The organism is Mucilaginibacter sp., from assembly GCF_028288225.1.
In the GTDB taxonomy this organism is placed as follows: Bacteria; Bacteroidota; Bacteroidia; order Sphingobacteriales; family Sphingobacteriaceae; genus Mucilaginibacter.
On record NZ_JAQBOC010000088.1, the window covers coordinates 173014 to 222634 of the forward strand.

Genomic DNA, 49621 nt, shown 5'->3' on the forward strand with positions numbered 1-49621 from the left:
CCAATCGGCAGTTCCTTCCCATAAAATTTCCTTTAAGCCCTTTAATGCTTCCGGGTGATAAGAGGCAAGCCTTTCGGCAAGGGTATCCAGTGCCAGATCCAACGCGGCAATATCAGGATATACCTCGTTATACAAGCCTTTTTCCATTGCCCACTGTGCCGTTTGAAAATCAATTGCACGAATGGTTAACTGTGAAAATGCTGGTAAACCTATTTTCCTGATCACAGCAGGCGATATAACAAATGGCCCGATGCCTATAGCCAGTTCACTTAGCTTTATGGATGCCGCTTCGGTAGCCAGGCAATAGTCTGCCGCTGCTGCCAGGCCTACCCCGCCCCCAACTGCTTTTCCCTGCACACGGGCAATTATAATTTTTGACGATTTACGGCAGGCATTAATAACCCTGGCAAAGCCTGAAAAAAAGATCGCGCCCGCTTCTTTGTCCTTTATCTGCAGCAATTCGTCAAAACTTGCCCCTGCGCAAAAGGAACGGTCGCCGCCGCTTTTTAATACAATAACACGGGTTTGGGTATTATTGCCAGCTTCTGTTATTTTTTTGGTCAATTCATCGAGCAAAGCTGCAGGTAATGAATTTTGGGCAGGATGATAAAAGTTGATGGTAGCAATACCATTATCACTTATATTAAGGTTCACATTTCCGTTATCGGTTTCTGGCATTTTAGTGGGAGATTAAGAGTAGTCAAATTTAAATTAAAACTCCGGTGAACATATCATTAATTAGGAATAGCTTATTTTAGTATTTTAAATTAACTTAAGGGCATGCTTAATTTTCAAAATCTGTATCTGTTCTTTATTACCTCCCTGGTGTTAAATCTTACACCCGGCAATGATATGTTATACGTGGCATCAAGAAGTGTATCGCAGGGCATAAAGGCAGGTATTACATCAGCCATCGGAATTTTTGCAGGTTGCTTCGTACATATTTTAGCGGCAGTGCTGGGCTTGTCACTTATAATTTCAAGATCAGCCTATCTTTTTCAGCTTATTAAGTTTGTCGGGGCAGCCTACTTAATTTACCTGGGTATAAAAGCCTTGCTCTCAAAACAGGCTATCCAAACAAAAAAAGAAAATAACGGAAGGGCTGACTACCGGAGCCTATTTAAACAGAGTGCTTTAACCAATGCCTTAAACCCCAAAGTGGCTATTTTCTTTTTGTCCTTTCTTCCTCAATTTATTAATACGGCATCGCCGGTATTTAAGCTGCAGTTGTTTACATTAGGGATCTGGTTTGATCTGCAAGGAACTCTTGTCCTAATTATTGTAGCTTGTATATTGGGTAAAACAAAAGACTTTTTTAGCAGGAACCCTAAAGTATGGATGATCCAGGAAAAAATTACCGGTTTCATCCTGGTTGGCCTGGGAACTAAGGTAGCTTTAACAACAAAAAGATAGTAGCAAGTATTATGATTGATATTGAAACAGCACGCCAAATTGCGCTTAGTTTACCTGGAGCGGCTGAATTGGATCATTTCGGCAAGCCGTCATTCCGGGTTAATAAACGCATATTTTCAACCTTATGGGTAAAAGAGCACCGCATGATGGTAACGCTATCGCCTATTGATCAATCAGTTTTTAACTCTTTTGATCCTACTATATTTTATCCTGTCCCTAATAAATGGGGACTAAAAGGCGCTACTTTTATTGAACTTGATAAAGTGCGAAGGGACATGCTGGAAGATGCACTAACGCTTGCATGGGAGAAAAAATGATGTGCGGATGTGAAGACGATGTGCGGATGTGCAAATATGCAGATGTGAAGACGATGTGCGGATGTGCAAATATGCGGATGTGCGGATGAGTAATTAATGTGTGGATGATCCTGACCCATTTAATTCATCCGCACATCCGCACATCCGAAATCTGCACATCATCTTCCCATTCGCACATCATTTTATAATCTGCCCAAGTACTGCCTCACGCAGGTATTTGCTTACCGGCACCTGGTGCTGTTTAATGTGTAAGGTATTGCCTTCAATGGTATCCACCTTATTTAATGCGGCTATAAATGATTTGTGGGTTTGGATAAATTGCCCCGGCGGCAGCTTCTCAAACAAGGCCTTAATGGTGCTGTGGGTGATCAGTTTTTTGTTTGGCAGATGAATAGCCACATAATTCTCCATCCCTTCAATAAACAGGATGTCGTCAAAGTTTATCTTCTCCAGTTTGCCGTTTACCTTTAAAAAAATGTAAGGTACAGCGGTTGAGGTGGTGGTTTCCCGCAAAGCAAAATAATCGCGGGCCTTCCAGGCGGCTTTTAAAAAACGCTCGTAGCTTATGGGCTTTAATAAATAATCCATTATATCAAGCTCAAAGCCTTGTACGGCATATTGCTCAAAGGCAGTGGTAAATATAACTTTTGGGGGCCTGGGCAATGCCTTTATAAAATCAACTCCACTAATATGCGGCATCTGGATATCCAAAAACAGCAGGTCGACTGGTTGCTTTTGTAGCATATCGCTTAACTGCAGGGCATCTTCACAAACTCCTTTCAAGTCGAGAAAACCTATCTTTTCTATATAGCCCTGCAAACCCTTACGTGCAAAAGGCTCATCATCGGTTATTATACAGGTTATGTTATTCATAATGCAGCTTTAGTTCGGCAGTAAAATTATCATTATCCGTAGTTGTAAGCAATGTGTGTTTGCCGGGATATAACAGATCGAGCCTACGCTTTAAATTCTCCAAACCTATGCCGCTGCTTTTGCTTATTGACTTTGCAAATTGGGGCATGGAGTTCTCAACCCTGAAAACTATCTCATTATCCAGTAATTGCGCAGCTATAGCCAGCTTATAATTGCCCCCAATAAATTTAAAGGCATTTTCAACCAGCGGCAAAAACAACAGCGGATAAACCTGTTGCCCGTTCAACGCCTTATCAAACTTAACATCCATTTTCAGCTTATCGCTGCTCCTTATTTTTTGCAGGTCTATAAAGCTTTGCAGGTATTCCAATTCGTTTAAAACCGGTACCTGCTGCTGCTGATCATACAGCTGGTACCTTAACAGCTCAGAAAACTTCTCGATGCTGTTTTTGGCCCCGCCAAGATCCTCATCCATCTGGAAATAAATAGTGTTAAGTGCATTGAATAAAAAATGCGGATGATATTGGGCTTTCAGGAATTTAAGCTCGGTTTGCAGGTGGTCGTTAGTTAACTTTTCTAGCTGCACCTTATTATTAACATAGGCCTTTAACCAGGTACTGCTGCGCGCTATGCCATAATAAATAAGGGCGTATAATGTCGGGATGGTGTTAAGGTCGGCAACATCGGCCCATGAAAGGCCATCATCTGTAAATGCCGCCATCGGCATAAATATTAAGTTCACCAAAACCAGGTTAGCAGATATAAATATGATCAGTTCCCTTACAACGCCCTTATAATTTAATTGAAGGGGCCATCGCCTGTCATAATAGCGGAAGAGCCACTCAAAAAGATAGATCCCCAAATAACCCGCCAGCACACTGCAGCTCATCTCGAAGATATTTAAAGCCCAGCTTCTTTTCCAAAACCGGGAGTCCACATCAAGGTCATGCAGCAGCCTGATGGTAAAATATACCAGCAGGCCGTACAATGCAGGGAAAATATATTTTCTGAAAAACTTCATGTTAGTTGCTCCAAATTTAATGAAGAATGTATAACAACCGGTTTTATTTCTTCTGGCTGAACTTTCGCCGCTTTAGGCTTTTCTTTAGGTTTCATCCCAAATAAAAAGCGGGTAAGTGCAAACGGGCGGATCAGCAAATGGTAAGTAAGCACACTAACAAAAAAGGTTATGCCAACGGTGTAAATATATTTTGACAAGATACTTTCATTCGGAACATTTACGATGTAATATACAATCAGCACAATCACCGTTTGATGCAGGATATAAAAAGGATATACCGCCTGGTTTAAATAATTCAATACCCTGTGCGGGCGGTTCAGGTAATGTTTACCATAACCTACCAGCGCCAGCACCCATCCCCAGGCAATTATTGGCCGTAAAGCTGAAAATGCATAGTTAAACAGCAGGTTGTGAAATGGCCATTGCGGGTGCCCCGGCTCAACACCGTTCCATCTTAAACACTCCCACATCATCAGGCTTAAAAAACCAATGGTTAAAGCAAACCGGCGGTTCCGCTCCAGGCTGTCCATTAGTTTCGGCTGTAATATGCAGATAAAGCCAGCCAAAAGGAACAGCAGCCAATATACAAAGTAACAGCCATCATGAACAAGGTCATTGGTTTCGGGTAATTTGTTTGCCAGTAAAGCAAACCAAACAATGCCCGGCAACATCAGCATGTAAACCCATTTGCCTTTCGCCAGGGCCGCAAGTTTTTCTTTAAATCCATCGCTTTTGGGCGAGATCATCCATGAAAATAGCGGGGCAAACAGCAGGTCATAAATAAACAAATAAGCGATGAACCAAAGGTGGTGCCAGCTAAAGCTGCCCCCCTTAGGATATGGCACAAAGTTAAATACACTTGGATACCAGTCCCAAAAGCTGCCTTTGTAACCATGTGCCAATCGTTCCATATAAATTTGCGGCGGTACTATAATGAATATGCCCACCAGCAATGGTATAAAAAGCCTGCGGAAACGTAAGCCGATGAAACTTAAAGTAGATCGCCGCTGCATCATGTAGTAACTCACGGTACCAGAAATAAAAAAGAGCAGCGGCATGCGAAAAAGGTGCAAAAACAGGTTCGATTCCATCATCAGGTCACTGGTTTCGCGGTTCTTTATGTGCCAGTCCATATCCATTGCATATGGCATGGCCGAATGAAAAAATAATACACCCAGTATGGATAAGATCCTTAACCAGTCGAGATAGGTTTGGCGTTGTGTGGTTTCCATTGTTTTGTTGTTTTTTATGTAAAGAAACCACGCCATCCATACTTACCGAAACTATTTTGACCACCGGACGGTTTTTGGTGACCACAGGATAAAATAGCAACCGTTTAATACTCACATTTACAATATAAATGATAGTAAAACGTCGTAGTTAAAGATTACGCCTCGTGAAAAAAATCTTACTTGTATTTTTAATAAGCCCGCTTTTTATAAGCACTGGTTATTCGCAAATAAAACCTATGGTTTAGTCTGGGGTAGGTAATTGCATTTGTTATCCCTGCTAAAAACGCCGTTATCACGGTTAATGAAAGCATTGACGATGCAACAGCTATCAGGGCATCAAACCTGTTCCTTAATAAGATCTTCCCTTTAATTTATCAGCAATTAAAATAATGAAACTTAAAAACCTGCCCTGGATCCCGTTTGTGTTTTTTGCAATACCAATAGGTCTTTACCCGCTTGCATATTTTTTGGTAGATATGAATAAAAACGGGCTTTTACAGGGGAAACCCGCTGATATAAAAAACAACCCGGTTTGGCACATCCTATTTTACCTGCATATTTCATTTGGCGGCCTTGCCCTGCTAACCGGGTGGTCGCAGTTTAGCAAAAAGTTGCGCAGCCGTTATTTAAACGCGCACCGGTGGATAGGCAAAATATATATAATTGTGGTTTTAATAAGCAGTTGCGCAGGTATGTACATTGCTTTGTTTGCCAGCGGAGGTTCAATTTGCGTAATGGGTTTTGGCATTTTGGCACTGCTTTGGTTTTATACCATAATAAAGGCTTATATGAGCATCCGCAGACTGGAAATTGCTGAACACCAAAAATGGATGATCATTAACTACGCCCTTACCTTTGCGGCCGTTACCCTGCGGATCTGGCTGCCCATGATGCAATCTGCAATGCATATGGATTTCATTCTGGCTTATCGTATTGTGTCATGGCTATGCTGGGTGCCAAACCTTGTAGTGGCTGCGCTTATTATCAATAAAAATAAAACTAAATTGGTCAGGGCGAGTGATCAGGAGCAGATTTATGAAGTTTCGAAAACTTCGTAAATCTTATTAGCAAACTACCCCACCCTGTTCCTCAGCACCCGCAATTCCTCCTGCATTTGCTCAACCCTGTCCAGTAAATGGATGATGGCTTCAATCCCGGCTACGTTTATGTCAAGCTCATGGTGCATCCTGATCATCTTTTCGAGCTTTTGCAGTTCAGTTTCGGGGACGTAGGTATTTTTCTTAACCACTTTTAACGCTACCAACCCGGCTTCTCCCAGCGAATTTATAAAATTATATTCCACATCATGATAGGTGCAGATCTCTGTGGTTGCTATTAAATTTACCATTGGTTTATTAGTTTAATGGTTCACTTGTTTACTGGTTCATTGGTTCATTGATATATTCTTTATTAACTTCTGCTGCCAACTTCTACTCCCCCTTTAGGGGGTCGGGGGGCTAGCCTCCCGTAATTCCTCAAACAACTTTTTCTGTCTTTCAGTAAGGTTCGTCGGGATCAGGACCTCATAGGTAATATAAAGATCGCCAAACTGGCCTTCTTTTTTGTAAACCGGCAGGCCTTTGCCTTTCAGCTTCACTTTGGTACCGTTTTGGGTTTCGGGCTTTACTTTAATCTTCACCTTACTGTCCAGCGTGTCAACCGTTACTTCGCCGCCAAGTACTGCCGTGTATATATCAAGCTTAACACCAGCATACAGGTCGCTGCCAATCCGTTTAAACTTCGGGTCATCTGCAATAAGGAAAGTGATATACAGATCACCCGCCGGACCGCCATTAACCCCCGCCCCGCCATGGCCTGCAATTTTTATAGTCTGGCCGTTTTCAATGCCTGCTGGTATAGTAATGCGGATATTTTTACCATTTACGGTTAACGTTTGCTTATGCGTTTCGGCTACTTCTTTTAAACTAAGACGCAGCTCCGCATTAAAATCCTGCCCGCGGTATTTAACTTGCCTTCCTCCCCGCGTTCCTGCTCCGCCTGCGCCTCCAAACATGGACTGAAAGAAATCGGAAAAATCATCGCTGCCGAAACCTTCAAAATCGTATGATGAGCCGCCGCCAAAACCACCGCTGCTTTGTCCCCTGCTTTGCTGCTGCTGCCGGGCCTGCTCATATTCGGCCCCGTGCTGCCAGTTTTCGCCATACTGATCATACTTCTTCCGTTTTTCTGCATCGCTCAGCACTTCATTAGCCTCATTCAGTTGCTGGAATTTTTTGTGGGCCTCCGCATCATTTGGGTTAAGATCGGGATGATACTTGCGGGCAAGCTTCCGGTATGCGCTTTTAATATCTTTTTCCGATGCCTTTTTATCAAGACCTAAAACCTGGTAATAATCAATAAATGCCATAGTATATGGTTGTAAAAACCGATAATAAAGATAAACCTAAATTTATGCATCGGGGTTTTAATTATTAAAGATAAATGTTTTTAAATTTCTAATATTGCTATATCCTTACAATTGAAATATAACAACCATGGACACATCTATTTTCCGCTACTTTAACGATATTAAAACCAAAGAAATAGCCCCCGGCTTTTTCTCTAAATTAATTCATACCGAAACCAATACCATCAATTTTATTGAGGTTAAAGCTGGCTGCTCGGTGCCCCGGCACAGGCATATCCATGAGCAATGCGCCTTTGTTATTGAGGGCGAATTTGAGCTAACGGTTAATGACATCCCGCAGCTGCTTAATACCGGCTTGTTTGCCATTGTGCCTTCAAATGTTTGGCACAGCGGCATTGCCATAACTGATTGCAGGCTGATAGACATTTTTAGCCCGGTGCGCGAGGATTATAAGAATTTGTAACTTGCTGCAATAGTACTAGTGTAGTGTCAAGCATAAATTGACGCACAGTCCTTAGTCCAAAGTCTTAAGTCCCAAGTAAAAACGAACAGAAAAACCAACTTTTGACTTACGACTAAAGACTATTGACTTGACACTTGGCTATTTATGAAAAATTCAGCAGGTGCTTATAACTGCGGCCAATGGGTACAATGGTTCCGTTTATCAGCACAACTTTATTACTTTCTAGCTGCTTTATTTTACTGTTTGTAACCATGTATGATTTATGGATCCTGGTAAAATGGTTCTCGGGGAATAGCTCTTCAACACTTTTTAACGTGCCCTTCACTATTATTTTGCCCTCATCTGTATAAACAACAGAGTAATCCTTTAATCCCTGGATATAAGTAACACTTGCTATGGGTGTTTTTAATTTTTTGGTGCCCGATTTTAAAAACAAATATTCCCCATCCTTTTCAGTGTTTACAAAAGCAGGTACGCGGCTTAACTCTTCCTGCAATTTTAAAACCTCATTTCTTTGTTCGTACCAGTCAACACTCAGTTTAAATGCAACGGTTAACAACAAATACCATGCTGTGGTAACAAAATTGAACGGGAACGAGTACCAAAAATCGCGATAGCTAACTGCGCCAATAACAAAACCATACAGGTAAATATCATAAAGGCTTTGCAGGCTTACATATAGCCCAAGCGATAAAACTAAAAAGGTAAAATAAATTAAATACTTTTTGTTTGAAAAATACCGGGGGATCAGGTAATAAAGATGCAAGTACGCCAGCGAAATAATTAACGCAAGTCTTACTATAGTGCATTCAGTAAAATGGCCAAGCCCGGCCTTTTGAATAAGGTACCGCCTGTCATACAAAAATATCAGGGTGATAATTATCCAGAAACCCAGGTATAACAACCTTTTTAATATTGGCCACTTCATATTTCTGTTGTTTAATTGATTTATTCAAAAATGAGCATAAATCAGATGAACGGATAATCCAATAGACCAACATCAAATTTAATAGATAAACGGATCAGTTTCAAATATTTAATTAATGTATATCTACTAATTCGGCTTGTGGTCTACTTTAATTTAAAATGATCTGATAACTCCCTAATCTTGTCTTATAAACTAAAAGGAGATCATATGAAAACTTTCATTTTATGTACACTGTTGTTGGTGAACAGCGGTGTATTTACCCGGGATTCCGAAATTAAAACAAGCAAAATTAGTAGTCTTGAAGTAGATAAAGCGCAAAGCCGGATAAGCTGGCATGCAGAAAAACCAACCGGAACCCACGATGGCAGCATTAATGTATATACAGGCAAATTAACTTTTCAGGATAAAAAACTTTTAGGTGGTTTTATACTGATTGATATGCAAAGCCTGAAGGTTACTGACCTTACCTCGCCTGACAAAGAGAAGCTTGAGAACAACTTAAAAGGCGACAATTTTTTTGATACCGGCAGATATACAGTTGCGAGATTTGATATTACTAACGTGGCTTACGTTGATAGTACAGACTTGAGAAAGGTTATAATTACCGGCACTTTAACCATGCATGGGATCACCAAAAAAATAAGCTTTAAAACCGGCATCCAAAAAAACTCAGGCCAGGAATTTGTTGCTGTTGCCGATGCTGCCATTAACCGCCGCGACTGGAATATAGCAACCGAAAATTTTAAATATAACACATTCATCAGTCCGGTTATAACTTTACATATCTTAATTAAGGCCGCGTAGTAATTTAAGCATCAATTAAAAATCCATATGAAAACTATAGCATTGTTTCTTTTGGTGATTGTTGGGGGCATTTTCATCAACAGCTTTAAAAATAATTACAGCCAAACAAAAAAGGTGTGGCGCCCTGTGGTTAAAAAATTAAAGGTCCGTAATAAACCTTTCAGCGTTGAAATAGCCGACCTGAACGGAGATAAAATCAAAGACCTGGTAATTGCCAACGGTGAAGACAGCAGCGTGACCATACTTATTGGAACAGGCAAAGGAAACTTTAGCGAAGCAAAAGGTTCGCCATTTGCGGCGGGGTATATGCCAAATGATATTGCAATAGCCGATTTTAACAAAGATGGTAAACCTGATCTTGCTTTTGCTAACCACGACCGAAAATACCTTACTGTATTAACAGAGGATGGTTCAGGGAACTTTACACCCTTAAAGGGCTCACCATTCCCTGTAGACGTTAAGCCACATACCCACGGTTTGATAGCGGGCGATTTTAACAGCGATAGTAATATCGACTTGGTAACCGACAGTTGGGGAAATAACCGTCTTGCTGTATTGTTTGGAAATAATGATCATGGGTTTAACGCTCCTGTAAAATATCTTGAAGTTGGCAAGCACCCTTACCAGCGCGTAAGAGCTGCTGATTTAAATAAGGACGGCAACCTGGATCTTATTACTACCAACCTTGATGGGGATAATACCACTATATTATTGGGCGATGGAAAAGGAAATTTTAAAGAAGCAGCAGGTTCGCCATTTGCCTGCGGCGACTCGCCATTTGGGGTTGCTGTTGGCGATATTGACCATGACGGCAATCTTGACCTGGCTATCATCAATTCGCCAACAATAACCTCAGAAAATAAAGGGCACGACGGCTTAACCATATTAATGGGTGATGGAAAAGGCACATTTAAACCGATGCCCGGATCACCCTTTGCTACCGGCAAATCTCCCTCGCGACTTGCCATTGGCGATTTAAATGGTGATGGCATAAAGGACATTGCTGTAACCAATTACAACAGCAATAACATTACTGTGTTTATAATGAATAAACATGGGGTTACAACAAGCCATACCATAAAGACCGGGATATTTCCCAGCGGTATTGCAATTGCCGATTTGAATGGTGACGGTAAAGGTGATATCGTAGTTTCAAACAGCGGGGAATATTATGTTGATGTTATATTTTCCAATTAATGTGATTAACGGTGCAAAAATCAAATTTTTCTCATCCTCTCTTGATTCCTGGCTCTTGATTTCCTGACTCTTTTCTCCTGCTTCTTTACCTAAATTGTTTGCAGTAAAAATCAAAAAGTTTAGGTTTGCGGTTTCATAGTAAAATTATGCCTGTAACCAAAGCTCTGCAAACTGATGTACCCGAACTTAATGTTTTAGTGAACAGCGCCTACCGTGGCGAAACTTCAAAACAAGGCTGGACTACCGAGGCCAATTTGCTGGATGGTTTGCGGATTGATGAAGAAACGCTAAAAGGCTATTTTGATGATCCTTCAATAACTATCCTTAAAAATACGGATGAAAACGGCAGCATAAACGGCTGTGTTTATTTAGAACAGCGCGGCCCCAAATTGTATGTAGGCATGTTCAGTGTTTCGCCATTATTACAAGGTAAAGGTATCGGGCGCGATCTGCTGCTGGCTGCCGAAGCTTATGCAAAGCAGGTAAACTGTAATACACTTACCATGACAGTAATCAGCATAAGATACGAGCTGATAAGCTGGTATGAGCGCCGTGGTTACAAAGCTACGGGCGAAATGCAGCCATTTCATGTGGAGAAGAAATTTGGCGTTGCCAGGCAACCGATTGAACTGAGTGTATTGGAGAAAAGCATTTAGACTTTTCGATCGGGTGATTCGCATTTATGTCTTTATCCCCTGGTCAAATCCCTGAATTTTATCTGTTTATAAAAAAATAATATAAATCAGGCAATAATATACGAAACTATTCGTATATTTATTACAGCTTTTGGAAGTTACAATTATATTACCTTTTTTCCTGTTCTATCTAACTAAATTTTATACAAATTTAAAAAAGGCAGATTTAATGCAACCTTCCTAAAAAGTTGTCGTCTTATAACTTAAATAATACCAACACTATTAATTCAGATGGAAGATATACACCCTCAATTAAAGGAATTTATAGTTGATTATTGCACAAGGTACAAGATCAGGGCAGTTGATCCGGGTGCTTTGAGCCTTGATACCAGCATTGATCTGGACCTGGATATTGTTGATATAGAGATCGACCTGTTTTTAGCTGAGTTTGCTGAGAAATTCAGGGTCGATCAGTCTAAATTCAGCTGGTATAAGTATGGTTACCCGACAGGTTCGACCAGTGTTAATGTTATCCGCACAGTGTTTGGTTACAAAGCCAGCTGGGTAAAACGATTATCAAACCGTATTTATAAACCACGGTTCAGGGTAAGTAACCTGCAGGATGCTGTTATAACAGGAAAATTAATATAAAGCCTTTAAAAATAAGTAAACCATTACGAGGTACAAGGCAAACTTCTATGGGCCAACAAGTAACGGTCAGCTTGCAGCGATCTTTATTTAGGGAGTTTGCTGCGTACCTCGCAATGGTTTTTCTATTTTATTAAAAAACCAACAATTTCAGCTTACATTTATGGTTACCAATTTCCTGATAAACCTATAAATATGCTGATAATCAAACGCGCTCTATTTTTTATATTTTTGCTGATTTCGGCAAATACGCTGGCGAAAAACATCATCACCATAACTTCTCCTGATAAACAGATAAAATTCTGGCTAAGTGCAGATAATAACGGATTGTACTATAAAGTAGCGTATAAAGGCACTCTGATGATGGATAACTCCCGCCTTAATATCAGTTTTAAAGAAGGTGGCTTATTTAATCATAATTTGTTTGTAGCAGTAGCTAAACCTGAAAGATTGACTGAAGATTACGAACTGGTAACCGGCAAAGCAAGTAAGGTCCACAGTGAATGTAACAGGGTGGTGGTCCCGGTAACGGAGCAATCCGGCGACAAAAGAACCCTGAATGTTGAAGTTAGGGTATTTAATGATGGTGTTGCTTTCAGATATGTCATCCCAAAACAAAGTGGATGGCCGGCAAGCGTAAATGTTACCGATGAGATCAATACTTTTAACCTAACCCAAAATCCCAGAGTTACCACGCTGCTCCGCGAAAACTACACTACATCGCACGAAGGCATCTACACCAAAGCCTCACTGAATGATTTAAAAGCTGATACATTGATGGATCTGCCTGCCTTGTTCGAATTTCCTAAAGGGCTTTACATGGCAATTACCGAAGCCGCACTTCGGGATTATGCGGGTATGTACCTGATGAAACATAATGGTGTTTTGGAAAGCCGCCTCTCCCCTCTGCCCCATCAAACGGATATAAAAGTAAAAGCTACCTTGCCGCACAACAGCCCATGGCGGGTAATGATGATAAGCGACAGGCCGGGAGCTTTCATTGAATCAAACATCCTCACCAATTTGAATGAGCCTTGTAAAATAAAAGATTTGTCGTGGTTAAAGCCCGGTAAAACAACTTTCCCCTGGTGGAACGGAAATGCTATTCCGGATACCAGCTTTGCACCTGGAAACAACTACGAAACCAATATGTATTACGTCAATTTCTGCGCCAAATACGGTATTGAATATCATTCGGTTGTTGAATATGGATTGCATGAGTGGTATGTAAATGATGGCGCCGGTTTTCAGCCCGGGCCGCATGCCGATCCTTCAAAAGCCGTTCCTGGTTTGGATATGAAGCAATTGTGTGATTCGGCTGCTAAAAAAGGCGTAGGCATCCGGGTGTGGGTGCATTTTTATGCATTATACCCTAAGCTGGATGAAACATTTGCCCAATACGAAAAATGGGGCATAAAAGGCTTGATGTGCGATTTTATGGACCGCGACGACCAGGAAATGGTAAACATGCAGGAAGAGATCTTACAAAAAGCTGCACAGCACCACCTGCACATTCAATTTCACGGGGCTTATAAGCCAACCGGCACCAGCCGCACTTACCCTAATGAGTTTAACCGCGAAGGGACATTAAATTATGAGAATGATAAATGGAATGATATTGTAACACCCGATGCGGATATCAATATCCCCTTTACCCGCATGCTGGCCGGCTCAACCGATTACCATTTGGGAGGATTCAGGGCCGCATCGCCACAGCAGTTTAAGGTGCATTATACCCGCCCTTTTGTACTGGGCACCCGCTGCCATATGCTGGCCATGTACGTAGTTTTGGAAAATAATTTGGGAATGGTATGTGATAACCCGGAAGCTTATATTAATCAGCCCGGATTTAAATTTGTACAGCAGGTACCCACCACCTGGGATGAAACCCGGGTTATAGATGCAAAACCTGGTGAGTACGTAGCCATTGCCCGCAGAAAAGGCAACGACTGGTATATTGGCGCCATAACAAATCATGAAACCCGCACCATAACCCACGCATTAAATTTTTTACCCGAAGGCCAGTATACAGCGGAAATTTATAGCGATGCTCCTACAAATGATCCTGATTTAAACCACCTGGTAAAAGTTGTAAAGCAGGTTAATAAAAGCACGGTGATGGATATGCTCTTAGCATCGGGTGGCGGGCAGGTGATGCATTTGTATCCGTTGAAGAGGTAATAAACAAGCCGTCATTGCCAGGAACGAAGCAAACTTTGAGCTGTTCAGATCAGGAAGTATTATGCCATGTGGTGAGCAAAAATGCAAATAAGCTTTAAGGCACCAACAAGATAAAGGTCCATGAATGTCCTGTGCAGATTGCTTCGTTCCTCGCAAGGACGACAGTTTAAATCCGAGATCGAACATCCGAATTCCAAAATCCCTTACAGATCCGTAACCCTCGTATGCACCCTTTTTACAAATTTGCGGATATCAAGTACTATGCCGGCGAATATGTAGAATATAAGCGGGAAGCCAACGGCCAGGAAAGATGAGTATATAAAAAACAGCCTGATCTTACCTATGGAAACATTAAATTTTTCGCCCAGATAAGTACAAACCCCGAAAGAGTATCGTTCAAAAAAAGTAAGGATCCTTTGCAACATATCAGCCCAGTTTTAATATTTTATTACCAACGCCGCATTGCAGGCATTTCTTATAATTACAATAATTATTTTTTAGCTCAAGCAATGCCTGCGATTCAAAAGCGGTATCTATTTTCACACCTAAGTTAGCAAAATCTGTTATAATTTTATTGTTTTCATTGGGTAAATGCTCCAATAACTTTAAACAGCGGCTAATATAATGCTGAACCTGGTTATGCCTACCATAGCTAAACAAAAATAGCGCCAAAGTATTTAGCAGCAATATATCAATTGATGCAGATCCCATATTTTTTGCCGAAGGGGCAGACTCCACATCAAAACGGTAATGATTTTCCCAGTATGAATTAACCTTTATCTCTGAAAACAAATTCCGCAATGCCTTTACATCCTTTATTTCCAGCACCTTTGAGAATAAATGATTGGCGTGTACAATTAACGCAGCAAACTGTGCCAGCCTTATTGTCGGGAAGTTTTGAGGGCGAAGTCGCATAAACTTCCATAAATAGTTTTCAATGGGTGTTAGCTTATACTTTTTTTGAAGGAATTCATATTCACTTTTAAGCTTTGCAGGATATCCATCTTTAAAATCCCCGGCTAAAAACCCCGCTTGTCCAAATATCAGGGCCTCTATTAGTAGAGGATTGTTTTTATGCTTTGCCAGGGTTATTTGCGGTAATGATTTTGCCAGCAGTTCAAAAGGCAGGGCATTGGTTTTAAACCCGAAGTTTGCCGCCAAAAACTGGTAAAAAGTTTCTTCCCAATCGCCCCGGTTAAGGTTAAGCGCATCAATTACCGCTGCCGACCGTTTCTCCAATCGTTCAACCAATACACGGGCAAGCCAATTGTGCAGGGTAAGTCCGTCTACCGAGCCAATATTTGCCTCGCAGGGAATAATAGTTTGGTTCCCGAAAACCAGGTTATGATAACGATTGTAAAGATCGTCAGGAATGCGGCTGTGCAATTCAAGGGTTGGTACACGGCGGCCATTTGGTAAAATCAACGGCTTATCATCCTTATAAACTACGTGCAGTATTACATTGCTATATGAATCATCGGTTGTATGCCCGTGTTTTTGCCAGTCGGATGATGATATATGAACCTCTACGTTCCCGGCCCAAACCGTATCCCCAACCCTGATCCTGGCATTTTGAAAATCGGGTCCCGAGTCTGAATTATGCATCCCCGCCGAAAAGATCTCCAGTTCTTCGTTATCGGTTGTCTGTAAGCCGATACGCTCAAAAAGCCTGAACTTCCATACGTAATGCAAAAAGTCTTCGGGGAAAAGCATTTTGTTAGTTGATTGGGTTGATTAGGTTGAGTGAGTTGATTAAGTTATCAGTGTGATCTGTAAGTTTCACTTCCCAAATTAAGAAAGTTGCCTCTAATATAAAGTTTTATTCATCATTACTTAACCTAATCAACTCACTCAACCCAATCAACTTATCCTCTCCCACTTACCTGAATCCAAACTCTTATATATGGCATCTACAACCTTCATATCCTTTAAGCCTTCTTCGCCTGGTACGCGACTGGGTTTGTTAAGGGTTACGCATTTGGCAAAATCATCCATTTGGGCCGCCTGCTGTATAATTTGAGGATATTTCATTGGGTTTCCGTTCACGCTGCCCTCTATGCCGCCATATCCAAAAGCCGGACCGAGCTCAAAATTACCCTGCTCAGCCTCAACTTTAAGGTAGCTCCAGTCATTATTATAGCTCGACTTTCCGGTGGTTTTAAGTCCGCCGGGAAACTCAAGCTCCCAAAATACGGTTTCATCAACCTCTTTAAAAAAATCAGGGCGTAACTTCTGCTGTGTTGCTTTAACTGCCACGGGCTCCTGCCCCAGTGTATATCGGGTACCCTGGATACTGTAAATACCCATATCCATTAGTCCACCGCCACCAGCCAGTGCTTTTTTTAAACGCCATGCGTTAGGATCGCCATTATAAGTAAAGCCATTACCGGTATCAATATGTTTTATATTGCCCAATATGTGCTGCTGGCCCAATCGCATTATCTCCACGTTATGTGGCTCAAAATGCAAACGATAACCAATAGAAAGCAGCCTGTTTGCTTTTTTACAAGCCGCAATCATATCTTCACAATCTTTGGCGTTAAGTGCCATCGGCTTTTCGCAAATTACATGTTTGCCCGCCTGTGCTGCTTTTATTGTATATTCCTTATGCATTGACACAGGGAGCACTACATACACAATATCAATATCAGGGTTATTGGCTATTTCGTGAAAATTTTGATAGTTGTATATGTTTTTTTGAGGGATGTTATATTTCTTCGCCCAATCAACCGCCTTTGCCGGCGTACCGGTTACAATACCGGCAAGGTAGCAATCCTTAGTGTGCTGCAGGGCGGGGGCAAGCTGTCCGCCCGAGTATGATCCTAATCCTACTAAAGCAATGCCTAATTTCTTTTTTGCTTTGCCTGTTGCTAAAACAAATGATGATAAAGCCGGCCCTAAGGCCAGTGCCCCGATTCCTAATGAACCTGTACGGATAAAACTGCGACGCGAAAATTTATTTGATGATGCCATAGCCTGAAAATAAAATCAATATAAAAGTAATATAAAACAGCATTTAAAGCTACAAAAAATAGCAAAAGCTAAACATCTATTGTTGCTGTTCCATTTTGCTTGATAATTAAATGCTGGTTTATAACAGATCATTCATTGCCAATATCATTGATCTTTTATTCCTTTAATATCGCTGCTATTAGCGCCATGAAGCCCGGCATATCACATAAAATTTGATTGATGCCCCAGAACCTATAAAAGATCAAATCATTACATAAAAATAGTGATTTTTTTGCCTGGGTTAATATCTTTCAAATAATTATATAAAAATGCATTGCAGGTGATGCATAGCCTCTATAACCATACAAAAAGGTCTATGAAGACCTGCAGGCAGGGATTCAAATGCACAGCGTCTTTACAAAAAACGGATTGGATTACAACAATTCTGTAAGCTCACTAAAATTGCTAATGGTAGCTATTTGTCCATTTTCAACAATGCCAAAACCGTAATTAGCAAAAATAAACGGAACGCCGGCTTTGGTGGCCGAGTCATAGTCGCCCATAGTATCGCCTATGTAAACCGGGGCTTTAAGGTTATGATCAGTTACAATATCCTTAATATTTTCGGCTTTAGGGTTTCCTTTGGTGCCGTAACATTGATGCCCCATAAAATAATGCTCCATCTCGCTTATTTTAAAAAACACCTCTATATAACCGCTTTGGCAATTGCTTACAATAAATAGCTTGTATTTACCGGCAAGGTAACTTAGCGTTTCGTCAAGGTTAGGGTAAAGCTCACCGCCTTTTTCGTGCAAAATCTCAAGTTCATGCTTTCCGCAAAGCGCCTGGACTTCGGCACGTTGTTCTGTACTAAGATTAGGGAACAATTTATCAAATATGGAATCGTAGGTCATCCCTGTTATGGAACGAACCTTCTCCTGGGTCATCAACTCAGTAATATAATCAACACCGTTTACCGCGGCCTGCCAGGCCTGGGCAACATTGCCGGTGCTATCCCAAAGGGTGCCGTCAAGATCAAAAATTATACCGTCGAATTGATTTTTTAATGAGGAGTTCATGCTTAGTAATTAAGCGGCAAAAATAACACGATTTTGGAATTTAAGGGATTTATAAGATTTTTTGTCTTTGTAATGGCAATCCTTTGATCATCGTTCAAAAAAATCACCCCTGCTTTTTATATTTCCTTCCGCCAACTATAGCAATTATTACAGCTACAATGGTAATTAAAGCAAATGCAAGTGCAACAGGCATTCCCATAGCCGGATACATCCACATCAGGGCGCCCGCAATAATTGCAAATATGCCGGGCCACATCATTACCCCGCCAATCCAGTTACAAAAGCCATCTTTATCAATAATTTCATCTTCATTATAGCCCGAAATTAAATATGCCTGCTTTTTATATTTTATAAGGTAGCTTAAAAATATAATAATAAGCCCGGCTATGCTGAATGTTATAAACTCGCCCATGATGGTTGTTTTGCTATGGCAAGTTAAATAATCTATCGCAATTAGACAGCTGTTTTTACATTGTCATCCCTCCCTCACAAAACATTGATAAATACCAGCCCACCCATTAATTTCTTATTTTTACGATAAATAAAAAAGGATAGCATTTGAACTCCCGTCCCCCTAAAAATGTACATACCGGGCCTTTAACCCTAAAAGACAGACTGGCAGCACTTAACAACCTGCCGGCATTTTTTAAACTGGTATGGCAAACCAGCCCACTATTTACCATTATTAACGCGTTGCTGCGCCTGGTACGTTCGGCTATGCCCGTGGCTTTGCTGTATGTTGGCAAGCTTATTATTGATAACGTTATTATACTTAGTCATCAGCATGGGGCAAGCACCAATCATTTATGGCAATTGGTAGGGCTTGAATTTGCGCTGGCCATTTTAACAGATGGCCTTAGCCGTGCTATTATTTTGGTTGATGCCCTGCTTGGCGATCTTTTCAGCAACCATACCTCGGTAAAAATAATGGAGCATGCGGCCACGCTTGATCTTGACCAGTTTGAAGACTCGGTATTTTATGATAAGCTTGAACGCGCACGTCAGCAAACCATAGGGCGTACCATGCTGTTGTCGCAGGTAATGACACAAGTGCAGGACCTAATCACAATGGGTTTCCTGGCTGCCGGGTTAATGGCGTTTAATCCATGGCTTATAATTTTACTGCTTATCGCTATTATCCCTGCATTTTTAGGCGAATCATATTTTAACGATCAAAGCTATGCCCTTACCCGCGGCCAGACGCCCGAACGCCGCGAGCTGGATTATATCCGCTACCTGGGTGCCAGCGATGAAACCGCTAAAGAAGTAAAGATCTTTGATCTGTCAGGTTTTATTATTGAGCGTTTCAGGCAGTTATCCGGTAAGTTTTACCTGGCTAATAAAAAACTGTCAATAAAACGTTCGCTATGGGGTACTTTTTTTGCGATGATGGGCAGCATGGGTTATTATGCCGCTTATGTGGTTATCATTATAAAAGCAGTTGATGGCAATGTTACCATTGGTATGCTTGCTTTTCTTGCGGGATCATTCCGCCAATTGCGGAGTTTGCTCGAGGGCATTTTAAGCAGGTTTACTTCTGTGTCGCAAGGCGCCATTTACCTGCGCGATTTTTTTGAATTTTTCGACATCAAACCAAAAATAAAACCGGCAGCTAATGCCCTTCCCTTCCCAAAAACCATCCAGCTGGGTTTTGTTTTTGAAGATGTAGGTTTTAAGTATGCAAATTCTGAACGGTGGGCAAACCGCCATTTAAGCTTTACCCTGCATCCCGGTGAAAAACTGGCCCTTGTTGGTGAAAACGGAGCCGGAAAGACCACACTGGTAAAGTTGCTTGCAAGGCTTTATGACCCAACTGAAGGCAGGATCTTGCTGGATGGTAAAGACCTTCGGGAATATAATCTTACTGATCTGCGGCTTAATGTGGGGATCATTTTCCAGGATTATTTACGTTACCAGATGACCTTTGCTCAAAATATAGCGGTTGGCAACATTAGCCAGCAAAATAACCGGCCATTAATTGAAGCGGCGGCCCGGCAAAGTTTGGCGGATACCCTTGCTGCAAAACTGCCCGATGCATATGACCAGCAACTGGGAAAACGGTTTGCGCAGGGTGTTGAACTTTCAGGCGGCGAATGGCAAAAGGTTGCCCTTGCACGCGCCTACATGAAGAATGCGCAACTACTAATATTAGACGAGCCAACATCTGCGCTGGATGCCCGTGCCGAATATGCTGTTTTTGAAAGATTTGCCGAGCTTACTAAAGGCCGGTCGGCCGTACTCATTTCTCACCGTTTTAGTACAGTAAGAATGGCCGACAGGATCTTAGTACTCGAAAAAGGCGAGCTCATTGAAATTGGCAGCCACCAGGAACTTATTCTAAAAAATGGCCGTTATGCCGAACTGTTTAACCTGCAAGCTATGGGTTACAGGTAAAAACCTATAAATGGCCCTACCTATTTATCGTCTACCCGGTAAAATTGCGTAAAACTACGTATGCAAATTCCGTAATAACCCCCATTAAGTTTTATTATTCTCTGCTTAATTTTGAATCATTGAATGCAACAAATGACTTAAATGCGCTAATTGTTCATTCTTTCCCTTATCTTTAATGATGTGGGTAATAACATACAGAGAAATTTATAATTCTTATAATAATTAAGAATTACAATTTGCCAGGTGATAAGTGGCAAAATAGTTAATAAACAAACGGTTAGTTAGTTTAGTTAGGGAGCAGGCAGTTATTACGTAAATGTAATGACTGTTTTGCTTTTATACCTATCCCATTATAGTTTAATAATAGCTTCAGCTTCACGCTATAAAAAAACCATAACATTTTATCTTTTTAAAATACCTGATACTAATATTATTGTTGTTGTATACGCTACCTGGCTTTATCAATTATACACCAGGCATTTCCATGCACATACAAAACCAGGTAATAAATAATATTGATATTAGTAGATAATGTGACGTGCGCCTACTATAAAGATGGTTATTAGAGGAATGGCCATGATAATAAATACGCGTGCCATTTGAATGCCATTAGCATTTCCTTGTACAAAAACATTTTGTAAATCGTTTTTCAGGGTGTTCAATTTGTGTTCCATGATTTGGGTTGATTTAATCTTTTAGTAATCAATTAATTTATCAGTAATATAATTTATCAAATTATGTCGTCTTGTACGGCTCGTAATTTCATAAGGTTACATGTTTGATTAAAGAAATTGAAAAAGGATTAAAAACGCTGTAAATAAATAAGGGGAAAGCATCCGTTTAAAGCGGCGCTTCCCCTACCGATATGTTATTTTTATAGTATTAAAGCTCTTTTACTGCTTAGACCTGCTCATGTGAATACCCCTAATATTTCCGCTGTCGCCATATGAAAAAACGCCATTAGCAAACCTGCTATATTTGGTTTTATAACGATTATGCACCTCGGCAGACATTTGTTTATCGTTAACGGTCATCCCGTTTGGCGAAATTGTTAATGAGTATAAGCTTTTTTCATCAGGTACAATGCCATCTTTTACCAGGTCGCCTATTAATTGGGCCATCAGTTTTCGGTCTTCTTCCGCCTGTTTACGATCAATTGCTGCCTGGGCGCGATCCTTTACAGCTTGCGCACGGTCCAGTTCAGCCTGCGCACGGTCTTTTACAGCCTGCTCCCTGTCCTTATCTCCCTGGGCACGGTCTTTTTCAGCTTGTAAACGGTCCCGCTCAGCCTGTGCGCGATCTTTTTCAGCCTGCCCCCTGCTTGAAACGGCCTCCATCCTGTCTTTTTCAGCTTGTCCCCTGTCCTTTTCGGCCTGGACACGGTCTTTATCTGCCTGGGCACGATCTACCTTTGCCTGGGCACGATCTTTTTCAGCCTGGATCCTGTCCAGCCTTATTTGTTCTTTAATTTTATTAATTTCCGTGCTGTATTTTGCATACTGTTCAGGGGCTATCTTTACATCGTCAACATATAAATTTGCTACCTTACCATTAACCAGCTTAAAGCTGTATTCCTTGCCATCAGTAAAGGTATGCACACGCTCAATGGTATTACCATGCGCATCTTTACTTTGGCTACCGTAGTTAGAATAAGTATCAGAGCCTTTATCCTGGGCATTTACTGCAACACCCCATGCCATAGCGGCTATTACAAGCATACTATATTTTAAAAATTTAGTTTTCATTTTCTTTTTTGATTTTAAGATTAAAAATTGGGCAATAAAATTCCATTCCGCGTTTGCGGTAATTTTAAAAAATTGCCTGTTTGTTGATTTATAAATATGGGCTTTAACGCTAATACAGGTGCGCCATCTGCATTATTCTCTCAGCCGTTTATTTTTCTATTTAATATATAAAGGTTGTAATTGATGTAATTGTTAAAAAAGAATTTTAATTATAGCCTGACCTTTTATTCGCTTACACTTGCTTTACTTTTGGCAGATTGTTGCCTGTCAAGCTCAGCTTGTGCACGGTCTTTTACCGCTTGCGTACGATCTTTGTCTGCCTGTGCACGATCTTTCACCGCTTGTGCCCTGTCTATATCTGCCTGTGCACGGTCTTTTTCTGCTTGTATCCTGTCAAGCCGGGCACGCTCCTGGTCTTTCATGGCCTGCATCCTGCTTTGCTCTGCCTCTTTCCTGTCCCGTTCTGATTGAACCCGGCCTTGTTCAGTATTTCCCCTGTCCTTTTCTGCCTGCGCCCTGCCGTCACCAAGCTGTTGTTTTATAATTTCGGGTTGCACGCTGCTAACCTGACCAGCTTGCTCAACCGGGCTCGTTTTTATATCGGCTGCAACTTTCATAGCTTCAGTTTTTCTTATGCTTTCTATGCCATTTATCATTACCGGCATGCGCATTGAGCCAATGTGCCTCTTGTTCAACCTTACCCGTTTTGCCGTTATTGCGGCAACAACAGTCTTGTTGGGCTGAACAATTGTTTTGCTGACATGATTACCTTCCTTAACCGATATTTTCGTGAATTCTTTTATCCGGGCAACGGCAGCAGTGGTTACTATAAGGCCAAATAATAAAATGCTTGTTATGAAAAATATCTTTTCGCTACGCCCGAACGTTTTATTTTGGTTGTGCAAGATCCGTACAACCCTGCACATCAGGTAATTCTTTTTACCCGGAAATGCAGTTGCATAAGCTGAGCCGTAAAGCTCATGTTCTTTAAAGCTGATCAGCGCCTGCACCAATTCCATTTTATTATTGGTTTGCTGCAGGGCAATATCATCGCAGCAGTTTTCACGCTCTTCTTTTAATAGTGACGAGATCCACAATAAACCCGGATTAAAGAAAAATACAGCCCCGGCAATGTTCTGTAAAAAGTTAATAAAGTAATCGTTGCGTTTTATATGGGCAAGCTCATGCAATAAAATGGCTTCAACCTGCAACATTGGCAACCCTGCCAGCAAGCCTACGGGCATTAAAATAACAGGCTTTAAATGACCGACAATCACTGGCACTTTAATATAGCCCGACTGCAATAATTTTACTGCTTTAGTTATCTTCAATTTTTCAGAGAACAGGCTAACCTTATTTGCCCAAAATTCAGATGGCTGGTAAACCTGGTAATTACGAATGCGCTGATTATAAGCCAAACATGAGATCATTTTTACGCTTTTGAACAGGAAAACCATAAACCAGATCAGGATTATAAATGGCGCATTTGCTGAAAAATAATCGGTAAACGTTTTAGTAAGCTGTTTAACGCTATGAACATTAAAAAATAACGATGATACATTCACACCAATATTCCCGGGAAGCGTGGTTAAGGCAGTTGCAGTTGTTGTGCTTTGCCATTCGTAAACAAAGGTTAAGCCGCAGGCTGCAATAAATACTATAAATAAAATAAGCGCCAGGTTATACCTGTATGCCGGGCTCGATCTTTTAGCAAACACCAATGCCACCCCGGTAACAATAGCTAAAAATAACCCCTGCCATAACGAATGGATCAGCATCCAGCTAAAAGCTGTGATTATTTTGTTTAATGTGGTGTTTATTAAAAGTAAGTGCATCTTAAATTATTTAATGTTATCCATTTTGCTTAACATCTCTTTTATTTTCAGTAATTCCTCGCCCGATGTTTTATCATTATCAAGCAGGGCCATCATCAAATTGCTTGGTGAGCCATTGTACATCGAATCAACAAAACGACCGAGCAGGTTTCCTTTTACCTTACCTTCAGCAACGACCGCGTTGTAAATATGCTTCATATTAGTTTCATCGCGCCCAAGCATGCCCTTCTCTTTCATCACCTGCATTAGCTTTAAGGTTGATGTATATTGTACAATTTCCTTTTGTTCGTTCAACTTATCGTGCACAAAACGAACGGTTGAAGGTCCGTATTGCCATAGCACCTGCAGCACATCCATTTCGGTTTTTGTAGGTACTATTTCCGTGGCCATATCCTTTTTAAACAATGTCATATTCAAAGGTATGTATTAAAAACGTACGTTGCAAATATTATGTTATTTTTTTCAAAGATTTTTTATTTGCAGGATCTTTAATTAGCATCACCTCCTCTCATTGCAATCAGATCAAAGCTATAAAGTTAGAAAAGGCTTTATGGGAGCCTCCTAAAGGTGTGTATTATTATTTTGATGCGTTGCCTTAACATTGCAATCAAATTATATAAAATTTAAATTTTTATCCTGATTTTAGCCATCATCAAACTATAAGCATATGAAAAACATTAAAATTATTTTACTGACAACAGTCGCTGCATTACTTGGTTACAGCTCAGCCTATTCACAATCAAAGCCAATAAATACCAAAGCTGAATTTGATGCAAGCCGTGTTAAAATTGATTCGCTGGATAACCAATTGATAAAGACAATAGGTGAACGGGAAAGGATTGTAAGAGAGATTGGCGTATATAAAGCCAAAAACCATATCCCCCCGTTACAGGCAGCCCGCTTTAAGCAAGTAGTAGATAAAGCCAAAGAAGCCGGTAAAAAAGAGGGCCTCTCGCCGGAGCTTATTGAGGAGCTGATGAATGCCATCCATACGGAAAGCCTTAAGCTGGAAAGCGACCCTGCGGCTGTGCATAACGAATAAATTTTAAATGAGGAAATTGCCGCAAAAGATTATACCTGGTTTACGGTTGAGTAAAAGCTCCTGAACAACAAAAAGATGTTATGGAAGGATGAGCTGACGCTGACAGTGGAGAAATTATTACCCATATTGAAGCGGTAGAGATATTTGAAAAATATGGGTTGAAATAGTTTTAACAATTTATCCTATTTTTATCAACCAATAAAAACCACATGAAACTTTTACAGCTAACAACAATAATTACAATATTAGCCACTACAGCCGCTACAGCCGCTACAGCCCAACAAAATCAACCCAAAAAAACTGATACTATTTTTTTTGAGGATTTTAGTCAAAAAGCGCTTGACCGTACCAAATGGAACGTTGAGGTAACCGGCAATACTGTTAATGAGGAGCAACAGGCTTATGTTGATTCCGCTTCAACCATTTATTTGTTGGCTAATGCCGATGCCGAAGGCGCAAAGAATGCCCTGGTACTAAAAGCTGTTTATCATCCGGGATATATCAGCAAGGAAAACAAAAAGTACGATTTCCTTTCGGGCAGGATAAATACCCAGCACAAAATGGAGTTTACTTATGGCACAGCATCCGCCCGGATGAAAATGGCCGCCGGAGCTGGTTTATGGCCTGCATTTTGGGCATTGGGAAATGGCAAATGGCCCGATTGCGGCGAAATTGATATGATGGAAACCGTTGGCGACTCCAGCTGGACAAGCAACGCCCTGCATGGCCCAGGTTACTTCGGAGATACCCCTTTGGCTTACAGGGCATTCTTTCCGGCCGGCACAGATGTTACCCAATGGCATGTGTACTCGGTTGACTGGACGCACGACAACCTTATATTTAAAGTTGACGGCAAAGTAACCTACAGCGTAACCCGTGCAATGGTTGAAAAATACGGCCGCTGGGCTTATGATAATCCAAAGTTCATCATCCTTAATTTTGCTTTAGGCGGTGGTTATCCGGCTGGCGTAAATAAGGTTAAAACGCCATATTTTGGCATAGCAGAAACAACGGTTAACAAAATAAAAGCAGGGCAGGCAAAAGTAGTTGTAGACTGGGTTTTAGTTACCAAAATATCCAACTAAAACATAGTTATTAAATAACCAAGCCTCCTGGAATTCCGGGAGGCTTGGTTGGTATTTAGTAATTATGGTAATGGTGATCATTATCATGGTCGTGGTCGTGCTCATGATCGTTATCATGATAATGCCGGTGTCTTTCCCTGTATTCAACTGAACAGCTCGTCAGGGTTGCTGATGCCAGTATAAGCAACACAATAATCCTTAAAATATACTTTTTCATAATATTTATTTATAGATAGATATGACAGGTCGGACAATTACGATGCCAAAAGGTTTAAGAATGCTGATGGAACAAGCTAATGTTACAAGGATAACTTGAGCGGAGCCTGTGCAGTAACCGATACAATTGAAATAGTCAGGCACTTATTTTTTCAGATCTGTTCATCCGGCGGGCGATTAAAACATACAATGCACCCAAACCCCAGATTACAGGCAACAGCACAAACGCATTAAACATAACCTGTTCGTATCCTGATTTTGTTACATTAAGAAAAGGATATGGATAATCGCCGGAAATGGCGCCACGGATAAGCACATAGATAAAATAAATAAAAGGGAACCATAACCAGGGCAAAACATCTCTGTATTTTAATCCGGCTTTAGGTACAAATACAAACCAGTATATTATAAATAACACCGGGTTTATTACATGCAGCAGCTCATTAGCCAGTTTAAAAAGGCCTTCCATATGCCATATATTACGCAATGCAACATTGTAAATAAGCGCTACAATGGTAATATAAAGTGCAATACTGGTTAAAACGGTACCCTTTAAAAAAAACCTGCCCCATGCTGATCTTGGCGCTATTAAAATTACGGTTAAACAAACAACCATCAGCAGGTTACTTAAAATGGTATAGTAGCTAAATAGCTGCACAAGTGTATTGCCAACAGAGCGGCCATTGGCAAGATAAGCAGGTATGGAAACACTGAATTGAAGTACAAGGGCAAACCAGGTAACAATTACAACTAAAGCGGTATATGCCCATTTTATTTTAGGTGCTTGTTCAAGGTCGGTTTTACTTTGCATTAATACTGTTTGACGTATTAAAGTTACAGAAAAACATTATATTTAAATATCAATCTAAAAAAACATAATTTAGTGATGGTATTTAATATAAACCTCTTATTTTTTCCCCAATAGCTGTACCACATGTTTGCGGTATTTAGATATGATAGTGTGTATGCGCCGCAATAAACTTATAGTTATAATTTATGTGCTGATCTTATGTTTTTTTAAGGTTAGTATAGCTTTTGCGCAGGCGCCAAAAATTAGTTATGAAACGCCTAAAACATACAATATAAACCAAACCATAACGCCCCTTGTGCCAACCTCATCCGGAAGCCCTGTGCCAGTTGAAGAGTTCGGGCAAGCGCTTACTTTAAGCGGATCAGGCGACAAGGGCAGCAGTAATGGCGATGTATTAACTTCTTCGTTTAGCAACCCTTCGGGAGTGGCTGTTGATGCGGCAGGCAATACCTATGTGGCTGATTCTGATAATAACCTTATCCGTAAGATTAGCCCCACCGGCGTAACCACCACGTTTGCAGGTAGCGGCAGTCCCGGTTTTGCAGATGGAAATAAAACAGATGCAAGCTTCCAGGGACCCAGCGGTATTGTAATTGATGCAACAGGTAATTTGTATGTGGCTGATTCAAAAAACCAGCGCATCCGCAAGATAACCCCAGCCGGGGATGTAAGCACGCTTGCCGGAAAATTTATTGGTACCGGAGATGGGTCGGGCGAAGCTGCAAGCTTTTATAACCCCCAGGGTATTGCAATTGATGCTGCCGGTATCTTATATGTGGCAGATACTTTTAATAATTTAATAAGAAAGATAAGCCCCGCAGGGGATGTCATTACCCTTGCAGGAAGCGGAAGCCCGGGAAATACCAATGGCATGGGCACTGCTGCATCGTTTAATGCGCCTCAAAATCTTACCGTTGATGCTGCCGGAAACGTTTATGTAACTGATTTGGGCAACAATCTTATCCGGAAAATAACGCCATCAGGCGATGTTAGCACTTATGCCGGAAACGTAAACGGACCGGCAGGCGGGATTAACGGGCCGGCGCTGTCAGCCAGCTTTAACAAGCCAAGCGGAATAGTGGCTGACAACATAGGCGACCTGTTTGTTTCAGATTTTGGAGGCCAGCTGATCAGGATGATCGATCCTTCAGGCAACGTAATTACGCTGGCAGGTAATGGCAGCGCCGGAAGCTTAAACAACACCGGCACTGTAGCAAGCTTTCATGGCCCTAAGGGACTTGCACTGGATGGAGCAGGAAAATTATACATTGCCGATTCATTTAATAATGAGATCAGGACCGCTTATATAGTAGGTTATCGCATTGATAAACCTCCCCCACTCGGGCTTGTCTTTAGCGTTGCAACAGGTATTATCACCGGGACACCAACTAAAGTATCCCCGTTAACCCCATATACTATTACTGCTTATAACATTCACGGCAGCAGTACATTTACTGTTGAAATTAAAGTGATTGATTCACAAACCATAACCTTTCCCCCTATCCCTGATAAAACAGTTTGTGACGTTGATTTTGATCCGGGCGCTAAAAGTAACTCGCCTATAACCTATACCAGCAGTGATTTGGCTGTAGCCACTATAGTAGCAAACAAAGTACATATTACAGGTGCAGGACCAACAACCATAACAGCATCAGACGGCACATCAACCTATCCCCAACCACTAACTGTAATTGCCGGGGTAACACCTTCGGTTACCGTATCACCGGTAACTTTTGATGAATGTTCGGGCATAGCTGTAACCTATACTGCCACACCGGTAAACGGTGGCGATACCCCGCATTTTCAATGGAAGGTGAATGGCCAGAACAGCGGGCAGGACAGCCCTGATTTTATCAGCAGTAATTTAAATAATAATGATAAAATAACATGTGTCCTTACCAGCAGTATTGCTTGTACTACGAGTTCTACGGCTACCTCAAATGAGGCGGTATTTACGCTTGATCCGCCCGTTACCACCTCCATTACCATTACATCATCATTAAACGGTCCTGTTTGTGCAGGTACCGAAATTGTATTTACGGCAGCACCCGCCAGTCCTGACATTAAGCCCGGTTATCAATGGCAGGTTAACGGGAACAATGCAGGCACCAACAGTTCAACATTCAGCAGCACTACGCTGGCCGATGAAGATGTAGTCACCTGTATTTTAACCAGTAATGGGAGATGCTTAATTAACCCCAGTACATCTTCAAACGCAATAACTATTAAGCTTAATCCAAATAGCCAGTGTGTTATAGTTATTCCTAGCGCATTTACACCAAATGGCGATGGTATAAATGATCTGTGGAATATTTCGGCGCTACAGGGTTATCCCAATTGTAGCTTAACAATTTTCACCCGCTATGGATCATTAATATTTAAGTCGACCGGGTATGTAAAAGCCTGGGATGGCACTTATAATGGCAGCGCTTTGCCGGTAGGCACTTATTATTATATTCTCGATATTAAAACAGGTAAAAAAACAATGTCGGGCGCGGTTACAATTTTACGGTAACTGATTTAAACTCAATATTCTGCACCATATAGCTTCCGGAAACCACTAATATGAAAAATTTATTATAAAATATATTTTATTGGCAACTTCTTTTCACATGTACCCGTAAAAGCATGTATGAAAGGATATGTGAATATACCGGGGTCAATTTACTGTAAGCTTTGCAAGGAGTGTGGTTCACGCCCTGTAATTGCCAGGGTTGCGGATATAGGGTATGTTGTTAAATGTTCAAAAAATGATGATCACTACCAAACAATGCCTGGCTTAATTGATATAGACGATTGGAACCGCCATAATACCATAACATCTGCCTCCATAGATTTTAACCTGACCCAAAGGCTGGCCTGGTAATTGCCCTCCTTTTACTTTTATTTAGTTGGTTTTTATAAATTACACTTCGGTGTGCTGTTTAAGTGACATTTATTTTTTATGTTTATTCACTTAAAACAATCTAAAAATGAACAACCCCTTAAAATCATCTTTCCCCAAACTAATCCGCATCAATTTCTGGATCTTACTTTTTGCATTTGCTTTACCACAATTATGTAAGGCGCAAACTGCAAACAATGCAAACCAGCCTGTTTTTAACCATGCTGCCCTGTGTGCCAAAAATCTTAAAAAAACTGCCGATTTTTACCGGAATGTTATTCAGCTTAAAGAAATACACCACCCCTTTAAGGATACTGTGCACGTTTGGCTTAAAATAGGCGAAGGGCTTGCATTGCATATTATCCAGGGCGAATGCCCAACAACCGTACATGATATTGGCATCCATTTATGTTTCAGTGTTCCAAATCTTGATGCTTTTATACATCACCTTGATGAAATGAACGTGCCTTACGGCAACTGGACCGGCCAGCCAAAAAAGGTGCAGTTAAGGGCAGATGGCGTAAAACAGATCTACCTGCAGGACCCGGACGGATTTTGGGTTGAAATAAACGACGCCAAATAATTTTACTGAATTAAGAAAATATTGAGAAGGTTGATAAAAAAGATAAAACAGTTTGTTGGGTTTGATGATCCTCATTTAACGCTGGAGAATAAGCTTTTTAATTTTATATGCTTGTTTTTAAGCTTAAGTATAACTGTTAGCTTTATAAGTAATTTAATATTGGGCTTCCCCTTATTTTTAATGCTGATTGAGGTTTTTATAGGCCTTATGTGTGCCTTTGCCTTTTACCGGAGCAGGTATATCCGTTATACTGAAAACATGGCACTGGGTTATGTTGCAGCAGGCATGTTGCTTCTGCTACCCGGATGGTTTTTAAACGGAGGCATTGAGGGGTCGAGCACACATATTGGCATTTTTATGATCGTATTGGCAATGATGCTGCTAAAGCGCCGGTATCATTTTTATTTTATCGGATTTTTGACAGCGATATTTTATGCCTGTTATGTGCTTGAGCAGCATTTTCCGCACTGGGTGTCGCTTCCAAAAAGTACAGGTCAAAAAGAAGCCGATCTTATATCATCGGCAATAACCAATGTTTTAATGGCCGGGCTGCTGGTAAGTTTTTTGAAAAGGAGCCACGAAAAAGACAAGAACGCCCTGATCGCAAAAAGCGTGGAACTGCAATCATCACAAACAGCCTTATCAACAGCAAAAGACCGCGCCGAGGATGCAACTGTAGCCAAATCCAACTTTTTGGCTAATATGAGCCATGAGATCCGTACGCCATTAAATGGCATTATTGGTACCGCACAATTACTATCATTATCAGATTTGAGCGCCGAGCAGCGGGAGTTGCTTCAAACCCTGCAATCAAGCAGTAACCTGCTTATTAATATCATCAGCGATATTCTCGATCTTTCAAAAATTGAAGCCGATAAGCTTACACTTCATCCAGGGCCTGTTGATATCCGCAATTGCATAAAAACGGTGCTGGAAATAAGCACACCGGGTATTTCTGTTCCGGGTAAAACCATCACCCTAACCAGCAATGTAGATAAAAACCTGGCTAAATATTTAAAAATGGACGAAAGCAGGGTCCAGCAGATCCTGGTGAACTTAATTGGCAACGCTGTTAAATTTACTGATGAGGGATCCGTATCGCTCAATATAACTGCTGTTAACCTGCCCGGTGATGTGCAGAAAGTAACCTTCAGCATTAAAGATACAGGGATAGGCATAAGCGAGGAGGCTTTATCACAGCTGTTTAAACCTTTTACCCAGGTAAATACTACTGCTTTACGCAAGTACGGCGGCACGGGGCTGGGCCTGTCGATCTGTAAAAAGCTGGTTGAAATGATGAACGGGAAGATCTGGGCCGAAAGCAGGGAGAATGAAGGCTCGGTATTCAGCTTCAGCCTTCCTTTAAAAATAGTTTCCGTTGATATGCCTTTGGCAAAACCAATTAATAAACAGGCAGCTTACCAATACCGGCCGCTTAATATTTTGCTTGCCGAAGACAATAAGATGAACCAGTTAATTGCCCGCAAAACATTTAAAAAGATAGGGCATGATATTGATATTGCCGACAATGGCCGGATAGCGTTAGAGATGTTTGAGCAAAAAACATACGATCTTATTTTTATGGACATCCAAATGCCCGAAATGGATGGTTTACAGGCAGCAAGCTATCTTTTAAACACATACCCGAATACCTGCCCCCCTATTATTGCCATGACGGCTAATGTGCTAAGCGAGGATGAAGAAAAATGCAAGCTTGCCGGCATGCTTGATTTTGTAAGCAAACCATTTACAATTGAGCGCCTGGAAGATGTTATTTACAAATGGGCGTTTGAGGAGTCAGGACGAGAGGCAAGAAGTCAAGAATCAAGATTCAAGAGTTTAGCGGCAAATAATCGGATATAGCGTTCAGGCGCTGGCTAAGTCATATCGTCTTAATTCTTGCATCTTGATTCTTGACTTCCTGATTCTTGACTTCTTGCTTCTTTCCTTCTTGATTCCTGATTCTTGAATTCTTGCATCCTGATTCTTGACTCCTTGCATCTTTCTTTGATTAGTACCACAAATCTTGTAAATAGTACCATTATTAATGGTGATATTGTGCTTAATTTTGGGTCATGTTACAAAGCACACCGGTTTACGATATTTGCACCCTTTCTGATTTCAGGCAGGACGATATACTGGTAAGCCGTTTTGCGCCATACCTTCAACAGCATAAAAACCTGCATGCAGCTCACCGCCATACTTTTTACCATGTGGTGTTTTTTACCGATGGCGCAGGCAGCCACACTATTGACTTTGAAAACTTTGATGTAAAGCCAAATCAAATTTATTTTATGATTCCCGGCCAGGTACATTCCTGGAGCTTTGAAGGCTTTACCGACGGATATATTATTAATTTCTCAGATTCCTTTTTCCAATCGTTTTTATTGAACGCATCTTATTTGGAAAATTTCTCTTTTTTTAGCGGCGATGTTCATGATGCAGTAATTAACCTGCCTGAGGCTCTTCATCCGCAGATAAAAAAACTGTTTGAAGAAATAATTAAGGAGTGGGAAAATTCGCCTATGCAAACTACCGATCTGATGAGGGTGTTGATGCTGCAGGTGTTTATTTTAATTAGCCGCTTTAGCGCCGGCGGAAGCAGCAAAGGGCCGGTATCGTACAATCAAACTTTGTTAAAAAACTTTCAGAAGCTAATTGAGGTACACTATAAAAGCCTGAAGCTGCCAAAAGACTATGCAGCATTGCTATACATCACCCCAAATCACTTAAACGCCATTTGCAAGGATCTGCTGGGTTTACAGGCAGGCGAGCTGATCAGAAACCGGACAATACTTGAGGCCAAGCGCATGCTTACCAACCAGCAATTAACCATTACCGAAATTGCATTTGAACTTAATTTTAGCGATAACTCCTACTTTACCAAGTTTTTTAAAAAGACCGAAGGAGTTACACCGGAAGAATTCAGAAAAGATATATTAAATAAAAATCATCATGAGTAACCAGGAAAAAGGCCTGCCTTTGTGGCCGGCCATAGTACACGGAAAATGCCCGCGCTGCCGCAGGGGCGATATGTTTGCAACGCCTATGTACAGCTTTAAATCGCAGGTAATGAACAAAACCTGCTCGCATTGCGGCCTGGTTTATGAGCGCGAGCCTGGTTATTTTTATGTGGCCATGCTGATAAGCTATGCTATGTTTGTTGCCGAAATGGTGACTTTGGCGGTCGCCATACATGTACTAACCGGCAGCAATAATCCGTGGCTATACGTTATTATCATCATATCAGTCGGGGTTATTTTATCGCCCTTTAATTTCAGGTATTCAAGGATCATACTGCTACACTGGCTTACACCGGGGTTACACTATCACCCGGAAATGAGCGCTGATAAGTAAGTTGATAGTCAGGAGTCGTAAGTCCGAAGTCTAAAGTCCGAAGTCGGGAGTCTTAAGTCGAGAGTCAGGACTATGGCAGCTTAGTTAATTGTGTGCTCTAAGCGTACGGTTTTGACTTTGACTCCCGATTTTTGACTTTTGATTTTGACTCCTGACTTCAGACTCCCGACTTAAGACTCCTGACTCCTTCTCTCAAAAGTCATTTTAACATCAACTAACGCAACTTTCATTACAATTTCATAATCGGCACTTACCTTGCCGCAATAAATTATTTGATAATGAATAGAGCACCACTAACAAACCGGACCCACTTTAACAATATACTTTATATTGGGGACGAGGCTAAAGCCTGCTTAAAGATCATTGAAAAATTTAATAATCGCCTGCTCGAAATTGAGCGCATCTACTCATCCTGGTTCTATCTCCGGAGTGCTAAAAACAAGCATGCCCTGCATGATAAGCTTCAATATCACATCCAATATCATTTTGAAGGCGGAATAGCCGTTTTTAAATTTAAAAATGAAGATAAACTTCCGGCCATTATCCGTAATGAATGCTTCAGGGCGTGTAAAAGTTTGGCGGCTGATCAATTTTATGCAATTTCCTGAGGGATTGGAAGCAGATGGTGTTTTTCCTATCTATAAACATTAATAGTACAAATTATTTAGCTAACGGAAAATATCCCGTAGGGATAACCCCTTTGTAGAACAATAAATCCATTTCTCTTTGCCTCGTAGAGGTTACTCTTTGTCCGCAATTCAATACCTGCCTAATGGTTAAGGGTAATCTCTACGAGATAATAAAATGGGTTGGGGTGTTTTCTACAAAGGGGTAGACCCAACGGGTCATTCCCAAAATAACTTCCTGCCATGGACTATGGACCATCGACTATGGACTTCTTCCTTTTCAAAAGAACTTCCTGCCATGGACTATTGACCATCGACTATGGACTTCTTCATTCCCAAAATAACTTCCTGCCATGGACTATGGACCATCGACTATGGACTTCTTCCCCGCCCCCTTGCTAAAATCCCACTACAACCTGCCAATTTATAGTTAGTAAAGCTTAAACAGCTTATTTATTTTTATATCTACATTGTATTATTATAAATCCAACTGCGCATGTCTGGTAAAATCATGTTAAAAAAAATAGGCTCATTTGTTTTTTTGTGTTTGATATGCCGTACTGGCAACCTGTTGGCACAACAAAAGGATTATCCTATCCAGCCTATTCCCTTTACCCAGGTGCATGTTAATGCTGGTTTTTGGAAGCCCAAGATGGAGGTTAACGCCAACGTTACTATCCCCTATGTGCTGGCGCAGTGCAAGGCCAATGGCCGGGTTGATAATTTTCTTCGCGCAGCAAAACTACTGGGTGGCGATAAGCTGAGCGAGTTCCCTTTTGATGATACCGATATTTATAAGGTGATTGAAGGCGCATCATACGCTATGCAGGTAAAAAGCAACCCTAAGCTTGATAAATATATTGATACCCTGATTGGCATTATTGGTGCAGCACAGGAGAAGGACGGTTACCTGTACACCTTCCGAACCGTTAACGCTAAAAAAACGCACGAGTGGATCGGCGCCAAACGCTGGCAGAATGAAGAGATCCTGAGTCATGAGCTATACAATGCAGGGCACCTGTACGAGGCTGCTGTGGCGCATTACCAGGCTACCGGCAAACGCACCCTGCTAAACATCGCCATAAAAAACGCCGACCTGCTTACCCGCACTTTTGGTTATGGCAAGATAGAAGAATACCCTGGCCACCAGATTGTTGAGATCGGCCTGGCTAAATTATACCGCGTTACCGGCAACAAAAAATATTTAGATCTCGCTAAGTTCTTTTTAGATGTTCGCGGGCCTAAAGGTGAAGCCTATAACCAGGCAGATAAAAGAGTGGTCGACCAGCACGAAGCCGAAGGACATGCCGTACGCGCCGCCTACATGTACACAGGTATGGCCGATGTTGCCGCCCTTACAGGCAACCAGCAGTACCTGCATGCTATTGATGAGATCTGGAAAGATGTGGTGGATAAGAAACTATACATAACCGGTGGAATAGGCGCAACCAATGCCGGCGAGGCTTTTGGCGATGCTTACCAGCTGCCTAACATGTCGGCTTATGCCGAGACCTGTGCTGCCATTGCCAACGTGTATTGGAACAGCCGCATGTTTTTGCTGCATGGCGATGCTAAATACATTGATATTTTAGAACGTACCTTATACAACGGACTGCTCTCGGGTGTATCGCTGAGCGGTAACCGGTTCTTTTATCCAAATGTGCTGTCGTCCATGAGCCAGAACCAGCGGAGCGCATGGTTTAGCTGTGCCTGCTGCATCAGCAACATGACGCGCTTTTTACCATCGGTGCCCGGCTATGTTTATGCGCACGATAAGAACGACCTGTATGTAAACCTATTTATAAGTAACAGCAGCGATATTATGCTAACCGCCGGCAAGGTAAACATCATCCAAACTACTGATTACCCGTGGAAAGGCAAGATTGACCTGAACCTTAATCCTGCAAAAAGCAGCAGCTTTACCTTAAGGGTACGCATCCCGGGTTGGGCATTGGCTAAACCTGTTCCCGGCGGCTTATACACCTTTATGGATCAAAACCCTGCCCCGGTTACCATCAGCATAAACGGCAAACCGCTTGTCTACCAAACCGAAAAAGGCTATGCCGTAATTACCCGCAAATGGAAAAAAGGCGATGTAGTTACTATGAACCTGCCTATAGAAACCCAAAAGGTTATTGCCAATAAATTGGTTAAGGCCGATGTTAACCGCTTTGCCTTTCAGCGCGGCCCTATTGTATATTGCCTGGAAGGTCCCGATAACCGCGACAGCACCGTGCAGAATATCACCGTAAATAAAATGGCCGTTAGCAATGCCTTGTACAAGCCTGAAATGCTGAACGGCATAGAAGTAATAACCGCAGAAGGCAAAAGCAGCAAACGCCAGCTAAATACCGACCAGCTGCTTGAAACCGACCAAAGCGTTACCGCCATCCCCTACTATGCCTGGGCAAATCGCGGTCCGAGTGAAATGACCGTTTGGATCCCTTACGAGGCATCGGCCTCCATGCCAAAACCAGCACCGACTATTGCCAGCACCAGCACGGCATCAGGCTCCATAAAAAATAAACGGATGCTGAAGGCACTAAACGATCAATACGATCCGCAGGACTCCAAAGATGCCAGCATGCCTTACCTGCACTGGTGGCCAAAGCAAAACACATCAGAGTTTGTTCAGTACGATTTCGACAAGCCGCATACTGTTTCCGAATCAAAAGTTTACTGGTTTGACGATGGCCCCTGGGGCGGCTGCCGCATCCCGGCATCATACAAGATCTTTTACAAAAAAGGCGATGAATGGGTGCCAGTAAAAACCACAACTCCTTATACCATAGCAAAAGATACTTATAACACCCTGAGTTTTGAACCCGTTGAAACCACCGCTTTAAAAATGGAAGTGCAGCTGCCGGCGGATAACTCAACGGGGATTCATGAGTGGGAGGTGCGTTAATGAGGTGAAGGGTTAAAATACTAACCACCACGTCATTGCGAGGAACGAAGCAACCTCTAAGCATGCAAATCATGAACCCTTTACTACGTAGAGTGGAAGCGGCCGCATGCTTATCACAAGCATATTGCTCCCTGACTGTCCTACGAAGGTTGCTTCGTTCCTCGCAATGACGTGGTAGTAGAATATTTAAAGATATTTTTTATTTTGCAGGATGGTATTTGCACATGGTGGCTGCGTTTATATAATGACCAATAAGCTGCATACAGTTTTATACGTTGGTGTTACTTCTGATATTGTAGACAGAGTTTGGAAGCATAAAACACATTTTTATCCCAATAGCTTTACTGCCAAATACAATTGTGAAAAGCTTGTTTATTATTCTTTTTATTCGCGCATTGAGGAAGCTATCGCTGTTGAAAAGGCCCTTAAAGGTGGTAACAGGAAAGCAAAAATCCAATTAATTAACGAGTTAAATCCAAACTGGATTGACTTGTATGATAAGTTAATTGAGGAATAATAAAACAACCAACCTCACCGCATCGTTATTGCGAGGCTGACTGCTTGCAGACCGCTTCGAAGCAACCTCTTCACCATCCATGCACGGGAGTAAAAAAGCTATGTGGTAACCCATCAGGCGGCTGTAAGGTTCTGTCAGCAGTTCGTTGATTGTCCTGCGTAGAGGTTGCTTCGTTCCTCGCAATGACGCGGTGGTATTAAGGCCGCTCCGGCGTTTTGTTCCGTTCGCTATTTGGATGACACATGCTGAAACAGCGGGTTGCCATCCCTTTGTTTTTGTTTCACGTTGTTTCGGGGTGTTCGGCACAGGGAGAGAACGGAATAGCGTTTCACTTTCCCATCCCCTCCAGCACATCCGCAATATCTAACCCATTCACTTTATCAAAGGCGCTGGCCTTTTTTTCGAGGTAGGATGATACGCTGATCTGCATGGTTGGGAACTGTTGTTTAATGGCATCGGCTTTTATTTTCCAAAGGTCGTAAGCGTTAATATCGGGGAAGAGCATTACTTTGCGGTTTTTGAGGATGCTTAGCTTTTGCGGGGTAAGATTGTTTAGGCCGCCCGTAGCCAGCCATAAAAAATCGGGGCAGAAGTGCGATGCAATAACAGCAGTCTTCTCGCTTTCAACCACTGCTACCGATTTGTTAGGGAAAAACGGCAGCAGGTGCTCGCCAAAAAGGCATTGCTTTAATACGAAGTTTAAAGGTGGCAATTCGGCCAGCTTCCAAACATCACAAGCCCTGTGGATATGGAACAGTCCGCCCTCTGTAGCCGGGGAGATCTTATCCCTTTCCTTTCGCAGCAGGCTGTGCATCCATGTTACATGGTTAAAAGGCTCCTTTACGCGTTTGCCGGTAGCAATATCATACAGCATTACTTTACCGGTGCGCACCACGTTACGGGCATCAATATACCAAAAAATGGTTGCCCCATCCCAGTGGTTTGATGTGCCTATGTTATATAATTGCTTTAATTTCTGGCTTTCGTCGTACCCAAACCTGCTGTATAAATAGGTTGTAAAGTTATCGGGGTTTTCGTTGCCAATGGTGCGGCCAAGCCATATGGGTTCAATAATAGAGCGTTCATCAGGTACAGGTGGCGGCGGTTTGGGTTTACTTTTTAATGAGGGGACAAACACCTGGTTGTTATTAATATCATGCTGCATAAAATAATCTTTGGGTTTATAATGATAGCCGCAGTTAAGCTCCCGGTCGCAGCGGCCAACGTCATCGTGCAGGTATTCGCCGGTTTCGGTATCAATATAACGGGTAAAGGTTTTGTTGTGGTGCTCACATTCCGGGCATTTGAAACGGCTGTGCGGCCCGCTGTAAGGTTGTAATGTGTAACGGTACATGGGTGGGTGGTGAGTGGTCCATAGTCGATAGACCATAGACGATGGTTAGCAATTGGTCGATAGTCCGACAAACCATAGACGATGGTTAGGAATATATAAATCTCATAGATACTTTTTGACTATGGACTATGGTCTATCGTCCATGGACTTCAATAGCCGGCTTACTTTACTGAACGATATGCCCATCTGGTCGCCTATCTGGCGCAGGCTAAGGCCTTGTTTGCTCAGGTCGGCGGCATCGGCGGCTAATTGTTTGCGTTCGTTGTCGTCCTGTGCACGCAGGTGCTCGTTTTCGGTGCTGTATCCTTTAAAGGCATAGTGTAAAAAGTTATCAGGTTTATCCAGGTCGAACACGCAAACATTTTTATCGCCATAAACCTGCTCGGTATTGCGCTGCTTAATTTGTTTAATATAGCGTGTATCGGGGCTGTTGTTGCTGTCGCCAATGGCAAACGAACTATCGCAAAAGTTCATCAGCATTTTGCTGCCCTGCAAATCGTTACTGGTAATTGGCCTGCTTTTGTCGCGCTTAGGAGTATGGGCAAGCGCCAGTATACTAAGGTTATATTTATTTTTTAATGATTTTAGCTGCTTCATCAGCGGCAGTGCATCCCTGGCCTGCTCGGTTTCGCTGCGCATGTAGGTAATGTTATCAATTATCAAAACCCTTGTATCAAACTGAATGATAGCTTCCTCAAGCGCCTGGTACAGGTAAACCTCAAGCTCACTTTCGTTAAAATCGGCAGCAGGGTCGGGGTTAAGGTCGGCACGGTAAAAATGTTCTTCAAAGCGGTAATGCTTTTGCCAGTCGTGCGTGTAGCGGGCTTCCAGCTGCTTATCATTCAATTCAAAGTCGCAATAAAGCACGGGTTGCTTTGCGCCCTCATAAATAAAAGGCTCGATGCTGGTACCGGTGCTGATGCTGTTGCCGATTTGAATAGCCAGTACAGATTTACCGAGGTTGCTGTCAGCAAATAAAATACAGAGCTCGCCTTCAAACCAAAGCTTGCCGAAAAGCATTTGCGGTACCGGGCGGTTGGCGGCCTCTTCCATACAATTGTTAAAAGTGCGGATGCGCAGCATGCCATCGGTACGGGGTTGCTGCATTTGGGTTTCCAGGCGGTTGCATTCGGCCTTTAGCTCTTCAGGGGCTACCATCAGCTGCCGCCAGTCATAGGGTTGTTTGTTTAAGTTTTCCATTTATTTTTATTAAGATTTTGCTTGTTTCAGTTTGTTGCGGATTGTGCCGAACGCAAAGCGAACGAAACACTATAGCACGGAGAGCGCCATAATTAATTGCCTGCAATAAACCTGTTATTTGTTTTTTTAGTTTGAGAAATCAAACTTCACAAATATAAATAAAAATCTGTAATAAATAATAAAAATCTGTAATATTTTTTGTTGCGTTCGGTTTGGGAGTAGAACAGGGTGAAACGGAACGATACAAAATCTTCCCCAGATCGTCAATGCGAGGCTGGTTGCTCGCAACCGGGTTCGAAGCAATCTCTACGCCATCCATGCACCGGAGAAAAAAGCTGTGTGGAGACCAATCATGCGGCTGTAAGGTTCCATCAGCATAAAGGTTCGTTGATTGTCCTGCGTAGAGGTTGCTTCGTTCCTCGCAATGACGGGTGGAGAGGACATCTTCCCCAGATCGTCATTGCGAGGCTGGTTGCTCGCAACCGGGTTCGAAGCAATCTCTACGCCATCCATGCACCGGAGTAAAAACTATGTGGTGACCAATCATACGGCTGTAAGGTCCCACCCGGCATCAAGGTTCGTTGATTGTCCAACGTAGAGGTTGCTTCGTTCCTCGCAATGACGGGTAGAGAGGTCGCATCACAAATTCCATCCCATCATATACTTAATCCGTAATTCCCACGTTATCAACAAAATAAACCTAATCAATATGATCAACCTAAAAAGAAACCCCGTAAACCGGCTGTACAGGTATGTATTGCTGCTGCCTTTTATTGTATTAAGCCTGTGTTTTATCAATCCTGCTAAGGCCGGCACTGTGCCACTTAAAACGACCATTGCCGATACCACCTCAATGAAAGCTTTTGAAGGTATTTACCAGCTTAAAAGTAACGCGCATGGTTACATACAAATTACGGTTGCTGACAAAACCCTGCTTGCCAAAATAATTGATGGTAACAAGCAATTTGTGTTAACCCGCAAAGGCGACCTTACCTTTGAAACCCTTGACAGCGACGGCGATGAAACCATCCCAATTACCTTCGCCAAAAGCGATGCCGGCGAAATTACCGGGGCCGCCGTGGGCGATAAAGACCAACTTACAAGAGTTAAAAACTATGTGCCAGTAAAGGAGTTAAAACTGACCGCCGCCCAGTTAAAGGCCTACGAGGGCAAGTATGAGTTTGAAGAAAGGAAAGGTACTTTTTTAACCATAACCGCTACTGCCGATGGACTGGTGCTTAAACAGCTTTGGGATGACAGGGAGATCCCTTTTATTGCAGTGGCCGATAATGAGTTTTTAAATAAAGAGGCCATGTTCCCGCTAAAATTCACCATGGATGCAAACGGCAATGCCATTAAGGTGTTAGCCTTTAACCGGGATAGCTGGGATAAGGTGAAGGAATGATACCGCACCAACCCGTCGTTATTGCGAGGCTGCCTGCTTGCAGGCGGCTTCGAAGCAATCTCTACGCCATCCATGCACCGGAGTAAAATGCTGTGTGGAGACCAATCATGCGGCTGTAAGGTTCTATTGACATCATGATTATACTTAGCAGAGGTTGCTTCGTTCCTCGCAATGACGGGCGGAGAGCGATGGCGGCGAAAACCACTCACCACTCTCTATTCACTACTGACCAAATTACTTCCCAAAATCATAAAACTTCCATTGCGTTGTAAAATCGCGGGTTAGGGGCTGGTTGGTTAGGGTGGCGCGCACCATTTCAATAGGCATGGCGTTTTCTTTCATTATGGCATCGTGAAATTGTTTGTAGGTCATTTTGCCGCCGTCAACCAGCTCGCGTTTAAGGCTCATTAACTGCAGCCCGCCAGTAAGGTAGGCCACCTGGTAAAGCGGACTATAATCGCCTTTAAACGACCGCCGTACCTCGCCTTCAGCATTAGCCCGTTCATGGCCCACACGGTCAACAAGGAAGTCGATACATTGCTGTGGGGTCCAGTTGCCAAGGTGATAGTTTAACGAGAAGATGATGCGGGCACAACGGTGCATGCGCCAAAACAACATACCTATGCGCTCCTCTGGGGTTTTGGCAAAGCCCTGGTCATACAGCAGCAACTCCCAATATAAGCTCCATCCCTCAATCCAAAACGGGGTATAAAACATATTGCGGTACGGTTTATAGCGACTGTTCATAAAATATTGCAGGTTATGGCCGGGCAACAACTCATGCTGCACCGTACCACGACTGAAGTATGGGTTGTTACCCCGCATGCTCATCAGTTTATCGCCTTCCTCCATAGTGTTGGTTGGGTAGCTGATAATGATCTCGCTGCCGCCCAAAAAGAAGGGGTTAACCAGCTGCTGCTGGGGTGTCATCATCGTCATGCCCCAGGTTTCTTCGGCAAGGGGTGGTATGGTTATCAGGTCGTGCCCTTTGATAAAGGTTAGCGCATCGTTGTATAGTTTCAGGATCTCTTCGGGCTGTTTGCCGGCGGGTACATAGCTGTTCTTTACTTTCTCCAGGGCTTTGTGCCAATCGTTACCAAAACCCATCTCGTTGCTTGCCTTCAGCATTTCTTTATCGCAAAAAGCAAACTCCTTGTTGGCTAGTTTTATCAGCTCTTCGGGCGAGTATGGGATCATTTCGGCCTTTAGCTGGCGCACCAGTTCATCATGCCCAACGGGTACTCCTTTAATGCCGCTGCTATCGGGCTTTTGGGTAGTGTTTATCTTGCCCTTGCCCATTATCAGGGTGGCGTAGTTGTTTAGCGCAGTATCAAGCTTTTTATAAGGCTTTGGCGTCCACCAGGTAAAGGCGGGATCGTAACCTGTGTAAAAATCGTAAAAGCTTTTAAGGCGGCTCCTTAAACCAAGCACAGCAGCTTTACCCTTCCGGGCAAGCGGCAGATCCAGTGATTTAATCGCATCAAACGATGTTTGTGATGCTTTTACCGCTTTTAAAATGTTGTTGAGCTGCATGGCAACCTCCTGCCCATCCAAAGAGGTGCCACGACGGCGTTTCTTTTCAAGCTGGTAGATCTCATCAGCAAAAGGGATATAGGTGGTTATCTTATTGTATTCATCCTCATCAAGCTTTATAGCGCCAAGGTCATACACTATCTGTTTTTTAAGCAGGATATAATCAACCTTGCCATAAATGCTCATGCTGTCAAAATCAGTTTGCTTTAGTTTTTCAAGATATTCGTTGCCTATCTCCGTTAAACGCTTTCGCTCTTCGGGCGAGGTTTGTACCGATTGATTTTCGTAGCCGTCAATAGCAGTGTATGGCGAGTAAAAATCGCGGATGGCATTCATATCCTGTCCGTATTGGATAATCAGCCCGGATACTTCGCTGGCCTGCTCATACAAAGCTGACTTGGGTGCAACTGTCTGTGCCGACAGGCTTCCTATCGAACCCAAAAAAATAAAACAGATAATAACAGGCTTTGATAAGCTTTTGAAACTTTGAAACAGTTTTTTGAAGTACATGCGGCTACAGGATTAAGTATTACCAGGTGAAATATAGGTTAATTTAACGTTTGATAAAAATAGCGGGAGAAGAGATAGGTAACTAACTATAAATTGGCAGGTTGTAGTGGTATTTTAGCAAGGGGAGGAGGGAAAAGTCGATAGTCGATGGTCAATAGTCCATAGCAGGAAGTATTGTAATAGTAAATGGTCGTCACATCACAGGGCATTCCGCGAGGATAAAAAAGAGGTGTCATGCTGAGGCCACTCGAAGCATGCGGGCAAAGGCCTCTGCACCATGCTCAGCAAGAGGATAGGCCACTGCGCTCATCCTTTCCTTCCATAAACTCAGGGCAGGCTTGTGCCTCAGGATGACACCCACTCACTCATTCAAAACTTATCAAAGGCATAAAAAAAACCGGATGTTACTCAATTGAATAAGCACCCGGCCGTAAACTCCCATTGTGTAAAGTCTTAAGTCGAAAGTCTTGAGTCTTAAGTCTAAGTGAAATTTTGTCTTTTCCTGACTTAGGACTCCAGACTTTAGACTCAGGGCTAAGAGCATCTAAATATCAATGCAACGCTGTTTTGCTATACAGGTGATACTCACCCGGGGCAAGTGTCATGTTATAGGCTAACGAGGTTACGTTAATGCTGGTACCGGTAAAGTTATCTGTCCAGGTACCTGTTGCCGGGAAAGTTATTGCAGCTGTATTTGTAACCACACCGAAGTTACCCACCACCTCAATGCTGTTTGATGCATCAGTCATCTGGATGGTTTTTACCGCACCGTTTAAGCTGTATTTAAAACTGGTACTTGTAAATACCGGGTTGTTTATTTTCCACTTGATCATCTGCGAATACACTTTAAACAAATGCCGACGGTTGGCATCGTTCATATAATCCCAATGCGGATCTTTATCCCCTAACCTGCCGCCATTATCAATACTGATATCATAACCGCGCTCGCCAAATTGCCAGATCATTTTAGGTCCCGGCGATGAGAACATAAAGGCTGCTCCCATTTCATCACGTTTTAAGCCGGTAGCCAGGTCTTTAACACTATAACCGCCGCTGGCGTTGCCATACATGCCGTTTTTAAATTGCAGGCGTTCTTCATCATGGCTTTCAAAGTATGCCACCAATGCATAAGGGTTGGTAAACCCATAACCATCATAAAACAAACCCGACAGGTCCCATGATCCGCCGGCGTCGTTATAGCTCATTAAAGCCTGCTCTGCCGGGGTGCTCAGGTTTGTCCAGGTCATCATACCTTCATTGGCAAGCTCACCTTCTTCCTGGTTACCTGCAAAGTACTCCAGTATAACGTAAAATTTGGGGTCGATGCCTTTTATGTAGCTGTTATAATCCTTCCAGATGGCAACCCGGCTGGCATCGTAATTACCCCAGGCGGCAACATCTGAACCGCTGTTGGTTTGTGTGAAGCCTTTAGCCAAATCAAAACGGAAACCATCAATCTTATACTCCTGCATCCAAAACTTCACTACATTTTTAAAAAAGTATTTGGTTGCTGCACTTTCATGGTTAAACTGGTAGCCCACATTAAAAGGGTGTGTAGGCGTTGTATTGTACCATGGGTTGTTTGCAGGTACTCCCCCGCTTGAGTACAGCTGCACCATTGGTGATGAACCGAACGAGTGGTTTAGCACAATATCCTGTATAACGGCCATGCCTTTTGCATGGCAGGCGTCAATAAGCGCTTTCAGATCGTTTTTTGTACCGTAATATTTATCTGCGGCAAAGTAATAGTTAGGGTTATATCCCCACGAGTCGTTACCCTCAAACTCGCTTACCGGCATCAGCTCAATTGCGTTAACGCCAAGGCGGGAAATATAATTTAAGGTATCCTTAATGGTTTTATAGCTGTGTGTTTTCACAAAATCGCGCACCAGCAATTCATATATCACCAGTTTTTTTGGATCGGGACGGGTAAATGTGGTGGTTGTCCAGCTATAAGCCGGCTGATTAGCCTGCATAACGCTTACTATACCGGTTGTTTTACCTGTTGGATATGCTTTTAGGTTTGGATAAATGGATGCATCAATATATTTATCATTATCAGGATCGAGCACTTTCTCACAATAAGGATCTCCTATTTTAAACGATTTATCGATGTAGTACTGATAGGCATATTCAATATTGGGGTCGAGGTTATCAATTTGGATCCACCAGCGGGTACCATCGGTAGAGTTTGTCATGGCATACTTGGCATCGGCAGACCAGTCATTAAAATCACCGGTTACGGTTACTGATTTTTTACCGGGCGCATACAAATTAAAAATGGCCGACTTACCATCGTTAATAAAAGTAACTCCATCGTGGGCTCCTGCCGGTACATCTTTAGCTGTTGGATTAGGCTCGGGAACGTTCCCGGAACCTTTGTCGGCAGAAGGCGTTTTTTTGCATGAAATAACACCTGCCAGCAAAATGCAGACAAGCAATAAGTACAAAATCCTGATTTTCATTTATTTTTCGGTTAAAATTGGTGCTTAAAGGTAGGTTGATTTTTTTATTTAATTGGTTTTTTGTTGAAATGTTTTAAGGTTGGAAAGTTGTAAGGTTGTTTTGTGTTGATGATATTGATCTTGTTTCCGATACTTCACAACCTACCTCGCAAACTTTTTCACCACCCTGAGCAACTCGCTCATATCGAATGGTTTTTTAAGGTACGAATCAGCAAGCCCTTCTTCGGCAATCTCTTTTATATTGCTCACAGCCGAAATAATGATAACCGGGATGTGGTTTGTTGTAGGATCTGTTTTTAGCTCCTTGCTTAGTTGCTGGCCGTTTGCATCGCTTTTCCATTCGGTTAGCCAGTTATCCATCAGGATAAGATGAGGGTCATGCTCATTTACCTTTCTCAAAATCTTTGAATCACCCGAGGAAATAACGTCATACCCTTCTTCTTCCAGTATGTAAACGATGGTGTCCCTGATGTCCTTATCGTCTTCGATAACCAATATCTTTTTGGCCATAACCTTGCAATCTCCTTTGTTACTATATAACAATCAGGAGCATAGGTTTTGTTTTAGTTCGATGGTTTTATTTTTTAGGAGAGAGAATAAATAACCGCACACCCGTCAAAACTGGACTTTAAAAAGTAGCTATTTGATTTGCATCTGATTTTTATTATTTTCGTATATAAAATAGTAAGCCATGACTCATCTAACAATTGATAAAAAAAAATATGTGCTTCTGTCTGAAGAAAGTTACCAGGAATTACAAAAAAAGGCTGCATTAAAATGGAAGCCCGAAAAAACATTTTCCGTTGAAGAGGCCAGAGCTTATAGTAAGAAGCTGATTAGGGAATGGGCTTCAGAAAAATAATCGTCATATGCGAATTTATTCTTTCAAAAAGAATTTATTGATGAGCATCAATAAAGGTTAATGGCCGCAAAAGCTTTGTATCATCGTATCATTCAATACAGCGATACAAAACAATAAAACTATACTTCCGTACTATTGTAACAGATCCGGCACCTTGGCTCGTAGCTTTCTTTTTCGCCGAGCAATACTTTGCTTTCATCGGGCACCAGCCGGTATGAATATAGGGCGGGATTACCACACCTAACACATACTGCATGCAGCTTGGTTACTGATTCGGCCATGGCCATTATAGCGGGCATCGGGCCAAAAGGGCGGCCCCTAAAATCCATATCAAGGCCTGCAACAATTACGCGGATCCCCCTGTTGGCAAGTACATTGCATACATCAGGCAGCTCTTCGTCAAAAAATTGGGCTTCATCAATGCCTATCACATGCACATCGCTGCCCAGCAATAATATAGACGATGCATTTTCAACCGGGGTCGACGGGATTGAAATTGAACTGTGAGATACAAGCGCATGCTCTTCATACCGGGTATCAGCCTTCGGGCTAAAGATCTCAACCTTTAGCCTGGCAATTTTGGCCCTGTTAAGGCGGCGGATCAGTTCCTCTGTTTTGCCGGAAAACATAGAGCCGCAAACCACCTCGATACTTCCGCCCAGTTCATTTCTTCGCTTAAATACATCTTCGATAAACACCAAATTGCTGATTTTAATGATTTTTGGATGAAGCTAAAAGCCGAAAGCAAAAAGCTCAAAGCACTTACTTTTCGCTTTGGTTTTTTTGCTTAAATCTTTCTGCTTTTAGCTTTAGTCTTTTAGCTTAACGCCCCAAATATCAGAATTTAATCTTATTTTTGATTGGCATTTTTCCCAACATTGATCCATGAAGCAAAAGGAAGTATTTAAAAAGATAGGTGGCATTATACAGGAGCTGAATGAACAATATGAATACCTGGAAACAGTATCAGATAATTTGAATGACCTGGAACTTGAACTTTTTGTTGCCAACGCACATTTTTTAACAGATCATATTGAAATATTGTGCAAGCTGAATTTGCAAAACAGGCCTAAGCGCCTGGTTATTGAAAAACCTGAAACTTATCAGCAAAAATTCTTTGAGCCCGTTGTTCAGCAAATGAAACCCGGGGCAGATTTAAAGGAATTAAGACCATTAAGAGCCACCACAAAACCTGTTGAGGCTGAAATAACAAGCAAACAGCCTGAACCTGAAATACAGGAAGAAAAATCTGCAAAAAAAGAGGAAAAACAAATAAAGGAAGAAAAACAACCGGAGGAACATACTGTGCCGCAGTTTGATTTTACTTCGCAAACAACTGAAGATACTTATTCATTTATACGGGAAGAGCCCGAAACTATAAGGCATGAACTTATTTTGGATGAATCCGAAACCTGGGAGGATGAAGAAAATGGAGAGGTAGCTGTAGAAGAAAAAAAGGAAAATGAGCCTGAAGAAGGTAAAGCTCCTGCATTAACCGAAGAAGCAGTTATTTCACCAGGGGCGGAAAAAGTTAAAGAAACTGCAATAGAGGAAATAAAGACAGACGAAGTACAGCCTGATGCCGGTAAAACTGAAGAAGAGCCAATAAGTAAAGAAGCAGTAAAAGGAGAAGTTGAGGAAACAGAAGTAATTACCCGGAATCAAAAAATGTCATCTCAGGCTGCTTCAAAAAGCGATCAATTAAATATAAAACCTATAAGTGATATTAAGCTGGCTATAACTCTGAATGATAAATTACTTTATGTAAAAGATCTGTTCAATGGGTATAATCTTGCTTACAGCGAAGCCATAGAAATACTTAACCGCTTTAATACTTTTGAAGAGGCGCAGCGTTTTTTAAAAACCAATTATGTAACCAAAAATAACTGGGAAGGTAAACAGGCCACGGCAGATAAGTTTTATGCGTTGTTGAAGAGAAGATACGCGTAAAAATAGTTGGCAGTTTTAAGTGAACAGTTGGCAGCATCAGACAGGTAACTTTTCTTAAACCTTTATCTAATATATAATTAATGATTACCGGAAAGTATATCGATCCTTTAGTTGACTTCGCCTTCAAGAAAATATTTGGCAGCGAACCTAATAAAGATCTGCTAATTGCTTTTTTAAATGAAGTATTTCGTGGTCGAAAACATATTGTCGATCTGGTGTACAATAAGA

48 protein-coding genes (1 of these 48 cut by a window edge) are annotated in these 49621 nt (G+C 42.0%); 24 read left to right on the plus strand and 24 right to left on the minus strand.

All coding sequences use genetic code 11. From position 1 onward, the window contains the following. A protein-coding gene (locus tag JWQ54_RS26630) for an enoyl-CoA hydratase/isomerase family protein (protein WP_299590928.1) crosses the window boundary here: on the minus strand, positions 1–678 show its 5' portion. It extends 93 nt beyond the left edge of the window; 678 of the gene's 771 nt are visible here — the first part of the coding sequence; its start codon is at positions 676–678; the stop codon falls past the left edge of the window. Positions 679–780: 102 nt separating this feature from the next. On the opposite strand from JWQ54_RS26630, the gene JWQ54_RS26635 reads away from it, so the two are divergent. After that, positions 781–1413, plus strand: coding sequence for a LysE family translocator (locus JWQ54_RS26635; protein WP_299590929.1), 633 nt, complete (start codon positions 781–783; stop codon positions 1411–1413). Between the two features lie 11 nt (positions 1414–1424). Further along, entirely contained in the window at positions 1425–1730 is a 306-nt protein-coding gene (locus tag JWQ54_RS26640) for an MmcQ/YjbR family DNA-binding protein (protein WP_299590930.1), read from the plus strand. A gap of 177 nt (positions 1731–1907) precedes the next feature. Here JWQ54_RS26640 and JWQ54_RS26645 read toward each other — a convergent pair whose 3' ends face one another. From JWQ54_RS26645 to JWQ54_RS26655, 3 genes are read right to left on the minus strand one after another with little or no spacing between them, the layout of a single operon-like run. Further along, positions 1908–2603: a LytTR family DNA-binding domain-containing protein gene (locus JWQ54_RS26645; RefSeq protein WP_299590931.1), complete on the minus strand. Its 696-nt coding sequence runs from the start codon at positions 2601–2603 to the stop codon at positions 1908–1910. Continuing rightward, the gene (locus tag JWQ54_RS26650; RefSeq protein ID WP_299590932.1) at positions 2596–3624 is read right to left on the minus strand and encodes a sensor histidine kinase; all 1029 of its coding nucleotides are present in this window, start codon (positions 3622–3624) and stop codon (positions 2596–2598) included. The genes JWQ54_RS26645 and JWQ54_RS26650 overlap by 8 nt, the downstream gene beginning before the upstream one ends. After that, entirely contained in the window at positions 3621–4856 is a 1236-nt protein-coding gene (locus tag JWQ54_RS26655) for an acyltransferase family protein (RefSeq protein ID WP_299590933.1), read from the minus strand. The genes JWQ54_RS26650 and JWQ54_RS26655 overlap by 4 nt, the downstream gene beginning before the upstream one ends. Positions 4857–5245: 389 nt before the next feature. Between JWQ54_RS26655 and JWQ54_RS26660 the strand changes: the two genes are divergently transcribed. Beyond that, a complete protein-coding gene (locus JWQ54_RS26660; RefSeq protein ID WP_299590934.1) occupies positions 5246–5914 on the plus strand; it encodes a DUF2306 domain-containing protein in 669 nt (222 codons plus the stop codon). Positions 5915–5928: 14 nt separating this feature from the next. Here JWQ54_RS26660 and JWQ54_RS26665 read toward each other — a convergent pair whose 3' ends face one another. Together JWQ54_RS26665 and JWQ54_RS26670 are read right to left on the minus strand one after the other, a co-directional pair. Continuing rightward, positions 5929–6204, minus strand: a complete 276-nt coding sequence (locus JWQ54_RS26665) for a chaperone modulator CbpM (protein ID WP_299590935.1) — start codon at positions 6202–6204, stop codon at positions 5929–5931. A 93-nt stretch (positions 6205–6297) separates the two neighbouring features. Beyond that, positions 6298–7224, minus strand: a complete 927-nt coding sequence (locus JWQ54_RS26670; RefSeq protein WP_299590936.1) for a J domain-containing protein — start codon at positions 7222–7224, stop codon at positions 6298–6300. 127 nt (positions 7225–7351) lie between these two features. Between JWQ54_RS26670 and JWQ54_RS26675 the strand changes: the two genes are divergently transcribed. Continuing rightward, the gene (locus JWQ54_RS26675; protein WP_299590937.1) at positions 7352–7687 is read left to right on the plus strand and encodes a cupin domain-containing protein; all 336 of its coding nucleotides are present in this window, start codon (positions 7352–7354) and stop codon (positions 7685–7687) included. 142 nt (positions 7688–7829) lie between these two features. Here JWQ54_RS26675 and JWQ54_RS26680 read toward each other — a convergent pair whose 3' ends face one another. Continuing rightward, positions 7830–8615, minus strand: a complete 786-nt coding sequence (locus tag JWQ54_RS26680; protein ID WP_299590938.1) for a LytTR family DNA-binding domain-containing protein — start codon at positions 8613–8615, stop codon at positions 7830–7832. 207 nt (positions 8616–8822) lie between these two features. Here JWQ54_RS26680 and JWQ54_RS26685 point away from each other — a divergent pair, with 207 nt between their 5' ends. From JWQ54_RS26685 to JWQ54_RS26705, 5 genes are all read left to right on the plus strand, one after another. Beyond that, entirely contained in the window at positions 8823–9419 is a 597-nt protein-coding gene (locus tag JWQ54_RS26685; RefSeq protein WP_299590939.1) for a YceI family protein, read from the plus strand. Between the two features lie 27 nt (positions 9420–9446). Then, complete coding sequence (locus tag JWQ54_RS26690) at positions 9447–10616, plus strand: VCBS repeat-containing protein (protein WP_299590940.1); 1170 nt, start codon at positions 9447–9449, stop codon at positions 10614–10616. A gap of 146 nt (positions 10617–10762) precedes the next feature. Next, complete coding sequence (locus tag JWQ54_RS26695) at positions 10763–11272, plus strand: GNAT family N-acetyltransferase (RefSeq protein ID WP_299590941.1); 510 nt, start codon at positions 10763–10765, stop codon at positions 11270–11272. A gap of 270 nt (positions 11273–11542) precedes the next feature. Continuing rightward, a complete protein-coding gene (locus tag JWQ54_RS26700) occupies positions 11543–11902 on the plus strand; it encodes a DUF1493 family protein (RefSeq protein WP_299590942.1) in 360 nt (119 codons plus the stop codon). Between the two features lie 192 nt (positions 11903–12094). Then, positions 12095–14080, plus strand: a complete 1986-nt coding sequence (locus JWQ54_RS26705) for a glycoside hydrolase family 97 protein (RefSeq protein WP_299590943.1) — start codon at positions 12095–12097, stop codon at positions 14078–14080. 203 nt (positions 14081–14283) lie between these two features. Here JWQ54_RS26705 and JWQ54_RS26710 read toward each other — a convergent pair whose 3' ends face one another. From JWQ54_RS26710 to JWQ54_RS26730, 5 genes are all read right to left on the minus strand, one after another. Continuing rightward, positions 14284–14505, minus strand: coding sequence for a PspC family transcriptional regulator (locus JWQ54_RS26710; RefSeq protein ID WP_073405234.1), 222 nt, complete (start codon positions 14503–14505; stop codon positions 14284–14286). Between the two features lies 1 nt (position 14506). Beyond that, the gene (locus JWQ54_RS26715; RefSeq protein WP_299590944.1) at positions 14507–15793 is read right to left on the minus strand and encodes a DUF2851 family protein; all 1287 of its coding nucleotides are present in this window, start codon (positions 15791–15793) and stop codon (positions 14507–14509) included. 147 nt (positions 15794–15940) lie between these two features. Beyond that, entirely contained in the window at positions 15941–17053 is a 1113-nt protein-coding gene (locus tag JWQ54_RS26720; protein ID WP_299590945.1) for a Gfo/Idh/MocA family oxidoreductase, read from the minus strand. A gap of 413 nt (positions 17054–17466) precedes the next feature. Continuing rightward, complete coding sequence (locus JWQ54_RS26725; RefSeq protein WP_299590946.1) at positions 17467–18111, minus strand: HAD family hydrolase; 645 nt, start codon at positions 18109–18111, stop codon at positions 17467–17469. Between the two features lie 103 nt (positions 18112–18214). After that, complete coding sequence (locus tag JWQ54_RS26730; RefSeq protein ID WP_299590947.1) at positions 18215–18523, minus strand: DUF3784 domain-containing protein; 309 nt, start codon at positions 18521–18523, stop codon at positions 18215–18217. A 146-nt stretch (positions 18524–18669) separates the two neighbouring features. Here JWQ54_RS26730 and JWQ54_RS26735 point away from each other — a divergent pair, with 146 nt between their 5' ends. Beyond that, a complete protein-coding gene (locus JWQ54_RS26735) occupies positions 18670–20505 on the plus strand; it encodes an ABC transporter ATP-binding protein (RefSeq protein ID WP_299590948.1) in 1836 nt (611 codons plus the stop codon). 521 nt (positions 20506–21026) lie between these two features. Here the strand turns inward: JWQ54_RS26735 and JWQ54_RS26740 are convergent. The 4 genes from JWQ54_RS26740 to JWQ54_RS26755 form a co-directional block, all read right to left on the minus strand. Then, on the minus strand, positions 21027–21179 hold the full coding sequence (locus JWQ54_RS26740) for a hypothetical protein (protein ID WP_299590949.1): 153 nt from the start codon (positions 21177–21179) through the stop codon (positions 21027–21029). A 219-nt stretch (positions 21180–21398) separates the two neighbouring features. Beyond that, positions 21399–22250, minus strand: coding sequence for a hypothetical protein (locus tag JWQ54_RS26745; protein ID WP_299590950.1), 852 nt, complete (start codon positions 22248–22250; stop codon positions 21399–21401). A 224-nt stretch (positions 22251–22474) separates the two neighbouring features. Continuing rightward, complete coding sequence (locus JWQ54_RS26750; RefSeq protein WP_299590951.1) at positions 22475–24085, minus strand: M56 family metallopeptidase; 1611 nt, start codon at positions 24083–24085, stop codon at positions 22475–22477. 6 nt (positions 24086–24091) lie between these two features. Next, positions 24092–24496 (minus strand): BlaI/MecI/CopY family transcriptional regulator, encoded by a 405-nt coding sequence (locus tag JWQ54_RS26755; protein ID WP_299590952.1) that lies wholly within the window; start codon positions 24494–24496, stop codon positions 24092–24094. Positions 24497–24752: 256 nt separating this feature from the next. Here JWQ54_RS26755 and JWQ54_RS26760 point away from each other — a divergent pair, with 256 nt between their 5' ends. Beyond that, the gene (locus JWQ54_RS26760; protein ID WP_299590953.1) at positions 24753–25127 is read left to right on the plus strand and encodes a chorismate mutase; all 375 of its coding nucleotides are present in this window, start codon (positions 24753–24755) and stop codon (positions 25125–25127) included. Positions 25128–25336: 209 nt separating this feature from the next. Further along, a complete protein-coding gene (locus tag JWQ54_RS26765; RefSeq protein WP_299590954.1) occupies positions 25337–26212 on the plus strand; it encodes a glycoside hydrolase family 16 protein in 876 nt (291 codons plus the stop codon). Between the two features lie 55 nt (positions 26213–26267). Here JWQ54_RS26765 and JWQ54_RS26770 read toward each other — a convergent pair whose 3' ends face one another. Continuing rightward, positions 26268–26429, minus strand: coding sequence for a hypothetical protein (locus tag JWQ54_RS26770; protein WP_299590955.1), 162 nt, complete (start codon positions 26427–26429; stop codon positions 26268–26270). A 135-nt stretch (positions 26430–26564) separates the two neighbouring features. Continuing rightward, a complete protein-coding gene (locus JWQ54_RS26775) occupies positions 26565–27239 on the minus strand; it encodes a Pr6Pr family membrane protein (RefSeq protein ID WP_299590956.1) in 675 nt (224 codons plus the stop codon). Positions 27240–27393: 154 nt separating this feature from the next. Between JWQ54_RS26775 and JWQ54_RS26780 the strand changes: the two genes are divergently transcribed. The 8 genes from JWQ54_RS26780 to JWQ54_RS26815 all read left to right on the plus strand — a co-directional run bounded on the left by JWQ54_RS26780 (position 27394) and on the right by JWQ54_RS26815 (position 38114). Further along, positions 27394–29754, plus strand: a complete 2361-nt coding sequence (locus tag JWQ54_RS26780; RefSeq protein ID WP_299590957.1) for a gliding motility-associated C-terminal domain-containing protein — start codon at positions 27394–27396, stop codon at positions 29752–29754. Positions 29755–30211: 457 nt separating this feature from the next. Continuing rightward, a complete protein-coding gene (locus JWQ54_RS26785; protein ID WP_299590958.1) occupies positions 30212–30706 on the plus strand; it encodes a VOC family protein in 495 nt (164 codons plus the stop codon). A gap of 21 nt (positions 30707–30727) precedes the next feature. Then, positions 30728–32569 carry an ATP-binding protein gene (locus JWQ54_RS26790; protein ID WP_299590959.1) on the plus strand — a complete coding sequence of 614 codons (1842 nt, stop codon included), beginning with the start codon at positions 30728–30730 and terminating at the stop codon, positions 32567–32569. A 212-nt stretch (positions 32570–32781) separates the two neighbouring features. Beyond that, a complete protein-coding gene (locus JWQ54_RS26795) occupies positions 32782–33669 on the plus strand; it encodes a helix-turn-helix domain-containing protein (RefSeq protein WP_299590960.1) in 888 nt (295 codons plus the stop codon). Next, entirely contained in the window at positions 33662–34063 is a 402-nt protein-coding gene (locus JWQ54_RS26800) for a DUF983 domain-containing protein (protein ID WP_299590961.1), read from the plus strand. The genes JWQ54_RS26795 and JWQ54_RS26800 overlap by 8 nt, the downstream gene beginning before the upstream one ends. A gap of 278 nt (positions 34064–34341) precedes the next feature. After that, the gene (locus tag JWQ54_RS26805) at positions 34342–34671 is read left to right on the plus strand and encodes a hypothetical protein (RefSeq protein WP_299590962.1); all 330 of its coding nucleotides are present in this window, start codon (positions 34342–34344) and stop codon (positions 34669–34671) included. A gap of 529 nt (positions 34672–35200) precedes the next feature. After that, complete coding sequence (locus JWQ54_RS26810) at positions 35201–37597, plus strand: glycoside hydrolase family 127 protein (RefSeq protein ID WP_299590963.1); 2397 nt, start codon at positions 35201–35203, stop codon at positions 37595–37597. Positions 37598–37808: 211 nt separating this feature from the next. Next, positions 37809–38114, plus strand: a complete 306-nt coding sequence (locus tag JWQ54_RS26815) for a GIY-YIG nuclease family protein (RefSeq protein ID WP_299590964.1) — start codon at positions 37809–37811, stop codon at positions 38112–38114. A 328-nt stretch (positions 38115–38442) separates the two neighbouring features. Here the strand turns inward: JWQ54_RS26815 and JWQ54_RS26820 are convergent, their stop codons facing one another. Both JWQ54_RS26820 and JWQ54_RS26825 read right to left on the minus strand, forming a co-directional pair. Then, entirely contained in the window at positions 38443–39468 is a 1026-nt protein-coding gene (locus tag JWQ54_RS26820; RefSeq protein ID WP_299590965.1) for a DUF6371 domain-containing protein, read from the minus strand. A gap of 126 nt (positions 39469–39594) precedes the next feature. Continuing rightward, positions 39595–40668, minus strand: coding sequence for an AAA family ATPase (locus JWQ54_RS26825; protein WP_299590966.1), 1074 nt, complete (start codon positions 40666–40668; stop codon positions 39595–39597). Positions 40669–41377: 709 nt separating this feature from the next. On the opposite strand from JWQ54_RS26825, the gene JWQ54_RS26830 reads away from it, so the two are divergent. Further along, positions 41378–42073 carry a hypothetical protein gene (locus tag JWQ54_RS26830; protein ID WP_299590967.1) on the plus strand — a complete coding sequence of 232 codons (696 nt, stop codon included), beginning with the start codon at positions 41378–41380 and terminating at the stop codon, positions 42071–42073. Between the two features lie 234 nt (positions 42074–42307). Here JWQ54_RS26830 and JWQ54_RS26835 read toward each other — a convergent pair whose 3' ends face one another. From JWQ54_RS26835 to JWQ54_RS26845, 3 genes are all read right to left on the minus strand, one after another. After that, complete coding sequence (locus JWQ54_RS26835) at positions 42308–44116, minus strand: DUF885 family protein (RefSeq protein WP_299590968.1); 1809 nt, start codon at positions 44114–44116, stop codon at positions 42308–42310. A 551-nt stretch (positions 44117–44667) separates the two neighbouring features. Then, positions 44668–46581: an alpha-amylase family glycosyl hydrolase gene (locus tag JWQ54_RS26840; RefSeq protein ID WP_299590969.1), complete on the minus strand. Its 1914-nt coding sequence runs from the start codon at positions 46579–46581 to the stop codon at positions 44668–44670. A gap of 141 nt (positions 46582–46722) precedes the next feature. After that, on the minus strand, positions 46723–47091 hold the full coding sequence (locus tag JWQ54_RS26845; RefSeq protein WP_299590970.1) for a response regulator: 369 nt from the start codon (positions 47089–47091) through the stop codon (positions 46723–46725). A gap of 181 nt (positions 47092–47272) precedes the next feature. Here JWQ54_RS26845 and JWQ54_RS26850 point away from each other — a divergent pair, with 181 nt between their 5' ends. Continuing rightward, positions 47273–47443 carry a hypothetical protein gene (locus JWQ54_RS26850; RefSeq protein WP_299590971.1) on the plus strand — a complete coding sequence of 57 codons (171 nt, stop codon included), beginning with the start codon at positions 47273–47275 and terminating at the stop codon, positions 47441–47443. Between the two features lie 119 nt (positions 47444–47562). On the opposite strand, the gene JWQ54_RS26855 is transcribed toward JWQ54_RS26850, so the two are convergent. Then, positions 47563–48144: a thymidine kinase gene (locus JWQ54_RS26855; protein WP_299590972.1), complete on the minus strand. Its 582-nt coding sequence runs from the start codon at positions 48142–48144 to the stop codon at positions 47563–47565. 184 nt (positions 48145–48328) lie between these two features. Between JWQ54_RS26855 and JWQ54_RS26860 the strand changes: the two genes are divergently transcribed. Next, complete coding sequence (locus tag JWQ54_RS26860) at positions 48329–49393, plus strand: hypothetical protein (RefSeq protein WP_299590973.1); 1065 nt, start codon at positions 48329–48331, stop codon at positions 49391–49393. 80 nt (positions 49394–49473) lie between these two features. After that, on the plus strand, positions 49474–49621 hold a 148-nt coding region (locus tag JWQ54_RS26865), incomplete at its 3' end, for a PD-(D/E)XK nuclease family transposase (protein ID WP_299590974.1).

Excerpts from the sequence above, each read along its gene's own strand:
- JWQ54_RS26665 (WP_299590935.1), bottom strand. The coding sequence starts at position 6,204 with ATGGTAAATTTAATAGCAACCACAGAGATCTGCACCTATCATGATGTG.
- JWQ54_RS26835 (WP_299590968.1), bottom strand. The coding sequence starts at position 44,116 with ATGTACTTCAAAAAACTGTTTCAAAGTTTCAAAAGCTTATCAAAGCCT.
- JWQ54_RS26810 (WP_299590963.1), top strand. The coding sequence starts at position 35,201 with ATGTTAAAAAAAATAGGCTCATTTGTTTTTTTGTGTTTGATATGCCGT.
- JWQ54_RS26685 (WP_299590939.1), top strand. The coding sequence starts at position 8,823 with ATGAAAACTTTCATTTTATGTACACTGTTGTTGGTGAACAGCGGTGTA.
- JWQ54_RS26720 (WP_299590945.1), bottom strand. The coding sequence starts at position 17,053 with ATGGCATCATCAAATAAATTTTCGCGTCGCAGTTTTATCCGTACAGGT.
- JWQ54_RS26695 (WP_299590941.1), top strand. The coding sequence starts at position 10,763 with ATGCCTGTAACCAAAGCTCTGCAAACTGATGTACCCGAACTTAATGTT.
- JWQ54_RS26730 (WP_299590947.1), bottom strand. The coding sequence starts at position 18,523 with ATGGGCGAGTTTATAACATTCAGCATAGCCGGGCTTATTATTATATTT.
- JWQ54_RS26755 (WP_299590952.1), bottom strand. The coding sequence starts at position 24,496 with ATGACATTGTTTAAAAAGGATATGGCCACGGAAATAGTACCTACAAAA.
- JWQ54_RS26680 (WP_299590938.1), bottom strand. The coding sequence starts at position 8,615 with ATGAAGTGGCCAATATTAAAAAGGTTGTTATACCTGGGTTTCTGGATA.
- JWQ54_RS26635 (WP_299590929.1), top strand. The coding sequence starts at position 781 with ATGCTTAATTTTCAAAATCTGTATCTGTTCTTTATTACCTCCCTGGTG.
- JWQ54_RS26765 (WP_299590954.1), top strand. The coding sequence starts at position 25,337 with ATGAAACTTTTACAGCTAACAACAATAATTACAATATTAGCCACTACA.
- JWQ54_RS26715 (WP_299590944.1), bottom strand. The coding sequence starts at position 15,793 with ATGCTTTTCCCCGAAGACTTTTTGCATTACGTATGGAAGTTCAGGCTT.
- JWQ54_RS26775 (WP_299590956.1), bottom strand. The coding sequence starts at position 27,239 with ATGCAAAGTAAAACCGACCTTGAACAAGCACCTAAAATAAAATGGGCA.
- JWQ54_RS26830 (WP_299590967.1), top strand. The coding sequence starts at position 41,378 with ATGATCAACCTAAAAAGAAACCCCGTAAACCGGCTGTACAGGTATGTA.
- JWQ54_RS26820 (WP_299590965.1), bottom strand. The coding sequence starts at position 39,468 with ATGTACCGTTACACATTACAACCTTACAGCGGGCCGCACAGCCGTTTC.
- JWQ54_RS26705 (WP_299590943.1), top strand. The coding sequence starts at position 12,095 with ATGCTGATAATCAAACGCGCTCTATTTTTTATATTTTTGCTGATTTCG.
- JWQ54_RS26795 (WP_299590960.1), top strand. The coding sequence starts at position 32,782 with ATGTTACAAAGCACACCGGTTTACGATATTTGCACCCTTTCTGATTTC.
- JWQ54_RS26800 (WP_299590961.1), top strand. The coding sequence starts at position 33,662 with ATGAGTAACCAGGAAAAAGGCCTGCCTTTGTGGCCGGCCATAGTACAC.
- JWQ54_RS26670 (WP_299590936.1), bottom strand. The coding sequence starts at position 7,224 with ATGGCATTTATTGATTATTACCAGGTTTTAGGTCTTGATAAAAAGGCA.
- JWQ54_RS26860 (WP_299590973.1), top strand. The coding sequence starts at position 48,329 with ATGAAGCAAAAGGAAGTATTTAAAAAGATAGGTGGCATTATACAGGAG.
- JWQ54_RS26710 (WP_073405234.1), bottom strand. The coding sequence starts at position 14,505 with ATGTTGCAAAGGATCCTTACTTTTTTTGAACGATACTCTTTCGGGGTT.
- JWQ54_RS26660 (WP_299590934.1), top strand. The coding sequence starts at position 5,246 with ATGAAACTTAAAAACCTGCCCTGGATCCCGTTTGTGTTTTTTGCAATA.
- JWQ54_RS26845 (WP_299590970.1), bottom strand. The coding sequence starts at position 47,091 with ATGGCCAAAAAGATATTGGTTATCGAAGACGATAAGGACATCAGGGAC.
- JWQ54_RS26700 (WP_299590942.1), top strand. The coding sequence starts at position 11,543 with ATGGAAGATATACACCCTCAATTAAAGGAATTTATAGTTGATTATTGC.
- JWQ54_RS26645 (WP_299590931.1), bottom strand. The coding sequence starts at position 2,603 with ATGAATAACATAACCTGTATAATAACCGATGATGAGCCTTTTGCACGT.
- JWQ54_RS26745 (WP_299590950.1), bottom strand. The coding sequence starts at position 22,250 with ATGAAAACTAAATTTTTAAAATATAGTATGCTTGTAATAGCCGCTATG.
- JWQ54_RS26785 (WP_299590958.1), top strand. The coding sequence starts at position 30,212 with ATGAACAACCCCTTAAAATCATCTTTCCCCAAACTAATCCGCATCAAT.
- JWQ54_RS26690 (WP_299590940.1), top strand. The coding sequence starts at position 9,447 with ATGAAAACTATAGCATTGTTTCTTTTGGTGATTGTTGGGGGCATTTTC.
- JWQ54_RS26815 (WP_299590964.1), top strand. The coding sequence starts at position 37,809 with ATGGTATTTGCACATGGTGGCTGCGTTTATATAATGACCAATAAGCTG.
- JWQ54_RS26850 (WP_299590971.1), top strand. The coding sequence starts at position 47,273 with ATGACTCATCTAACAATTGATAAAAAAAAATATGTGCTTCTGTCTGAA.
- JWQ54_RS26725 (WP_299590946.1), bottom strand. The coding sequence starts at position 18,111 with ATGAACTCCTCATTAAAAAATCAATTCGACGGTATAATTTTTGATCTT.
- JWQ54_RS26825 (WP_299590966.1), bottom strand. The coding sequence starts at position 40,668 with ATGGAAAACTTAAACAAACAACCCTATGACTGGCGGCAGCTGATGGTA.
- JWQ54_RS26840 (WP_299590969.1), bottom strand. The coding sequence starts at position 46,581 with ATGAAAATCAGGATTTTGTACTTATTGCTTGTCTGCATTTTGCTGGCA.
- JWQ54_RS26805 (WP_299590962.1), top strand. The coding sequence starts at position 34,342 with ATGAATAGAGCACCACTAACAAACCGGACCCACTTTAACAATATACTT.
- JWQ54_RS26655 (WP_299590933.1), bottom strand. The coding sequence starts at position 4,856 with ATGGAAACCACACAACGCCAAACCTATCTCGACTGGTTAAGGATCTTA.
- JWQ54_RS26640 (WP_299590930.1), top strand. The coding sequence starts at position 1,425 with ATGATTGATATTGAAACAGCACGCCAAATTGCGCTTAGTTTACCTGGA.
- JWQ54_RS26780 (WP_299590957.1), top strand. The coding sequence starts at position 27,394 with ATGCGCCGCAATAAACTTATAGTTATAATTTATGTGCTGATCTTATGT.
- JWQ54_RS26675 (WP_299590937.1), top strand. The coding sequence starts at position 7,352 with ATGGACACATCTATTTTCCGCTACTTTAACGATATTAAAACCAAAGAA.
- JWQ54_RS26770 (WP_299590955.1), bottom strand. The coding sequence starts at position 26,429 with ATGAAAAAGTATATTTTAAGGATTATTGTGTTGCTTATACTGGCATCA.
- JWQ54_RS26740 (WP_299590949.1), bottom strand. The coding sequence starts at position 21,179 with ATGGAACACAAATTGAACACCCTGAAAAACGATTTACAAAATGTTTTT.
- JWQ54_RS26760 (WP_299590953.1), top strand. The coding sequence starts at position 24,753 with ATGAAAAACATTAAAATTATTTTACTGACAACAGTCGCTGCATTACTT.
- JWQ54_RS26750 (WP_299590951.1), bottom strand. The coding sequence starts at position 24,085 with ATGCACTTACTTTTAATAAACACCACATTAAACAAAATAATCACAGCT.
- JWQ54_RS26650 (WP_299590932.1), bottom strand. The coding sequence starts at position 3,624 with ATGAAGTTTTTCAGAAAATATATTTTCCCTGCATTGTACGGCCTGCTG.